The following is a 41210-nucleotide window of genomic DNA, read 5'->3' as shown; positions in this document are numbered from 1 at the left end:
ACATACTCCCGACCCCGACTGCTGGCAGTACGGAGCGGGCTTCTCGCTTCATCGGGGAGCCTACGCAAGAACCCTCCACGAGCAGACACGGAATGTCCTACCGCGTAGTTGCACCAGATTCCGGCAAAAGCCGTTTTGTGCAACTACTCCTATCATACACCATGTGGGGGTATCTGTATCTCGGCACTGACCCTACGGGTACAGTGCGGGGCTTAGCTACCCCCACACCCCCATAAGCTAACAAGTAGACCTGAACAGAAATCCGGCACGGTTAGGAGCCAAACTGCAAACGGTAAACCTCCTCCTCTTGATCGGTCTCCACCTCCAAATCAGAGGTAGCATAGGCTACACACAGCAGCACAAACCCTTGGGCCTGCAGTTCTGGGCCAATCCCCATTGCCTCTGTCTGAGTCACAGATCCCGACTTCAGCCGCCCCGCACAGGTGGTGCAAACCCCCGCCTGACAAGAGGAAGGTAGCTCTATCCCGTGTTCAAGAGCAGCTTGTAAAACCGTCTGATCCGCAGAGGCAGGGAAGCGGCAGGTTTGGCCGCGGTGATGAAGGGTTACTTGATAAGCCGTAGCAGACATCAGGAACGGGCTCCCGACGGAGTACGGGTCACCGTCAGAGACTGTGGCTGGCGCATTTTCTTCACCAGAGCCTGGATCTTTTTGGCTCCTTCCTTTTGCAGGTCGGCGATGTAGTGGTCTTTGAGCCGCTCCGCCTCAGCTTCATCGGAGAAGGGGCCGTAGTAGTAGGTACAGTCCTCGGTGGTGATCTCGATCCAGACCGATAGGCCGCGCAGCTTATCCAACAGATTGGCCAAAAGGTTGCTCACGGGATCCATCCCCCATTATCAAGTCTAGCAATCATTGGATGTCCTTTTGCAATCCCCTAGATTCTACTACTTTTATTGACGATTTGTTGAGGAATGTATCAACCTCAGGGCGTTTGAGGTGGTGGGGAGAGCGCTGCCGGTGGATTTCGTAGAGGGCAATGCCGGCGGCCACAGAAGCATTCAAGCTTTCAGTACGGCCTGCCAAGGGAATGGACAGCAGTTGGTCACAATGGCGCTGTGTGAGCAGGCTAATCCCCTCCCCCTCGGATCCCACCACCAAGGCAATGGGCCGTTGAAAATCGGCTCTATAGATGAGGTCAGTCCCTCGGCTGGTGGTGCCATAAACCCAAAACCCCTGCTCTTTGAGGTATTCCAAAGCCCGATTCAAATTCACCACCCGCGCCACCGGCAAGGTGGAGAGGGCTCCCGCCGCTACCTTCATCACCGTCGAGGTTACCCCTGCTGCCCGCCGTTGTGGGATCACCATCCCCTGCATGCCAAAAGCCTCCACACTACGGGCAATGGCTCCCAAGTTATGGGGATCCTGGATCCCGTCTAGGACTACCAGCACTGGATTGGGGCTGGCCTGCCGGCTTCTTTCCACCAAATCCTCCAGGGCCACGTACTGATAAGGCGTGGCTTGGGCAGCGATACCCTGGTGGTTGGCGCCAGCCGTGAGGGCGTTCAGCCGCTTTGGAGACACTTCGTCGATAACGGTGCCCCGCGCTTTGGCTTCTTCCAACAGAGACAAAAATTGGGGGCTGTAGCGCAACTTCGGCAAGATCCAAACCCGATTGAGGGTGGCTTGACTTTTCAAAGCAGCCAGTACTGTCTGGCGACCGTAGATAATCTCTTGCTCCAGGTCGGTCTCCGGATTCCCGTCGGCCTGAGGCTGAACTTCCCCTGGCAAGATCCCTGTCTCGCCAGTGGAGAGGCCGGGATCCAGCTCGCCTACTGGTTGAGGAGCCATCTTGCCTTGGGGCCACTGCCGCTGTGCGTTGCGGCGGATGGGCTTCACCGGAGCCTCTCGGAGGGCAAGCTTGGGATCCCCGTCTCGGCGTTTGGGCCGCTGTACCCGCTTGCTAACGGATTGCCCTGCCCTTCGCGGCTGCAGTTTGCCCGAGCGAGACAGCCGTGAAGCAGGTTTGCGCTGAGAAGTCTTGGGCATGGGCGTGGAAGATGGAAAGACGGAAAGACTATCCTAACCTTCCCACTCGCCTAGGGTCTCAGCCAAAACATCAGTGAGGGCGAGGATATGGCGCAGGCGTTCGGGATTGGCCAGGTAGAGATAGCCCAGAACTGTTTCCAGGCCGCTGGCGTTTTGGTAATCGGCCAGAGGCAGATGCCGGGGTGGGCGACCGCAGCCATTGCGACCCCAGCGGACAATTTCCTGCTCTTCGGGGTTGAGATGGGGCAACAGGGCCAACAGCAGCTTAGCCTGAGCCGAGCCGCGCACCCGCCTCACCACCTGCTGATGATAGCGCTCCAGTCGATCCGGAGGAAATAGCCGTTGCCGCCGCACATGCAGTTCGTAAATGGCGTCTCCCAAGTAGGCCAAGGCTGCGGGCGATAGGCGGCGAATCTCGGCCAAGGAGGGCCTTTCGGAAGTGGGCTCGAACAGCAGATCGTTCACAGCAGCTCACGAAAGATAGGCAGAAAAAATGTCTAGAACCGCTGTCATCGGCTCATTGCAGGATTCAGTCCATGCTAAGACAAGCTTCCTCTGGTCTGCTAGCCTGACTCGCGCTCTTTCCCCCCTTGCAGGTGATTTGGATCACGAGGCCCAGAGAGAAAAGGTGCTATCGAGTAGACAGGGCAAAGCCGGTTAAGGGGCTGATGTTATGAGCCTTGAAAAGCCAGTTGGAGTTACTGCCAAGAATCTGGAGAGCAAAATCCAAGAAATTGTGGGTGAGCTGGCCAGCGATCAGCGTGAAAGGCTGGAAGGTAAGGCCGAGCAAACAAAGGCAGCCACCCACCCTGGAGTCGAGGATGCTCGAGAAGCGATTAAAGACGTTGTGGATGATCCAACGGATGGCCAATAGCTCCAGTTAAGATGCGGGGACAAGGAGATCTGCATTCAGCAAAAGCAGGTAGGCGACGACCGCCCCCCCCATACCCCCTACCAAAAAGCCAGCGGCCAATTCGCTCCAAGATTGGGATCCCCCTACCGGCCCTATGTTGCGCTGCGAGGTGACAGAGCCGTAGAGAGAAAGGGCCGCCGTCAGGATCAGGATCAGGCCACAGGCTCCCAAAAAGCCGCTCAGCAGACCGATGGGCTCGTTGCGCAGCGGCCCCAGCTTGGCAAAGGGGCCTACCAGCCAATAGCCGTGGGCCATACCGATTTCCAAGCCCCGCCAAATGGAACTCAATCCCGGTCGGTTGATGGGCAGCCAGTCGATCAACAGCCGGACAACAGGCGCGTGGTTGATCGGTGTCCAGAGATCCCCAATTTGCGGATCTCCCTCAGGGACGGTGACGTATCCCTTATTCATGTTCAACCTATTCAACGGAGCAGGATCGGCATTGGGTTCGACCATTTCAGCAACTCTGTGTCCAGTTCAAAGGAGGATGGAAAAAAGCCTAAAAAAGCAGGGATCCCACCGGGCGTAGGTCGCGCTGGGGATCCCTGGCCTACACTCAGAACGTCAAAATGTCGGGGAAGAAGCGATTGATCTCGATGAACAGGGCAAAAACAAAGCTGGAAAACAGGATAAATGCCACCGGAGCAGTGGTGAGAAACTTGGTGAAATCAGCCATAGATGCCTCTCAAAAGTTGAACAGATCGAGTTGGAAAGCCAGGCTCAGCGGGGCGAGATGGGCACAGCCGCTTCCGGCTCTTGAATTTCGCCGCTGGCAATCTCCTTGAAAGCAGCAGCAGGCCAAGCCAAAGCCGTGAGGAAACAGCGCAGCGCCAAGGGAACGTCGATGATGCTTTCTTTCATCTCCGGTTCGTCGCTATTCCGCACGGCAATCAGATAAGAACGCCCCGCCCAGCCCAGCCAACCGGCAATATACAGGAAGAGCAGGCCGGGGATGAGAAACTCGCCCGCATGGTTCAACCGACCATCTGTAACCAGGTGGGGCAGGCCCTCTTCGCCGCAGAGCAGCTTGCTGTAGCGCTCAAAGCGCTTGCTGGTTTGGGCCAGCTTTTGCTGGTAGACGGGAGCCATAGCAGGGCTGGCGTTGAGGATCTTCTCCTCTAGGCCGCTCAGGCGTTCGTTCATCAGAGCCTGAAAGGCGGGAACTTCGCTGCAAGGTTTCAGACCAATCAAGGGCTCTGCCTGCACAGATTGGGCGAGGCCAAGCGCAATGCAAAGGGCCAAAAGAAGGCTTAAAAAGGTTCGCATAGCAGGATGTGTCCTTGAGGTAGGGGTCTAAGATCTGTCCAAATGCTAAGGGATGCTAAGTGCAGAAACAGGCACCAAACGGTTAGTATCATACTCCTGAGCGCCTCGCCCCGACGGATCCTGAGTTTTAGCTCACACAATTCTTAATTTAAGGATCCCAAGGCTTTCCTATTCCTTTCCCCAGCTTGCTCTCCCATGCCCCGCGTCCTTGCCATCGAAACCAGTTGTGACGAAACGGCTGTGGCTGTGGTGGCGGCGGATGCAGCCTGGCCGGGGTTTGCCCCGCGGCAGCTCAGCTCGGTGGTGGCCAGCCAAATCGACCTCCATGCGGCCTACGGGGGCGTGGTGCCGGAGGTGGCCTCACGGCAGCATGTGGAAACTCTGCCCTTTGTGCTGGAGGCTGCTCTGCAGCAGGCCGGATTGGAGGTGGCCGAGGTAGATGCCATTGCCGTAACTTGTGCGCCGGGCCTGGTGGGATCCCTGCTGGTGGGGCTGATGGGGGCCAAGACCTTGGCTTTGCTCCACGACAAGCCCCTGATCGGGGTGCACCATCTGGAGGGCCATCTCTTTAGCGGCTTTTTGGCCGAGCCCGATCTGCGCCCCCCCTGCCTCTGCCTTTTGGTGTCGGGGGGCCACACCAGCTTGATCTGGATGAAGGACTACGGGCAGTACCAGACGGTGGGTCGCACCCGCGACGATGCTGCCGGCGAAGCGTTTGACAAAGTGGCGCGGCTGCTGGGGCTGGGCTATCCGGGGGGACCGCAGATTGACCGCTGGGCTCAGCAGGGGGATCCGCAGCGCTTTCCCCTGCCCGAGGGCAAAGTGGAGCATCCCTACGACACAAGCTTCAGCGGCCTAAAAACGGCGGTGTTGCGCCTAGTCCAGCAGTTGCAGCAGCAAGGCCAGGAGTTGCCCATTGCCGACATTGCCGCCAGCTTCCAGGCCTGTCTGACCCATGTGCTCACCGAAAAGGCAGTGGCCTGCGCCGAGGCGCTGGGCCTCTCGACGCTGCTGCTGACGGGAGGGGTAGCTGCCAATCGGGAGCTGAGGGCCCGCCTCACAGAAGCAGCCCGGCAAAGGGGGTTGCGGGTGGTGATCCCGCCTCTAGCCCTCTGCACCGACAATGCCGCCATGATTGGGGCAGCTGGGCTCTGCCACTGGCTGCGGGGGGAGGTCTCGCCGCTGGAGCTGGGGGTAGCCTCGCGCATGCCCCTAGAAGGGATCCCTTCCCTCTACCTGGGTGGGGGCGGAGCTCACAGAGAAGAACAGACGGGATCCGCCGCCCTCTGACGTTGCCTCACCTCAAGGTAGATGAGCAGCGCGTTGATGTCGGCGGGGTTGACACCGCCGATGCGGGCCGCCTGGCCCACGGTTAGCGGGCGCACCGCCGAGAGCTTATCCCGCGACTCTTTGGAGAGGGTGGGGATGGAGTGGTAGTCCAGATCGGGGGGCAGAGGGCGGTGGTACTGCTTGCTCACCTGCTCAATTTGGCTCTGCTGCCGCTGGATGTAGCCGCTGTATTTGACGGCAATTTCCGCTGCTTCCTGCTCAAAGGGATCCAGCTCCGCATCCCCCAGCCCCAGTTCCAGGAGATGGGAGTAGTGAATCTGGTTGCGGCGCAAGATCTCGGCCAGGGTGGCGGATCCCTTGATCCCCTGCCCCGTCAGTTGGCTTAGTTGGATGCCGGCCAGGTCGTGGGCCTTCACCCGCTGCGTTTCCAGGCGCTCGATTTCTGCGGCAATGCGCGCTTGCTTGGCTTGGAACAGGGCCCAGCGCCGGTCATCGATCAAGCCCCATTCTCGCCCCAGGGGGGTGAGCCGTTGGTCGGCATTGTCGGAGCGCAGGATGAGGCGGTATTCGGAGCGGCTGGTGAGCATGCGGTAGGGCTCCCGCAGTTCTTTGGTGCAGAGATCGTCGATGAGGGTGCCGATGTAGCTGGACTCCCGCGGCAGGGTGACCAGGGGCTTGCCTTGAACCAGGCGGGCGGCGTTGATCCCGGCTATGAGCCCCTGAGCTGCCGCCTCTTCGTAGCCGGTGGTGCCGTTGATCTGGCCGGCGCAAAACAACCCCTGCACCTTTTTGGTCATCAGAGTGGGGTAGAGCTGGGTGGCCGGCAGATAGTCGTATTCCACCGCATAGGCAGGCCGCAGCATGACGCACCGCTCCAGGCCAGGCAAGGAGCGCAACATCTGGATCTGGATTTTCTCAGGCATCCCCGTGGAGAACCCCTGGATGTAGAGCTCCGGCAGATCCCGCCCTTCCGGCTCAATAAAAATCTGATGGCTTTCCTTGTCGGCAAAGCGGACAATCTTGTCTTCGATGCTGGGGCAGTAGCGGGGCCCTTTGGCCTCCACCCAGCCGCCATAGACAGGGGTTTCGTGGAGATTTTCCCGGATGATGCGGTGGGTCTCTGGGGTGGTGCGGGTCAAGTAGCAATCCATCTGCTCCCTTGGCACCCACACCTCGGGGTCGAAGCTAAACCAGCGCACATCGGGATCCCCCGGTTGCCGCTCCATGACCGAAAAATCCACGCTGCGCCGATCCACGCGGGCAGGGGTGCCGGTTTTCAGCCGGCCCGTTTCAAAGCCCAGTTGGCGCAGGGTGTCGGTCAGCCCTTCCACGGCAAATTCCCCTGCCCGTCCGGCAGCTTGCCAGTGGCGACCAATCCAGATGCGCCCCCCCAAAAACGTGCCGGTGGTCAGGATCACCGCCCGACAGCCGAAGATGGTGCCGAAATGGGTGACCACGCCCACCACCTCGTCGTTGCGCCCCAACACCAAATCGGTGACAGTGCCCTCGCGAATCGTCAGGTTAGGCTGGTTTTCCACCACCGAGCGCATCACCCGCGCATATTCCCGTTTGTCGGTTTGCGCCCGCAGCGCCCACACTGCCGGCCCCCGCGAACGGTTGAGCACCCGCTTTTGCAAATAGGTGCGGTCGGTAACTTTGCCCATCTCGCCGCCGAGAGCATCGATTTCGTGCACCAGCTGCGATTTGGCCGGGCCGCCGACGGCAGGGTTACAGGGTTGCCAGGCGATCTTGTCCAGATTCAACGTCAGCATGAGGGTGTTACAGCCCAGCCGCGCTGCCGCCAATGCTGCCTCACAGCCGGAGTGCCCCCCGCCAACCACCACCACATCGTAGTGATCGAGAAAATCAATGCTGTCCCGTCCAACTCTGAGCATAGGGTGGCAATTCCAAAATGAATAGCCGGGATCCCCGGTCTTTTAATTTTCAGGTTATTTCAGCTCGCTTATCCAGCTTAGCGATGGCGGCAACGGATAGGGTTATTTGCGACCGGCCTGAGGCAGGCAGAGCAGTAGGGAAAGTTTTCTGTTGCCCTGGGAAATAAAGTTGGGTAGAGGCTCAGTTCCCAGCCTAAGTCACCTGATTGAAGAGTTGAAGAGACCTCAGGGCGCTGGGATCAGCTCCCCCAAGGCTGCCGATAGCAGGGGATCCCAGAGGAAAGGGCAGAGTCGCCCAAGGGATATTGCGGCTCATACAAACACCAGACAGCCCGCCTGAGAGAGCCAAGCACCGATTCCATTATCCTCAACCGGATCTAATCCAGACTATTTTAGTCGGGTTTAGTTGACGCGGCAGATTGCGGGTGATAAGATTTCCCCCAACGATAGGTAAGTTCAATCCAGCGCCCACCCTTTCCTTCACCTTGAGGCTGCCCATGTCCCAAACTCTTTCCGAACGCCCGCTCAGCCCTGCCGATTCCCCGTTGGCCTCTGCCTTGCACAGCTCCAAGGTGGGCTTCAGCCGTTTGCGCTGTCGGGAGTGTGGCGCCGAGTATGAGCCGGTCGCCAAGCATGTTTGTGAGCTGTGTTTCGGCCCCCTGGAAGTGGCTTATGACTACGACTGGCTGAAGCGCACGGTTAGCCGTCAGAGCATCCAGGCCGGGCCGCATTCCATCTGGCGCTATCGGCCTTTTCTGCCGGTGACTTCTGAGAAGCCCATTGATGTGGGCACGGGCCTGACCCCTCTGATCAAAGCGGAGCGGCTGGGTCGGCGGCTGGGATTGAAAAATCTTTACATCAAGAACGATGCCGTCAACATGCCCACCCTCAGCTTCAAGGATCGGGTGGTGTCGGTGGCGCTGACCCGTGCCAAGGAGCTGGGCTTTACCACCGTCTCTTGCGCCAGCACGGGCAACTTGGCCAACTCCACGGCTGCCATTGCCGCCCACGCCGGCTTGGACTGCACCATCTTCATCCCGGCGGACTTAGAAGCGGGCAAGGTGCTGGGATCCCTGATTTACAACCCCACCGTCATGGCGGTGGAGGGCAACTACGACCAGGTGAACCGCCTCTGCGCCGAGGTGGCGGATCGCTACGGCTGGGGCTTCGTCAATATCAACCTGCGCCCCTACTACTCGGAAGGCTCCAAAACCCTGGCCTATGAGGTGGTGGAGCAACTGGGCTGGCAACTGCCGGATCAGGTAGTGATCCCGCTGGCCTCGGGATCCCTGTACACCAAGGTTTATAAAGGCTTCCAGGAGTTTGTGAAGGTGGGGCTGGTGGCGGATAAGCCGGTCACCTTCCACGGCGCCCAGGCGCAGGGATGTTCGCCCATTGCCCAAGCCTTCCGCGAGGGACGGGATTTTGTCAGCCCTGTTAAGCCCAATACCATCGCCAAATCCATCGCCATCGGCAACCCTGCCGACGGGATCTACGCCCTGGACATTGCCCGCAGAACCGGTGGGCAGATCGCAACGGCCACGGATCCCGAGATCATCGCCGGCATTAAGCTCCTGGCCGAGACCGAAGGCATCTTCACCGAAACCGCCGGCGGCACCACCATTGCCGTGCTCAAACGCCTAGCAGAGTCCGGCCAACTTGATCCCGAGGCGGTTACAGTAGCCTACATTACTGGCAACGGTCTGAAGACCCAGGAGGCGGTTCAAGCCCACGTAGGCCATCCGCTGGTGATCTCGCCCAGGCTGGAGAGCTTTGAACAGGCTTTGGAGCGGGCCCGCACCCTGGAGCGGCTGGACTGGCAGGAGGCATCAGTATGAACTCGGTTTGCAGGGAAGACCCTCTCCATTGCCTCTTAACAGAATCTTAATGAAGAACTGTTAAGATCCCTGGCGTAGACCTATTGGCTCAGGAGCTTTGCACAATGCCTATCTTTCCTTCTGTTCAACGCCTTGTTCGCCGTTGGATCCCGTTGGCGGCTGTAGTGGCCCCGCTTGTCTTTGCTCCTGCGGCCCAGCCTCAAGGGCTAAACACCATTGCCGTTGAGCTGGAAACTTTGCCCAGCAGCTACTCGACGCTGGCGGCAGCTTTGCGGGCGACGGGCCTGAATACGGCGTTGGCAGGGCCGGGGCCGTTCACGGTCTTTGCCCCTTCCGATGTGGCCTTTGGGCAACTGCCGCCGGGTACGGTGGAGACGCTGTTGCAGCCGGCCAGCCGGGCTCAGCTCACCCGCATTCTCACGTATCATGTGGTGCCAGGGCGGATTACCTCGTTTGACCTGCGGCCCGGCCAATCGACCACTCTGACCACCTTGGCAGGGCTGCCGCTGCAGGTGCAGGTGGGATCCGATGGCAGCATCCAGGTCAACGGGGCTAACGTGAACCTGGCGGATATTCCAGTTTCCAACGGCGTGATTCACGGCATCGATGGGGTGCTGCTACCCTAGTTTTTTGATGTTGGTTAATGGACGAGGCATTGGGCTATGGCAGTCAAGGTGCTGATTCCCAACACGCTGCGGGCGCTCACCCAGGATCAGGGGGTGGTGAATTGCGAGGGATCCACCATCCGCGAATTGTTGGATGCTTTGGAACAACGCTGTCCGGGGATTAAGGCGCGGCTGTGCGATGAGAAGGGGGAATTGCGCCGCTTCGTCAACTTTTATGTGAACAGCGAAGACATTCGCTTCCTCAAGGGATGTGACACCCCTCTGCAAGATGGGGATGAGGTGAGCATCGTCCCTGCCGTTGCTGGGGGCTGAGGGCTGCCAAGCCTGCCGTGGACGCTGTGGAGTGGTTGAGCCAGCCGGCCCCGCTGGTGGCACCTGCCTTGCTGGGCATGGTTCTGGTGCGGCAATTTGCCGATGGGCTGCAGGTGCGGGCCCAGATCGTGGAGACGGAAGCCTATACAGCCGGGGATCCGGCCTGCCATGCCTACCGCCGCAAGACCCAACGCAACCAGGTCATGTTTGGCCCGCCAGGGCATCTCTACATCTATCGCATCTACGGCCTCTACCACTGTCTAAATATCGTTACCGAGCCAGAAGGGATCCCGGCGGCGGTTCTGATCCGGGCAGCTCAGTTGGATCGCCTGCCAGACTGGATCCCGGCCAACAAACAGAATCAGCCAGCACGGGCGGCGGCGGGGCCGGGCCTGCTCTGTCAAGCACTGCGCATCGACGGATCCCACAACGGCTGGCGGCTAGAGCGGGCGGAAGCCGGCCAGGAAGGCATTTGGCTGGAGGGATCCCCCTCTTGGCAAACGCAGTTGTCCATCGTCCAAACCACCCGCATCGGCATCACCCAAGGAGCCGAGATCCCCTGGCGCTGGTACATTGGTGGACATCCGGCGGTGTCGCGCTATTAGTGGGGGCAGGCGGACAATGCTCGCAGAAGGCAGTGGCTAAAGGACTCCGTCCCGCTTGCGCGAACGGCAGGGGCTGCCTGGGCTGGTCAGCGGGGTTGTGCTGCTCTTGCTGGGGTTGCCCACGTTGGCCCAGCCTGTTCCAACTTTTCCAGGACTGATACATTTACGCTGAACACTGCTGAACATCACTGTTCAACTATGCAGCGATAGCATTCTGTTTGTTTCCATTCGCGTTAGCGGGACGGAGTCCAAACAGAATGGCGGTATCCCGCAAAGCTTTGAGTAGAATACCCAAAGCGCAGTTTCCGTGTCGTCTTACTACCAATTTTCTGCTTTGCTTTGGCTACCATGTTGGCAGACTCGAAAGTAAACAGAAAGATCAACTGGTAGTAATCCGTACTGAACATATTATACATTATTTTCAGTATAGTTGAGCTTATTATTGACTAGAGTCATGCTCTTGACGATGCAAGCCCAGACCCACTTCACCTATCGCACCGGGTTTCAGCGCTGGCGGGCGGGAGAAGCTCAGGGGTTTCAGGACTGGTCAACCCAAGGGATCTGCCTGAACGCCCGAGGGCAATTGGTCTTGGATCCAGAGGGTTTGCGGCAAGAAGTCAGCCTTGAAGAGCCTGAGGTGGCGCTAAGGACTCCGTCCCGCTTACGCGATAATGCTCCGCACCGCTTACGCGAACGGGGACGCCCTTTCTATCCCCTTGGCCCCTACTGGGTGGGAGAAGCCACCAGCCCAGCAGTCCCCACCAGCTTCCCTATGGTCGGGGCAATCGCTTCCTGGAATGCCACCACGCCCCCCGGCACCTGGTTGGAACTGTGGATTCGGGCCAAGCTTTCAGACCGCTGGACAAAGTGGTATCACGGCGGGGTATGGGCTGCGGATCCCTTGACTCTGGCCAGCCACTCAGTGCAAGGACAAGGGGATGAGGATGGCAACCTGTACACGGACTTGCTGGTGCTCAAGGATACCCTCAACGGAGCAGAAGCCTTCCAGGTCAGGGTGCGCCTGTTCACGCAAGAGCCAGGCCGTTCTGCCGTTGTGGATCAGGTGGCAGTTGCCATTTCCAACGAGCCGGTCAGGCCCAGCCGCCTATCCCCTGGGGATCCCAGCCGCTGGGGCAAAATCTTGGATCTGCCTTGGTGCTCCCAGATGGTGTACCCCGATGGGGGAGAGGTTTGGTGTAGCCCCACCTCTTTGGCGATGGTGATGGCCTACTGGAAGCGGGATCCCCGTCCCTGTGAGGTGTTGGTGCGCGCAGCAGTGGCCGGTGTGTATGACCGGGTTTACCAGGGCCATGGCAACTGGGCTTTCAACGTCGCCCATGCTGCCGAGCAGGGTTTGTCCGGCGTGGTGGCGCGGCTGGAGAGCTTGGCCCAAGCAGAAGCCTGGATCGCGGCAGGGGTTCCGGTGGTCCTCAGCTATGCCTGGGGCGAGGGAGAACTGGAAGGGGCGCCAATTCCCAGAAGCAACGGCCATCTGGCGGTGCTGGTGGGGTTTGCTCGCGGCAGCGGTGCGGAGCAGTTTAGCCACGGGGATCCCATCCTCCACGATCCGGCGGCCAAAACCAACGAAGAGGTTCGCCGTACCTACCGCCGCGAACAGCTGGAGTCCTTGTGGCTGGAGCACTCCGGGGGTACCGTCTACTTGATTCATCCGCGAGAGTGGCCTGTCCCCACTCTATAGCCGAACCGGGCGAACGCGGGCAGCATCGACTTACAGCGCTACCGCTATGGCCTGGATGATTTCCTGGCCGCTGAAACTGCTATCTGGTCTTTCGGTGGGGATTTGAGTAAGGATAGATGGAGTGAGGAGTGCGACTCACCTGCGGGTGAGGATGGTTGGTCATGAATAGGAATGCGGTTCAGGGGCCAAGGCATTGGTCGAGGTGGCTCCTGCGGCAGAGAGGGTGCTGGGCAATTCTCGCCGGTTTGTACGCTGATGAAGGTAAGCGTGGGGGTTTGGGTTTCCGCCATTTCCCAGTTTGTGGGAGGGGATGAGCTGCATCATGCCACGACGGGCTTCCCTGACACCGCCACCTTGGCCTGCGCTGAGTGCCTTGGTGCTGGCTCTCTCGGGCTGTGGCGAGCTTTCTTCTTCTAGTCTGTCTCCCAGCGTTCTTCCCCCTGCGGCCCTACAGCCGGTTTTAACTCCAACTCCTCTCCCTCTCTCCCCGCTTTCTCTCACTTTTGAGCAAGCGCGTCAGGCCGGCTTGTCGGTGCCCAGCAACCGCATCGTTCTGCTGCTCCAGGAACAGGGATCCGATCTGGTGGCCCAGCTACCGGCCTCAGAGGTGGATCGCTGGCTGGCTCGCACTCCCACCTGGCCGGGGGTGGAAGGGATCGACCTGAGCATTACCCTGGGCACTTATCGCCAAACCGCCACTGCCCCTCTGCGCCCAGGGCAACCGGCCACCTTCACCTTTACCAACCCCCCCGCCGGAGAAGCGGAGCTCAGCGCCATCGCCTATCGGGGATCCACCACTCTGGCGCAGGGGAAGGGATCCCTGACCCTTTCTGCCCGCTCTGGGAGTTCTGGCAGTGTCAATCGTCCTCCCCAAGACACAGAGCGCCAGCGCCGCCTTTCGATGTTGGTGCTCTCTGAGGTGGGGGTACCGCTGCTGCACACCAGCTCGGCAGCGCCCACCCTGGGCCAGCCGTTGCTGCTCTCAGGGGAAAATTTGGAGCGGGTGGAAACGGTTCTCTTTGCTGCAGCAGCCAATCCCGAGCGCATCCTGAGGGGGGAAATTCGCTCCCGCAGCGGTGACCGTTTGGTGGTGATGCCGCCTTCTTCTCTTTCCGGCTCAGTTTGGGTTGCTGTTGCGGATGCTTCCGGGCAAGGGTTGGGCACTCTGGTCTACGATTGGCCTGCCGCTACTCCTTCCCCCAGCCCCTCTCCCACCCCCACTGCTCCGGCAGCATCGGCCTGGGTGGTGGAAACTTTGCTGGATGGCCGCACCTCGCCCGCGGCAGATCCTGTCGGCAACGCCCCTGATAACACCGGCACCGAGTCCAGGATCTACCTGCAGCAAATCAGCGGCATTGCTGTGGATCCTGAAGGAGCCTTCTATTTAGCCGATAGAGCCCAGCACCGCATCTTCCGGCTGTCTCCAGAGGGGGAATTGGAAGTTTGGGCCGGCACAGGCCAAGCAGGCCGCCGCGACGGAGCAGCCAATCAAGCTCAGTTTGACTCCCCACAGGGGCTGCTCTGGGATCCCAAGGGGGGATTGTGGGTGGCCGACAGCGGCAACCATTGCCTGCGCTATATCAACCTGCAACGACAGGTGAGCACCTTTGCCGGCACTTGTATAGCCGGATACCGAGATGGGGGGCTTGACCGAGCTCAGTTCCGGGAGCCATCTGGGCTGGCTTTGGGTTCAGATGGCAGCCTCTACGTTGCCGACCGCGCCAATCGCCGCATCCGCCGCATCACCCCTGCAGGTGAAGTGACCACGGTTGCCGGCACCGGCCAGCCGGGATCCGTCGATGGCCCAGCAGAACAGGCCCAGCTCCTGCAGCCCACGGCTCTGGCGGTGGATAAGGAGGGGAACCTCTGGATTGCCGATGGACATCGCCTGCGCCGGCTCTCTGCTGGCGGACGAGTGACCACCCTCTCCGGGGCAGAGCCAGGCTATCGGGATGGCCCCCTGGCAGAGGCCCGTTTTCAAACCCTGGGGGGGCTGGCCTTCGATGCGGCAGGCAACCTCTGGGTGGCCGACCGAGATAACCATCGCATTCGTCGTCTTCAGCCTGGGGGACAAGTTTCCACCTTGGCCGGACAGAATCAGCGCGGTTGGCAGGATGGCCCCACCTCGGCAGCCCGGTTTGAGCAGCCTGCCGGCTTGGTAGTCTTAGCGGATGGCAGTGTGGTGGTGGTGGATGCCGGCTTGCCGGGCTTGCGTCGCATAAGCCGCGTTGCTTCTGGGCCTGTCACCCCAACCCCTGGGGGATCTCTGTAGGCTCTTGACAGGCCGCCGTCTCTCAGGTTTCACAGGGATCCCCATCTACTCAATCACCACACTCTTCGGGCCGGCGTTCACCTCTGGGCGACCCTGATTGAAGTTGGCCAGGAAGGTGTCTGGATCTTTGAGGCTGAAGACCAGCTTTTTGCAGGGCACTTGCAGCCCCACCGGCCCCAGCAACGGAATAAAAAGAGGCTTTTCCTGCACCAGTGGAATGGCAATTACCCCTTGGGTGCTGGTGACCGGGCCAACGATCCCCTGAAAATCGGTGCGCACGCCCACCCCGTAGTACCAGGGCCAGGGAAAGCGCTCCCCTCGCCCCAACTCGCTCAAGGAGAACGTCTCGTTGAACAGGCTGCCCGCCCGCACAATGAGCTTGTCTTGCAGCAGATCGACATAGGCCGCCTCGCTGCTCACCCCAAACAGAGCCAGCGGCAAACTGGCTAGGGGATTGGAGTCGATGGCCATGTAATAACGCATGAGAAGTCTCCGAGTTCACAGATGGGTGACCAGGTGAGCCGCGGCCCCCAGCCTTGCCAATTATAGAAAATCTTCCCCGTTGCCAGACTGACCAAAAGGGATCCCATCTGCCCACAAGCTAACCGAGTATGATGGGTTGCTTGGAGTGCCCTTTGAGGACTCCGTCCGAATAGCGCGAACAGCAAGCCACTGGCCAGCGAGGAAAACAGGATGGATCTGCGAGCCCTCATTCGCTTGGTGCCCGATTTTCCCAGACCCGGCATCCTCTTTCGGGATATGACCCCCCTGCTGCAGGATCCGGCAGGCTTCCGGGCGGCTATTGAACAGTTGGCCGCCGGCACCACCGGCATGGGATCCCTAGATTATGTGGTCGGCATCGAGTCGCGGGGGTTCATTTTAGGGGCTGCTTTGGCACAACACCTGGGCTTGGGCTTTGTCCCGGTTCGCAAGCCAGGCAAACTGCCGCCGCCGGTGCTCAGCCAGACTTACAGCCTGGAATACGGCCAAGACCAGCTCCAACTCCACGCCCACGCCCTGCGGCCTGGAGAGCGGGTGTTGATCGTGGATGATGTCATTGCCACCGGGGGTACAGCCGCTGCCACCGCCCAATTGGTGGCCCAGAGCGGCGCTGAGGTGGGGGGATTTGCCTTCTTAATCGAGCTGGCCTTTTTGTCCGGCTGCAAGGCTCTTCCCCCTGGGATCCCTGCCCATGTGGTGATGGTAGAGGAAGGCAACTGAGTTCCTCAAGTAAGGTGCACCGACTGTTGGACGAGGATCCCTGGTGTTTTGGGCAAAGGTTGGCTCAAGCGGCTGATCTGAGCCTGCGCCTGCAGTTGTTCGTCAATCCAGTCCGCCAGTTCCCGCATGTAAAGCGCCACATGGATCGCCTGGTCGCGCTGTGCTGGCTCCACACCTTTTTCCGCCAGGCGGGCCAGAATTACGGGATCGCTCAGCTCCTCCAGGGCGGCAAAGTCTTCCGGTTGGTCGAACCCCAGCTCTGCCATTTTCTCGAACACATACCCCAGCCGCAGGCCGGTGGCCTCGCACTGCCCCTCCAGTTGCCAGGGATCCCTCAAGGCCAGGGCAACAGTTCGGTAGGCGGTTTGGGCAATGGAGCGCCAGGTGCCGCGGTGGATGCGCAGGCTGAGTTGCTGCCGATCCCAGCCCAGGGCTTCTCGCACCAACAGGCCGCAATTGCAGCGGGTGCTGTCCCGCCAGCAGTACTCCCAGTCCCAGAAGCCCCAGTGTTGGGATTGGATACGATCCGCGGTGCGGCGCAGGAGAGCTGCCAACTCAGGTGTGGGGCGCATGAGGCAACACAGAGCTAAACAAAAAACAACAAAACAAAAAACAACAAATATAGAGCGCCTCCAGTCTAGGCAGGCGAGCGATGGAGAACAAGCCCAGCTCAATCTTCTTTACATTCCTGGTCGCAACAGCATTGCGGAGCAACATATTCCTGTTCGGGCCTGTCCTCCGAGGGCAAAGCTCGTTGCCGTTGCCAAGCCCCCCAAGCCACCCCTGCCAACACCAGCGAGGCCCCGCCCAGGTAGGTGCCCCCTGCTGGCAAGCCCGCCAAGGCCAAGGCCAGGGATCCCCCCCAGAGGGTCATGGCGTAGATGAGCAGCACTGAATGCCGATGGGATAGGCCGGCTTTGAGCAAGCGGTGGTGCAAGTGGCCTTTGTCGGGATGGAAAGGCGACTTCCCCCTGGCCAGCCGCTTGAGGATTACGGTGGACATATCCAGGATCGGCACCGCCAAGATAAAGAAAGGCAGAGCCACTGCCAGCGTGGTCACCCCCTTGGCCACCCCGATCACCCCGATCCCAGCCAGGGTAAAGCCCAAAAAATAGGCCCCCCCATCCCCCATGAAGATCTGCGCTGGGTTGAAGTTGTAGCGCAAAAAGCCTAGGCAAGCTCCCGCCAAAGCCGCCGCCAGCATGGCCGCCGCCGGTCGATCCAGCAGCAGGGTTACGATCAGCATCACCACTGCCGCAATTCCCGACACCCCTGCCGCCAGCCCATCCAGCCCGTCCATGAAGTTGATGGCGTTGGCCATCCCCACCAGCCAGAACAGGGTAATCAGCAGGCTCAACCACACCGGAAAGGGCCAGATCCCTCTCCCGGGCAGACTGATGAACTCAATGCGCACCCCTACTCCCCAAGCGGCAGCAGCCACGCCGAATTGCATCAACAAGCGGGAAAAAGGCGACAGGTGAAACAGGTCGTCCGCCAGGCCAATCAAAAAAAACAAAACCCCACCGATCGTCACCCCCCAAATCTCGTACTCCTGCTCGGTGCGCAAGCCCCCAAAAGCTCCGGCTCCCCAGAGCAACAGCAGGGCCACCAAGTTGCCAAAAAAGATGGAAACCCCCCCCAGGCGCACCATCGGTTGCTGGTGGATCTTGCGCTCGTCGGGAAAGTCCAACTGGCCACTGCGGATCCCGACCGCCTTCACCACCGGGGTTGCCCACAGAACCACACAGGCAGCAGCCAGAAAGGCAACCAAGTAGGGCATAGCAAGCCGTGGCGAGGATTGCGGTTATCCCAAGTGGGGGTAGAGGGGGAAACGACGACAGAGCTGAGCCACCCGCTGGCGACACTCTTCCAATACAGCAGGCTCCTCAGGCTGAAACAGACAATCGGCGATGATCTCCCCAATTTCCTCAAATTCTACTGGCCCCAAGCCGCGGGTGGTCAAGGCTGGGGATCCCAGACGCAGGCCGCTAGCTACAAAGGGCGGCTGTGGGTCGAAGGGAATGGTGTTCTTATTGGCGGTGATGTGGATCTCCCCCATCAGCCGATCCGCCCGCTTGCCCGTCATTACCGGATCCGCCGCCCCAGTCTTTTCCAGCACCGCCGAAACCGAGCGCAGATCCAGCAGCATCAGGTGATTGTCGGTGCCCCCGGAAACCAGTCGAATGCCTCGCCGTTGCAGGGATCCCGCCAGGGCTTGGGCATTGGCGATAACTTGGGCCGAGTACTGGGCGAAGCCGGGCTGCAGGGCTTCCCCAAAGGCCACCGCCTTGCCGGCAATGACATGCTCCAGCGGCCCCCCTTGACTGCCGGGGAACACCGCCTTATCCAGCTTTTTGCCCAGCTCTGGGTCGCGGGTGAGAATGAGTCCCCCGCGCGGCCCTCGCAGCGTCTTGTGGGTAGTGGTGGTCACCACATCGCAGAGGGGCACGGGGTTGGGGTGATGTCCAGTGGCCACCAAGCCGGCAATGTGGGCAATGTCGGCCAGAAGATAGGCCCCCACCTCGTCGGCAATGGCGCGGAAAGCGGCAAAGTCAATTGTCCGCGGATAGGCAGAGTAGCCGCAGATGATCAGCTTGGGCCGGTGCTGCAGGGCCAGATCCCGCACTTGGTCAAAATCAATCCGCTCCGTCTGCGGATGCACCCCGTAGTGCACCACGCGGAACCACTTGCCGGAGACGTTTACGGGGGAGCCGTGGGTAAGGTGGCCGCCGTGGGCCAGATCCATGCCCATAATTGTGTCTCCTGGCTGCAGCAGGGCCAGGAAAACAGCGAAATTGGCCTGCGCCCCCGAGTGGGGCTGCACATTGGCGTGGGCTGCCCCGAACAATTGCTTAGCCCGGTCAATGGCCAGTTGTTCAATCTCGTCAATAAACTCGCAGCCGCCGTAGTAGCGCTTGCCCGGCAGCCCTTCTGCATACTTGTTGGTGAGCACCGAGCCCTGGGCTGCCAAGACGGCAGGAGAGGTGAAGTTCTCACTGGCGATCATCTCCAGGTGATCCCGCTGCCGGTTGAGCTCTTCCTGGATCAGGCGGTAAACAACGGGATCCGTTTCCGCCAGGATGGCCAAGCTATCCCGTGAGGTGGTCAGACTTTGTGGAGCAGCTACCATGATGACGCCAAGACCGAACTTCGCAGGAGGAATGGGCAAGAACTGCTTCGCCGTCGCGACGGCGTTGCGGAGCAACATCGTAGCATGACCCGCAAACCAGCAGCGCAGGCCCCGGCCTTTCTGCCTGGGGTAAAACCCCAAAACTGAGAAAGAATCCCTTGCTTTAGGGGTGGGGAGAATGTCAGTCGCGACAGCGTTGCGGAGCAACATCGATCCAAGCAGAGGATCTGGGAGCCACGGTCAAGCGGGATGGGCAAGGGCTGCTTTGTAAAGAATGTTGAGCTTTTCTTCTCGGTGTCAAGGCTACCCCTCAAGCTACGGTAGAGTGAGGGGGCTGACTTTTGTGCAATTCCACTGTTAGGGAGTTGGTTATGACGGACGCACAAGTTTTCACCATCCTGGCGATTGCCTTGGTGCCGGCAGTGATGGCTCTGCTTTTGGGATCCGCCCTGGCCCGCAGCTAAAGCTCCTGCATCTCCCAAAAAGTGCCTCTGGATCCCTTCGGCCTGCCCCGTCACGACAGTGTTGCGGAGTAATAAGGCAGGCTTTTTTCTTTATCAAGGAATGGAAAGTGTGGCTTGCGCTGCTGCACTCCTTCGGTTGTCCTGCCGTTGTTGGCTAAAGTTGGATTGATAAGGAGCACTCCCGGCAGCCAAGCAACTTGAGCCAGGTGGATCTACAGCGGCTTCAGCGCGCCCTTTCCCTAGAAGCAGAGGTGGGGTTTACCGACCTGCGGGGGCGAGAGCAGACCTTCTCCCAATTTTTGGGGAGCGTGTTCGGACAGGATCCCCCCTCTGACTGGGTGCTGAATGGAGATGACCGGCGGCGATGGAAAGAACTGGGATCCCGCTATACCCTGTATTCCGAGCTGGAGCTGCCCGAACGCCAGCACCTGGTGGCCGAAACCCGCCGCTGGCTGGAGCGAGTCCGACGTCAGCAAGAGTTGTCCCGACCGAGTTCCCACCAACCTGGCTCGTTTGCAGCCTCGTTGCCACAGCGCTCTGGTTTCCCTGCCGTAGGCGTAGCAACAACCCCCCCAGAGGCAGGGCGGAGCACGATTTCCCCATCTCTCCCCGCCGGCCTCAGCCTGGAGCAGCCGCTGCAGTTTCTCAAAGGCATTGGTCCCAAGTCAGCGGAGAAACTGGCACAACTGGGCCTACACAGCGTGCGGGATGCCCTCTACTACTTCCCCCGCGACTACCTGGACTATTCCCGGCGGGTGCTCATCCGCCAAGCCAAGGTGGGGGAGACCGTTACCCTTGTAGGGACGGTGAAAAGTTGCAGTTGCTTTACCAGCCCTAAGAATCCCTCGCTGACCATCTTCAACCTAAAGATTGCCGACAAAAGTGGTGTAATTACCCTCAGCCGCTTCTACAGCGGGCGGCAGTTTGCCCAGCGCAGTTGGCAAGCTTCCCTGGAGCGGCAATACCCCAAGGGGGCCCTGGTGGCTGCCAGCGGCCTGGTCAAAAAGGGCCGGTTGGGCCTAACGCTGGATAACCCGCAACTGGAGGTGCTGGGGGGAGAGGGCGAGGAGCTGGACAGGCTGGGCAAGATCTTGCCAGTTTACCCTCTCTCAGAAGGGATCCCCGCCGATCTGGTGCGCAAGGCGGTGCAACTGGCTTTGCCGGCGGCGGCCTTGGTGGAGGATCCCTTGCCGGCGGATCTCAAGCGGCAGTTGCAGCTTTTGGACTTGCCTGTTGCCCTGCAGCAGATCCACTTTCCTAAGACCCGAGAGCTGCTGGCCCAGGCCCGGCGGCGGCTGGTGTTCGATGAGTTTTTCTACCTACAACTAAGCCTATTGCAGCGGCGACACCGCTATCGTGCCCAAGCTCAGGCCATACCTCGTTACCAGCCGGCTAGAGGGGAGCTGTTGGATCGCTTCTACCAAATCCTGCCCTTTCAGCTTACCGCTGCCCAGCAGCGGGCCATCGACGAGATCCTAGCGGATCTGCGGGATCCCTTGCCCATGAACCGCCTCTTGCAGGGAGATGTGGGATCCGGCAAAACCGTGGTGGCGGTGGCAGCTGTGCTGGCAGCCATTCAATCCGGTTGGCAGGCGGCCCTCATGGCTCCCACCGAGGTTTTGGCCGAGCAACACTACCGCAAGTTGGTGGAATGGCTCAGCCAGCTGCAGGTGCCCGTTGAACTGTTGACTGGATCCACCCCTCCCGCCAAACGCCGGGAGATCCTGCGGCAGTTGCAGACTGGGGAATTGCCCTTGGTGGTGGGCACCCATGCTCTCATCCAGCCGGCAGTGCAGTTTCGCAACCTGGGCTTGGTGGTCATCGACGAGCAGCACCGCTTTGGCGTGGAGCAGCGGGCCGCCCTGCAACAGAAAGGGGATCACCCCGATGTGCTCACCATGACCGCCACCCCCATCCCCCGCACCCTCACCCTGGCCCTGCATGGGGATCTGGATGTTACCCAAATTGACGAGCTGCCGCCGGGGCGCAAGCCCGTGCACACCCTGGTAGCCCGGCCAGGGGATCGCCTGCAGGTGATGCGGCTTATCGAGCGGGAAATTGCCCAAGGGCGGCAGGCCTACGTGGTGCTGCCGTTGATTGAAGAGTCGGAGAAGCTGGATCTGAAATCTGCCATCGAGGAACACCAGCGTCTGCAGGAAAAGGTTTTCCCCCAATTTCGGGTGGGCCTGCTGCACGGGCGCTTGACCAGTAGCGAGAAGGAAGCTGTCATTGCGGCCTTTCGCCGGCGGGAGCTGGATATTCTGGTCTCTACCACGGTGGTGGAGGTGGGGGTAGATGTGCCCAATGCCTCGGTGATGCTGGTGGAGCATGCGGAGCGCTTTGGGCTCTCCCAACTGCACCAACTGCGGGGGCGGGTAGGACGGGGATCCGACCAAGCCTATTGCATCTTGATGACGGGATCCAAAGGAGAAGATGCTCTGCGGCGGCTCAAGGTGCTGGAGCAGTCCCACGACGGGTTTTTCATTGCCGAGATGGATCTGCGCTTCCGCGGCCCAGGGGAGGTGATGGGCACCCGCCAGTCGGGGCTACCCGATTTTGCCCTGGCCAGCCTCATGGAGGATCAAGAGGTGCTGCAGCTGGCCCGCCAAGCGGCAGAGCAGCTTATTGTCCAAGACCCCGACCTGAAGCGCTGGCCCCCCTTAAGCCGCATACTGGAAGAGCGTCAGGCCCGTCTCTTGGGCCCTGGGTTGTTGACCTAAGCTAGGGGCAATTGGAGCACTATGCCCTATACTCTCGAAGACTTAAAAGCCCACGGCCTTTCCCCGGCGGAATATCAACAGATCCAGCAGCAGCTGGGCCGGGATCCCAACCCCAACGAGCTGGCCATGTTTGGGGTGATGTGGTCAGAGCACTGCTGCTACAAAAACTCCCGCCCTCTGCTGAAAAACTTTCCCACCACGGGCGAGCGGGTAGTGGTGGGGCCGGGGGAAAATGCTGGCGTAGTGGATCTGGGGGAGGGGGATTGGCTGGCGTTTAAGATCGAGTCCCACAACCATCCTTCGGCAGTGGAGCCCTTCCAGGGGGCAGCTACCGGCGTGGGAGGGATCCTGCGGGATATCTTTACCCTGGGCGCCCGTCCCATTGCCCTGCTTAACTCGCTGCGCTTTGGGCCGCTGACCGATCCCCGCAACCGCCGCCTCATGGCCAGGGTGGTGGAAGGGATCGCCCACTACGGCAACTGTGTCGGGGTACCCACAGTGGGGGGAGAAGTGGCGGTGGATCCCTGCTACAGCGGCAATCCCTTGGTCAACGTCATGGCTCTGGGGCTGCTGGAGACGCCGGCAGTGGTGAAATCGGCAGCGCGGGGGGTGGGGAACCCGGTCTTGTACGTGGGCGCCACCACCGGGCGGGATGGCATCCGCGGCGCCAGCTTTGCCAGCGCCGAGCTCAAGGAGGATGCGCAGCAGGATCGGCCGGCAGTGCAGGTGGGGGATCCCTTCCTGGGCAAGTGCCTCATCGAGGCCTGTCTGGAGGCCTTTGCCACAGGAGCTGTGGTGGCTGCCCAGGATATGGGGGCAGCCGGGATCACCTGCTCCACCGCGGAGATGGCCGCCAAGGGAGGGGTGGGGATCCGCTTTGACCTCGATCGAGTGCCGGCGCGGGAAAGCGGCATGGCTGCCTGGGAATACCTGCTCTCGGAATCCCAGGAGCGGATGCTGCTGGTGGTGCAAAAAGGCCGCGAGGCGGAGGTGATGGAGATCTTCCACCGCTGGGGTTTGCAAGCTAGTGTGGCCGGGGAAGTCATTGCCGAGCCGCTGGTGGAGATCTGGCACCAGGGATCCTGCGTGGTGCAGGTGCCGGTGCGGGCTTTGGCCGAAGACACCCCCGTCTATGTCCGTCCGGTGTTGCCAGAGCCGCCAGCCTACGTGCAGGCAGCGTGGCAATGGGATCCCGCCACTCTACCCCCTTGTGATTGCCAGGGGATCCACCTCGCTCAGGCAACGCTGGCATGGAAAGAGGTGCTGCTGCAGCTTTTGGCCAGCCCCACCCTGGCCAGCAAAGCCTGGATCTATCGCCAATACGACCACCAGGTGCAAAACAACACCGTCCTTTGGCCGGGCCAGGGAGATGCGGCGGTTATCCGCATCCGTTCCCAAAAGTTTGGCGTGGGCGAGGTGCCGCCCCTGCGAGCTTCCCGCAAGGCCATCGCTGCCACCCTGGATGGCAATGGCCGCTGGGTGTATTTGGATCCCTACGAGGGGGCCAAGGCAGCCGTGGCGGAAGCTGCCCGCAACCTCACCTGTGTGGGGGCCGATCCCCTAGCTGTTACCGATAACCTTAACTTTGGCAATCCCGAAAACCCGGTGGTGTACTGGCAGCTGGCCCTGGCCTGTCGGGGGATTGGAGATGCCTGCCGTGCCCTCGGTACGCCGGTAACGGGGGGAAACGTTTCTCTCTACAACGAGACCCTCACCCCCCAGGGATCGCAGGCTATCTACCCTACCCCTGTCATTGGCATGGTGGGTCTCATTCCCGACTTGAAATGCATCTGTGGCCAGGGGTGGCAGCAAGAAGGGGATCTCATTTACCTCCTGGGATCCCAGGCCCTCACCAGCTTGGGGGGCAGCGAGTATTTGGCGGTCATCCACCAGCAAGTTACGGGCCGGCCCGCGCCAGTGGATCTGGAATTGGAAAAGCGGGTGCAAGCTGCCTGTCGCCATGGAATCCGCCAGGGCTGGGTGCGCTCTGCCCACGACTGCAGCGAGGGGGGATTAGCTGTGGCTTTGGCAGAAGCCTGCTTGAGCGGAGGCCGCGGCGCAACCCTCTCCCTGGCTCCTGGATCCTTGCGCTGGGATCAGGCCCTGTTTGGCGAGGGATCCAGCCGCATCCTGGTTTCTGTGGATCCGGCCCAGCGCTCTGCTTGGGAAGCCTACTTAGAAGCGCAGCTTGCCGGCCAGTGGCAGCTTTTGGGAGAGGTGGGATCCCCTGCGGATCCCCTGCTCTTAAGGACGGCAGAAGAGGATCCCTTACTGGTGGTGTCTTTGGCAGCCATGCAGGCCGCCTACCACGGTGCCTTTTCGGACTAGCTGAGCCTCGGTTGGGAAACCGTTTTCTGCGCCCAGCTCCCTTCTCCCTTGGGGAGAGGGGCCAGAGGTTGGAGAGGAAAACATCCTTAGGGGGATTTTTCCTCACACAAATTGGCCTGGATCACCTCTCGATATTGGGACTTGGGCTTAACGCCCACCAACTGGGCCACCAGCGTCTTGTTTTTGAAAAATTGCACCGTCGGGGTGCCCGCCACCCCCCCTGCCTCTGCAATCTCCGGATCTTTCTCAATATCGATCTCCACCACGTGCAGCTTGTCCGAGAACTCATCGATGATCTTGTTCAAGATCGGCTTGAGGGCATGACAAGGGGCACAGGTGGGGGCGGTGTACTTGACCATGAGCAGGCGATCGCTTTCGTGGTAGAGTCGCCGCAGGGCATAGCTCCCCTCATGGCAAGTCTTGCTGAAGTCTAAGTCATCCTGTCCATTCTCCTCAAAGCTGGCCTCCTCAACAGCAGGATCCCCAGCAGACTCTGCCGCAGAAGTCGCAGCAGGGCTGGGTTCAGGATGGCTTTGGGGAAGGACGTGATACTCCTGGGCCAAGCCGTGTTCCGAGAGCCAGCGCTCTGCCAACATGGCCGCCATACAGCCGGTGCCGGCAGCGGTAATCGCCTGACGAAACTCGTGATCCTGCACGTCGCCGGCGGCAAACACCCCCTCCACACTGGTGGCCACGGATCCCGGGCGGGTGACGATGTAGCCGACTTCATCCAGTTCCAGTTGCCCTTTAAATAGGTCTGTGTTGGGCTTGTGGCCAATGGCATAAAATAGGCCACCCACTGACATCTCGCGTATTTCGCCGGTTTGGTTGTTCCGCACTTTCACCCCGGTCAGGCGCAGGCCGTCGCCCATCACTTCCACCGCCTCGGTGTTCCAGTGCACAGTGATCTTGGGGTTGTTGAGAACACGATCCTGCATAGCCTTGCTGGCCCGCATTTTGTCGCTGCGCACCAGCATGTGCACGTGGGATCCAAACTTGGTCAGGTAGGTGGCCTCCTCACAGGCAGTATCGCCGCCGCCGATCACCACCAATTCCACCCCTCTGAACATGGGCATAGCCCCATCGCAGACAGCACAAGCTGACATGCCCCGGTTCCAGTAGGTCTCCTCCCCCGGCAGGTGTAGGCGCTTGGCTGTGGCCCCGGTGGCGATGATCAGGCTGTGGGTGCGCAATTCCCGCTCGTCAGAACGGACGACAAAGGGCCGCTGGCTTAAATCCACAAAGGTGACATCTTCGGTGTAAAGTTCTGCCCCCCACCGCTGCGCTTGAGCCCGCATGTTCTTCATCAGTTGGGGGCCGGTGACGCCCTCGGGAAAGCCCGGAAAGTTCTCCACCTCGGTGGTGGTCATCAGTTGCCCGCCCGGGATCCCGCCCGCCTGGAACCCCTCAAACACAACCGGCTTCAGGTTGGCACGCCCAGCGTAAATGGCTGCTGTAAACCCAGCAGGGCCGGAGCCGATAATCACCACATTCTCAACCCGACTTTGCTCTGTCATCCGATGTCTCTCCTTCTGCAATGGGAATAAAAGCCAAACTCATAACGACTACGCTTTAGCTTAACACCCCTTGGCGAACCGGTCGAGGCCGAGGCCTATTAGCCTCATTTTCGCTCGCCTCAGGCCATTGGGGCCTTTTTTGCCCATCCCATAGGGTTATCTCTGCCCAGAGGTTGGCCAAGTGGCGGCCATTGCCCAAGTTTTGGATCCCCAACACCCAATCCCGGTTGACCCAAGCCACAAGGAAAAGAGGTGTCTGAGATGGCCAGCAATTTGGTCTTGGTCAGAAAGCGGAGCTCAAATGAATTTTGTATCAGAAACTACAAAATACCCGTGTTGGCCTTTCTAGGATGAGTGAGCGTTTTTGGCCTGTCTGGGTCGAAGCGTGGGGATCACCTGCTGGGATCCCATTTGTTTCAGCCACAGTTCCCCCAGTCTTAACCGCAACCCAATCAGGAGAGAGTAATGGCATCCACGCCCCAAGAAGTGCTTCAGATGATCCAGGACAACAACGTCCAGATAGTGGATCTCAAGTTTGTGGATATCTTTGGCACCTGGCAGCATGTTTCCTTCCACACCTCGATGATCAAGGAAGAAACCTTCACCGAGGGGCTTCCCTTTGACGGATCCAGTATCCGGGGCTGGAAAGCGATCAACGAGTCGGACATGTACATGGTGCCGGATCCCAAGACGGCTTGGATCGATCCCTTTCTGGAGGTGCCCACCCTCAGCATAACTTGCAGCATTGTTGAGCCGCGCACCGGCCAGCCTTATAGCCGTTGTCCCCGCAGCCTTGCCGCCCGTGCCGTTGCCTATCTGCAATCGACGGGCATTGCCGATACTGCCTACTTCGGGCCGGAGGCGGAGTTTTTCATTTTTGAGGATGTTCGCTTCGACCAAACCCAAAACTCGGCCTACTACTTCGTGGATTCCATCGAAGGTCGCTGGAACTCGGGCCGCGAGGAGAAAGGTGGCAACCTGGGCTACAAGCCTCGCTACAAAGAGGGCTATTTCCCGGCCCCGCCCACCGATGCCCATCAAAACATCCGTACCGAGATGCTGCTGACCATGGGCAAGCTGGGGGTGCCTATCGAGAAGCATCACCACGAGGTGGCTACCGGCGGGCAAGGGGAGCTGGGCTATCGCTTCGCCGATCTGATCACGGCTGCCGACTACATGATGGTTTACAAATACGTGCTCCGGAACGTGGCCCGCAAGCACGGCAAAACCGTCACCTTCATGCCCAAGCCCCTATTTAACGACAACGGCACTGGCATGCACACCCACCAGTCCCTCTGGAAGGATGGTCAGCCTTTGTTCTATAGCGAAGGCACCTATGCCAACCTGAGCGAGACGGCTCTCTACTACATCGGTGGCCTGCTCAAGCATGCCCCGGCGATCCTGGCCTTCACCAACCCCACCACCAACTCCTACAAGCGCTTGGTGCCCGGTTTTGAGGCGCCGGTGAACCTGGCTTACTCCCAGGGCAACCGTTCCGCCGCCATTCGCATTCCGGTGACCGGCAACAATCCCAAGGCCAAGCGTCTGGAGTTCCGCTGCCCGGATGCCACCTGCAACCCCTACATCGCCTTTTCGGCCATGCTGATGGCTGGCCTGGACGGGATCAAGAATAAGATCCATCCCGGCGAGCCCTTGGACAAAGATATCTACGATCTGGAGCCGGAAGAGCTGGCCAAGATCCCTTCCACGCCTGGATCCCTGCTGGATGCCCTGGAAAACCTGCAGAAGGATCATGCCTTCTTGCTGGAGGGAGGCGTCTTCACCGAAGATCTGATCCAGACCTACATCGAGTACAAGATCGACAACGAGATCAACCCCATGAATCTGCGGCCTCACCCCTACGAGTTCGCCCTTTACTTCGACGCCTAAGCGGTGTGGCCGATTCTGCAGCGGGATCCCTGATGGGATCCCGTTTTTTTCCGAGGAAATAGCACCCCTCAATTGTGGATCCCTTGGGCAACTTAGCTACTTTTGGTCAACAGCACCTCGTGCCAGCGTTGAAGCGTCCTGTGCCGTCCATCGACCTGAGGAAGCTCAACCCAGAAACCAAAAGGGGATCCCCAGCCGGGATCCCTTCTCGCTGAGCTCATGCCAGAGCATCAACAGTTACGGGCAGATCAGCTCATGCTGACACGGCTACGGTCGTAGTTGAGCCGAAAGGTGGGATGCACTTTTCCTTGGATGCGGTTCCAGAAGTTGCGCACGTTGACATGCAGGCCAATCTGCTCTGTACCGCGGAGCAGCATGGATTGCTGGCGAATCCGAATCAAGCGTTGATGGCTCATCATCAAGCGGCGAGACAGCTCATCCAAGACATGAGAACGGCCATTGGCAGCCACCGGGGCAGATGCCTCTGCCGTCTGAACGGGTTGAGCCGGCCCTTCGGCCGCCTTGAGATGATGAGCAACACCCCGATAGAGCAGGTCAAGGTTGGTGGGCAAAACCACCGGCTTGCTCAGGTGGCGGAACCGCCAGTCCAGCCCCCGGTAACGACCCCCCACTTTGCCGGGAGAAACCGCTGCAGTTGCAGAAGAGGGGGTGTAATCGACGCCACGGTAAAAGAGTGCCATGATCTTCGCCTCCAATGAGTTGAGTTTTCATCCGTTCGCCTTCTCCTGAGAGACAAGAGAAGCCACACGGTTACCAGAAGAGTTGAGGCGCGTTCCTTCGGGATCTCTCCCTACTTCCGTCCTCTGGCCGTGATGTCGCTCTACCTACATTAACGAGCCGCCCAGCACGCGAGAGGATGAACGATTTCTATCTACGTTCTGTATTATAAGCTACGGTTTTTGGGTGTTGCCAGCAACTTTTAACAAAAATTTCCACTGAGTTTCTGGCCAGCTTCCTCTAATCGGGACTAGTCAGCCGGGATCCCTGGGGGAAGTAAGGTGCAGGGCTTGGGGCCAGGTTCTCCACTCTGTCCGAGATGCCAGAGGAAGCATTATCGTGGAAGAATCCTCAGGATTGGCTACAAAAGTTCACATTCCTTGGTGGGTGCCCTGTGCAGGAAGACTTTCGTCTGATTTTGGACATCGTGACGGTATTGGCGGCAGCGGCAGCGGGTGGATTTTTGGCCTCACTGCTGAGGCAGCCGGTGTTGCTCGGCTACTTACTGGCCGGGATCTTAGTGGGGCCCACCGGGTTGGGGTGGATCAAAGAGTTGGTTCAGGTGGAAACCTTGGCCCAGTTTGGGGTGACCTTTTTGCTGTTCACCTTGGGGGTGGAGTTTTCCCTGAAAGAATTGCGCAAAGTGCGGGGGATCGCCATTGGCGGCGGCATTTTGCAAATCAGCCTGACGATTTTGATCACGGCGGTGCTGGCGGTGGTCAGCGGCTGGTTGACGCCGGTGCAAGGGATCTTTTTGGGGGCCGTGCTCTCCTTGTCCTCGACTGCCGTGGTGCTGAAAAGTCTCACTGAGACCAACCAAATGGGCACTCCCCAAGCCCAGGCCATGCTGGGGATCCTGATTGTGCAGGACTTGGCGGTGGGGCTGATGCTGGCGGTGTTGCCGGCTTTGGACTCTCCCCTGCCGGAGCTGGCGGGATCCCTGGTCAAGTCGGTAGCGGAAATTGGCCTGGTGGGGCTGGGGGCAGTGGTGAGTGGCATTTGGCTCGTTCCGGCCTTCTTGCGGCTTTTGGCTCAGCAGGAGAGCAAAGAGGTGTTTTTGCTGGGGGTGATCAGCCTCTGCGTGGGGATTGCCCTGTTGACGGAGCGGCTGGGCATTTCCAGCGAGATTGGGGCTTTCATTGCCGGTCTGATGATCTCGGAGGTGGAGTACGCCGACCAAACCCTGGACTATGTAGAGCCTTTGCGAGATGTGTTTGCTGCTCTCTTTTTTGCGGCCATCGGCATGCTCATCGATCCCAGCTTTATCCTCGGCCATCTGTTGCTGATCCTGGGGCTGGTGGGTCTGGTGATGGTGGGCAAGTTTTGCATCGTGGCTCCCTTGGCGCGGCTGTTTGGTTACACTCTGCCGGCAGCGGTGGTGGTGGGGCTGGGCCTATCGCAAATCGGCGAATTCTCCTTTGTGCTGGCCAGCGAGGGGCAGGCTTTGGGATTGGTGTCGCGGCAGATCTATTTGTTGATTGTCAGCACCACAGCCGTTACCCTTCTGCTCACCCCCTTTCTGCTGAGGGGCGCTCCTCGACTGTTTTCCGGGCTACACGGGATCCCCTTCTTGGCCCGCTGGTTGGAATCGGGCGAGCGGCCCCGCGCTTTGGCCCCCGATGCTCCTCAACAGGGGCACGTGGTGGTGTGCGGCTATGGGCAGGTGGGGCAAGATATTGTGCGCATTCTCGAAGCCCGTCGTCACCCCCTCTTGGTTATCGATCAGTCAGAACGGGTGATCCAACACCTGCGTTCCCGTGGGATCCCTTACCTCTACGGAAATGCGGCCAGCCCGTTGGTGCTGGAGAAAGCTTGCCTGCCCCAGGCCCGCGCTCTGGTCATTGCCCTGCCGGATCGCATGAGCATCCGCCTCTGCCTGAAACGAGCTCTGGAGTTGGCGCCGCAATTGGATGTGGTGGTGCGAGCTACCGACAAGGAAGACATCGAACAGCTCTATCAGTTGGGGGCCAGAGAAGTCGTCCACCCCGAATTTGAGGCCAGCCTGGGGCTGTGCAGCCATGTGTTGCTGGAGTTGGGAGAACCCCCAGACATCATTCAGCAGGAGATCCTGGCCATTCGCAGCAGCCACTACCGCGATCTGCGCCCTCTCCACCCCAGTTGTCTGATCCCCGCGCCTGTCAGTTGGCTGACACCGCCGGCCCCACCTCCCTCTCCCCCCCTCCCCGCCAATGCCAACGGCCGCCACGACAGCCACCCACCTGAGTCTGTGCTGGCCTGGTGGGAACGCTGGCAGCGGCCTGTTCAACCCGAATGGGCAGGGATCCCTGGCTCTGCCGAGTAGAGATTTGCACCTCAATCTTCGTAGTATCCTGCAAACTGGAGGTGTGGCCACTGCAAGTTGCAAGCCTCGGGACAGTTCCCCCGCTGCCTTTGCGGATGGAGCATGACTCTAGTCAATAATAAGCTCAACTATACTGAAAATAATGTATAATATGTTCAGTACGGATTACTACCAGTTGATCTTTACTGTTTACTTTCGAGTCTGCCAACATGGTAGCCAAAGCAAAGCAGAAAATTGGTAGTAAGACGACACGGAAACTGCGCTTTGGGTATTCTACTCAAAGCTTTGCGGGATACCGCCATTCTGTTTGGAAACAAACAGAATGCTATCGCTGCATAGTTGAACAGTGATGTTCAGCAGTGTTCAGCGTAAATGTATCAGACGCTGGGAGGTTTTCCAGAGGCAACGGAAAGGGTCCTCGGCGTTGCTCGGCACTCTGGGGGGAAGGGTGCCCCATCTGTTTCTGGCCTAGGTTGCCATGCCGACCGTTAACTATCTGCGCATCAGCTTGATCGATCGCTGCAATTTCCGCTGCCAGTACTGCATGCCTGACGAGGCGGAGTTGACGTGGCTGCAAGCCCCAGAGCGTTTAACGGATGAGGAAATCCTCACGTTGGTTCGAGAGGTGTTTTTGCCGTTGGGGATCGATTGCTTTCGCCTCACCGGCGGCGAACCCCTGCTCAGGCCGGGGCTGGAGCACCTCATCCGGGCTCTATGCAGCCTGCCTGGGGTGAGAGATGTGGCCCTTACCACCAACGGCTTCAACCTCAGCCAAAAAGCTCAACTCCTCTATGAAGCGGGGTTGCGCCGCATCAACATCAGCTTTGATTCCCTCAACCCCGAGACCTTTCGACTGATCACGGGGCGGGATCGCTGGCGGCAGGTCTGGGCCGGGATCCAAGTTGCTCACCAAGTGGGGTTCGATCCCCTCAAGTTGAATGTGGTGGTGATCCCTGGGCTCAACGAATCGGAAGTGGAAGAGCTGGCTGCCCTTACCCTGGAGCGGCAATGGCATGTGCGCTTCATCGAGTTTATGCCCATCGGCAATGCCGCCCTCTTCCAGCAGACGGGCTGGGTAGAGTCTGAGGTGCTGCGACAGCGAATTCGCGCTCGCTTTGGCCTGGAACCCGGGTTTGTGGCCGGCAATGGGCCGGCAGATGTGTTTCGCATCCCGGGGGCAAAAGGCACCTTGGGCTTTATCAGCCAGATGTCGGAGTGCTTTTGCGATCGATGCAACCGCATGCGGCTGTCCAGCGACGGTTGGCTGCGCCCTTGCCTGCTCAACGAATCCGGCCAAATCAACCTGCGGGATCCGCTGCGAGCTGGGATCCCTGCCGAAAGGCTAAGACAGCAGGTGCGAGAACTGCTGGACATCAAGCCGGACATCAACTTCAAAGGACGGGACACCGGCAGCCAGGGATCCTACCGGCGCACCATGTCTCAGATTGGCGGCTAGCGGGGATAAGGGATCCGCAAAAGCTGGTTGACCGGTGGGTGGGCCACCTGCAACTGTTTCCCATCCGGCCACTGGATCTGGATTTCCTTGACCCCTGTTTCGGATCCCAGGCCAAAGTGGGCCACCGGCTCCATCTGACAGAGGTAGCCGCTGCCGGCGTCGATGGCCTGGATCTGGGTACGGGTGGAGGTGAGCAGCCTTACCAACGCGCCGCGGGCCGGGGCTCCCTGGCGGGTGAGGGGCAGAACTCTCAGCCAGTTGTTGGCATTGGCCTGAGGGCGATAGAAGCTGAGAGGCTGGGCGCCAGACTCCCCATGGGCGATCAACAATTCCAGACGACCATCCCCATCCACATCGGCCACCGCTGCTCCTGTCCCCAATCCCTGCGGCTCGGCAGCATCTCCAATGTCGATGGCTTGCCAACGGCCTGAGCGCCAAGCAAACAGACGGTTGGGCTCGCCGATGTTGTTGAAAAACAGCTCTGGGTAGCCGTCGTTGTCGAAGTCGGCAGCGATGACTGTGCGAATGCGGGAGGGCCTAGCCAACTCCGGGGGGGCTACATCCTTAAAAAAACCGCCGGGGGTCTGGATCCAGAGGCGATGGGGGCCTTCCCAGTTGCCGTAGAGCAAATCCAGCCGTCCATCCCCATCCAGATCCACCGCCGCCACGCCACGTCCGTGCTCGTCCGGATCCGCCAGGCCCACCTCAGCGGCAATCTCTTCAAAGGTGCCATCTCCCCGGTTGCGAAACAGAAAGTTGGGCCCCTGCTCATTGACGGCAAAAATGTCCATCCGCTGCGAGACCAAGGGCACGGCCACCAACCCCCGCCCGCCCGTCACCCGATTGAGTCTCGCTTCCGGCGCCACATCGGCGATCATTTGGTTAGGGCCCAACTCGTAGAGGCGCATAGGGCCGCCGTAGTTGGCTACGAAAAATCCATAGCTCCCCTGGCCGAGACGATCCACACAGGCTACAGAGCGACCTGCGGTCAAGTTGAGGGCATCTTGGTTTTGCGGCAGGGAGAACAGGTCCACCCAGCGAGATCCCTGCCAGTCGAAGAGGCGATCCCCAAAGCGCTTGCGCCCCCCGAAGGTATCGGTATTCAAAACGTAGAGTTCCTCTTGCCCGTCCCCGTCAAAGTCGGCGGCAGCCACCCCAATTGCCATGCGCCCTGCATCGGCCAGGGTGTCGTCTGCTTGATCCACCAGGGTTTGCCCATCCCACTTCAAGACTCGATTGGAGCCGCGGAACCCGCACACAAACAGCTCAAAGGCCCCATCCCGATCCAAATCGCAAGCGGCAACCCCGTAGAAAAGGGCAGGTGGGTTGAAGCGGATCTGCGAGCTGCAATCTTGAAACATGGGGATCCCATCGGAGAACAATAGGAACTGGTGGAGCTTCCAGCTCTGATGGTATGCTGGATCTTCGCCGAAACTTCCCTTTCAACCATGCCACGCATCAAATCTGCCATCAAGCGCGTTCAGATCGCAGAGCGGAATCGGCTGCGCAACAAAGCCACCAAAGCCATGGTGCGCGCTCTGATGAAGAAAGTGATCTCCCTCTCGGCTGCCTACGCTGCCAACCCACAGCAAGAAACTCTGCAGGAAATCCAGGCGGCTATGAGTGCTGCTTTCAGCCGCATTGATAAAGCTGCCAAAACCGGCGTTCTGCACAAAAACACAGCCGCTCGTCGTAAGGCTCGGCTGGCCCGGATTGTGAAGCTGTCTGTGGCTTCCTCGGAAAAATCCCAGGCTGAGGCTTTGGGTGGGCGTGATTGACTTCTCCTGCTGCTTCGGAAGTGGTGCTTGTGCGGGATTTCAGCCGCACGCAAACGAGATTTTGCCTCGGTGCCGGCAGGGATCCCAAGTAGCAGCCAAAACCTAATCTTGAGTATCCAACCTGCGCATCAACCAGCGCCGCAGCGGATGCCACACCGGCAAGGATAGGATCCAGCGGGATTGCTGCTCCAGCATGAGACGCTCCACCGGATACAGGCCGAACAGCTCATAGCGGCTTTGGGCAATCAGGATCCCCATCGTGAAGCTGACACAGAGCAACAACCCCAAAGTCGGCCATCCTGGGCGGTGAAACAAGGCATATCGCAGGCCCGTCCAAGTAAAGTAATCCCACAGGCGGGCTATATCCGCTCGCAGAGCCCAGAGACTGGGGATCCCGACTACCAGCCACAGCAGGCCCAGAAAGATGAAGCTACCACCGTGATAGAGGCGCAGCAGACGCTTGGCTGCCGGAGACAGGGATTGAGTGCCAGAGGCAGCTTTCTTTTCCGCAGCTGAGCCAGGATCAGGGAGCAAGGGCATGGGGATCCCGATGTTCAACACCTCAAAACCCATTTTGGACTTATCTCCGACGCGATAGCTCGGTTGCATGGGATCCTCGAACTCAAACGAGTACTTTTCTGCTTTCGGCTCGCCCATTTTAAGGGATCGATGCACAGGGAGCCCAGTTGTGGCTCTCCCGCTGCACAGCGCCATCCAAAAAGGCACTGATCAAAGCATCTGCTCAAAGCATCTGCCGTCTGCAAGTCTTCCTTATCCGTACAGTCAAGTCTCCTGAGAGACGCCCAGACGTCCCGTTCCAAGAGCTTGGCAGACGATCTCTTTGACGTTCATATCCTGAGCGAAAACCAACATTCCCATGGTGAAGGGATCCCGACCCGGCTCCCTAAGTCAAACCGCGCAATTTGCCCAAGCAACAATGCAGAACTCAAGGTCAGAGGCAGGTTGGTCGGGGTCAGAGAATGGGAACTGGGTCGGGGATATAATGGCTCTGCACCCTTTTCTTCGGCCTTGCTAGCTCAAAGGATAGAGCACCGACCTTCTAAGTCGATGGTTGCAGGTTCGAGTCCTGCGCAAGGCGCTGGCCTTGCCCCCTAAGCCTTGCTTGGGGTTTCCGACAAGCTGCCCTGATGGGGGCACCACATCTGAACCATCACCTGCCGAGAGTGGCTTTCTACCCGCAGGGATCCGCCCATCAGCTCCACTGCCTTTTGAACCAGCGATAGACCCAAGCCCGTTCCCCCGGCGTTGCGGCAATCCAACTGGGGGAGGCGATAGAACTTTTCAAAAAGGCGGGGCAACGCTTCTGCAGGAATTTCCACCCCTGTATTGCGCACCGTGATCAGCCAGCCGGGACGGCCATTGGAGTTAGCCTGGCTCACACTCAAATAGATGCTTTCCCCAGTGGGGGTGTACTTACACGCATTGTTTAAAAGCTCGCTGACCACCCGCGACAAGAGGCTCTCATCCGTGCAGAGGGGCGAAAGGTCGGGATCCCATTCCACCTGAAACTGTTGGCCCTGTTGGGCAGCCCGCAGCCGGAAGGGCTCGCAAAGATTGGGGATCCACTCCTGGGGAGATAAACAGGTAAGTCTGAGGGCTTTGTTTCCGGACTCGATGGCTTGCAATTCCAATAAGTCGTTGATCAACTCCAGCTCGCGGTTGGTCTCCATCTCCAAAATCTGCAAGTAGCGCCTTTCCCGCTCGGTTAGGTTGGCTTTGGATAAAAACCCAATGGCCAGCTTCATGTTGGTGAGAGGCGTGCGCATTTCATGGGAGACCATGTGCAGAAACTCATCCTTGAGTTGGTTGAGCTCCTGCAACTGTTGCACCTGACGCTGGATCGTTTGATAAAGACGTGCTTGGCGAATGGCGATGGCACATTGGCCGGCTACCCGTTGGATAAGCCGTTGTTCCCGCTCGGTAAATATCTGCCCCGGTGGACGGGATCCACAAATATCTCCCAAAACAAGCAGTTCCTCGTGTTGAGCTGTCAGATCCCTTTTGTCGCAAATGGGAGCGATGATCAGGGTGTAGCGGTCGTGGTTGGGCCAGCAGGGGTGATGGAAGTTGCTCAATTGGCAAAGCTGTCCGCGCCGGAGCTGACGAAGCACATGGGCGAAATCCGCAAACGAAACCTCCAGGGGGAAGCGCCGGATCCCTTCTCCGGCCAAATAGTCCACCGCCAAAACGCTGACCTGCCGCTCTGGGTCATGAAGGGCAATGGTGCAATTGGATAGGTTCAAGCTCAGGGCCAGTTCTCGGGCTACCGTTTCCAAGATTTTTTGTTCGTCCAAAGTGGAGCGAATTTCTTCGGTGATGAGCTGGAGTAGCGCTTCGTCGTTGTAAGCTTGTTCGAGCTCTGCATTGCACACCCGCACTTGGTAATCCAATTCAGCATTGGTCTGTTGCAGCTTTTGATAAAGCTCTGCCTGCTGAATGGCCACCGCCAGGTGATCCCCAATGGCCTTGGCCAACTCGATCTCATCGGTTTGCCAATCCGGATCTGAGGTCAGGCGCCGCAGGGACAGGGCACCCCACACTTTTCCCTGGCAAGCCACTGGGATCACCAACCAAGGGCCCAGGTGGTATTCTCGCTTCTCATAAATGGCAAAGGGATCGGCAATCTGCTCCGGATCCTGGACATGAAAAATTTGCAGCCGTTTCAAATGATCGAAAACCATAAAATCCCTGCTATCCGGCAGTCGCAGGTTCAGATTGTTGGGCAAATTAGGAAATCGGCTATGGCTGGCAATGCCCAACCACACGGCCTCAGCGGGCAGGTACTGATAAAGGGTAACTCGTGCTGCCTGCAACACTGCTCCCACTTCCCGCACCGCCACATCAAATAGGGTGGGTAAGTCCAGAGAGGTGTTGATGGCCTGAATGAGCTGGCTGAACAGCCTTTCTCGCTGCAATTGCCGCTGCAGCTTCAGCTCGGCTTGCTTACGAGGGGTGATGTTTCTAATGATCATCAGCACTTGATCTTCCCCATAGGGGACGATGCGAGCCTGCCGATATTGGGGCTGAGGGGATCCCTCTGGGCAGGGGTATTCGATCTCTTGAGCTTGCCGGGTTGCCAAGGCCAGCTCCAGATGCTCGCGAATGGCTTGGGCTATGGGTTCCGCCCCACCGGTGCAACCGGTATCAGGAAACAGCTCTTCAGGAGTTTTGCCCAGATAGTAGGCAGGGGGATGGGGGACAGAAAAATAGCTGGGCGGCTTGAACTCCAGACATCGGCCCTGGCGATCCAGACGAAGCAGCATGTCGGGCAGGGCTTCCAGGAGCTGGCGATAGTGGCGCTCTCGCTCGGCCAAGGTGATCTCTAATTGCTTGCGCTCGCTGATATCCAGGGTCACGCCGACAATCTCGCCGGGATCCCCTTTCGGCCCCAGCAGGACAACCCCCTGGGAAAGCTGCCAGCGCATCTGGCCGTCGGCCTGGTAAACCCGATATTCCACCGAAAAGTTGGGATCCCCCTCTACCGCCCTGGGCCCAGCCGTCTGCAAAGCTTCTTTCACCCTTTGGCGATCTTCCGGGTGAACGTGCTGCAAAAACACTTCCAGGGTGAAATCTTGGCCGGGATCCAGCCCGTATTTGGCCTTGCATTGGGGAGAGGCAATCAACTCCCAGGTGCGCAAATCCAGTTGCCAATAGCCCAGTTGGGTGGCTTCTAAGGCCAAATAGAGATGCTCTGGATAAAAGCTGCCGTCTCCTGGCCGCACCGGCACCAGGCGGTATCGAGTTGAAGCCATCTCCCTCACCAGACGGTTAATTTGCCGCAAGCCCTGCCTCATTGTGGACGATTTTCAGGAGACGTGAGGGATCCTACTATTCGAATTGCTAGAAATTCCTAACCTTAAGCATGGCTTCAGAATGACTTTGGAAATGTATTCTTTGACACCAACCCTTCAGCCTGAGCTAGGCTTCAAACCCACGGGGAGAAGGCTACCCTGCTGATGCGACCGGGAGGCTTTGGGCCGGGCTTGTGGGAAAGGGGGGTGCCTCTGCTATAGTATCGTCAGTTGCATTTCGGATCCCAAGTGGTGGGATCCCCCTGGCAGGTAGGGTCGGGGCAGGTTTCGAGACATTTTTGCGTTTTCGGGAGAGGTCGACGTTGGGTTGTGCCTTCTCGGTGTGAGCTTGCCCTTAGCCTGCGTGAAGCGTTTTCTCTTTTTTATGCTTTCCTGTGCAACGTTAAGCCTGACGTTTAATCACAGAAAACTTCTCCTGCTCTCGAGTTTGGGTTTATCTGTAGTAAGACCTGTATTCAGATTTTCCCGATGGGTTGACGGTTTCCTGTTCGCCCTGGCGCGGCTTCTCAAGGTGCCGTTGCCCTCTTCATTTGGTTAGCGGACGGGGAAACAGAAGATTGCTAGATCTGGACAATTAGCAGGGCCGAGGTTGTCTTCACTTCCTTGGGCTTTGGCTTAAGTTTTCCTTTCCCCGGGTATCTCTTGCAAAGTTGCCCGATGTTGGCGATGGCAACAGGATAGTCTGTTTAGCCTGCTGTTAGGTTTTCTGGATTCTCTGAGTTGGGTTGATGGGCTGGCCCGCGGCATGGCGAGCGAAGGGATCCCCTTGACCTTTCTCAGCAGACTTCTCCCTATTTTTTCCTAGCTCAACTCAATCATTTTCCAACTGAAGAATTCAAGGTTATTGCTGTGGTTTGTAAAGTTTCTCCCAGTTTGGATCGACATAGCCAGTCGAGTGAATCTGCTTTGCTTGGCCAGGCTTCATTGCCCCAAGGCCACCCCTTGGATCCCCTTAGCGCCGAGGAAATGCGGCAAGTGGTGCAGATCCTGCGCCGGCAACGGCCCCTCAGTTCTCAGGGGCGCTTTGTAACCATCCAGCTACAAGAGCCGGAGCGGCCTTGGATGGAAGCGTGGCAGCCGGGGCAGCCGTGGGATCGGCAGGCTTTCGTGGTGCTGTTGGATCCGGCCAGTGGCAACACCTACGAAGCCGTGGTCTCTCTGTCAACACAGCAGGTGCGCTCTTGGCAGCTCATTGCGGGCGTGCAGCCCCCTCTGCTCGACGATGAGGTGTACGCCTGCGACCGCCTGCTCAAGGAGGATCCCCAATTTTTGGCGGCTCTGCAGCGGCGGGGGATTGCCGATGTGGATTTGGTGATGGTGGACTACTGGACGGTGGGCTACTTTGGGATCCCGGAAGAAGAAGGGCGGCGGCTGGTGCGAGGCTTTTGTTTCCTACGTACTTCCCCTTGCGACAACGGCTATGCCCGCCCCATCGAGGGGCTCTACCCCTGGATTGACCTCAACCGCATGCAAGTTGTCAAGGTGGAGGATCGGGGTCTGTGGCCCTTGCCGCCGGAGTCCGGTAACTTCGACGAGCTGTTTTTCAAAGATTTTCGCCAAGACTTGAAGCCGCTAGAAATCACTCAGCCCCAAGGGGTGAGCTTCCAGGTGGACGGCCACCACATCCGCTGGCAGAAGTGGGATCTGCGCATCAGCTTTAACCCGCGAGAGGGGCTCGTCCTCCACCAGGTGAGCTACGAGGATCAAGGCCGCCTTCGCCCCATTCTCTACCGCGCCTCGGTAGCCGAGATGGTGGTGCCCTACGGGGATCCGCGGGATCCCCACTGTCGCAAAAATGCCTTTGATGTGGGGGAATACGGCATTGGCATGCAGGCCAATTCCCTGCAGCTGGGCTGCGACTGCTTGGGAGAGATCTACTACTTCGATGCCTGGTTGCCCACCAACAGCGGCGAGCCCATGCTTTTGAAAAATGCCGTCTGTATGCACGAGGAGGACTTTGGGGTGCTCTGGAAGCACACCGACTGGCGCACGGAACGGGCGCAGGTGCGGCGCTCGCGGCGGTTGGTGCTTTCCTTTTTCACCACCATTGGCAACTACGACTACGGCTTTTTCTGGTACTTCTACCAGGATGGCACGCTGGAGTTTGAAGCCAAGCTCACCGGCATCATCAACACTTGCGCCACGTTGCCGGGGGAAGAGCCGGAGTTTGGCGTCTTGGTGGCACCCCAATTGTCTGGCCTCAACCACCAGCACTTTTTCACTGTCCGCCTCGATATGGCGGTGGATGGGCCGTGCAACTCCCTCTATGAAGTGCATGCAGAACCTCTGCCTCTGGGGCCGGATAACCCTCACGGCAACGCCTTTCGCGCCCGCTCCACCCTGCTCAAAACCGAGCAGGAGGCTAAGCAAACGGTGGATCCCTTGCGGGGCCGCTATTGGAAGATTGTCAACCCCAATCGCCACAACCGCCTGGGACAGCCGGTGGCCTACAAACTGATGCCGGGGGAAAACGTCCAGCTTTTGGCCCACCCCGACTCTTGGCTGTACCGACGGGCAGGATACCTGGCCCACCACCTCTGGGCCACGCCCTACCATCCCGGCGAGAAGTTCCCAGCAGGGGACTACCCCAACCAACACCCCGGTGGCGAAGGGCTGGTGAAATGGACGCAAGCGAACCGATCCCTGGAAAACACCCGCCTGGTGCTCTGGTATAGCTTTGGCTGCAATCACTTCCCCCGCACCGAGGACTGGCCAGTGATGCCGGCTAGCTACATCGGCTTTATGCTCAAGCCCCTGGGCTTCTTTGAGTGCAACCCAGCTCTGGATGTGCCTCCTCCCCCGCCGAAGACCAAAGGCTGCTGCAGCTTTATTGACTACCCCCCTGCCTAGAGGGCGAGGATTCTTTCAAGTGCGAACAGCTTGGGCGCGACAGGAGTGAGAGGGGAGGCACTCTTCGCCCACGGGGCTTGAGACCTGGTTTCTGGGTCACCGTAGCAGATGCCTTCCATTGCTCAGCCCCGGTCTTTGGTGCTGGGCAAAAGCTCTGCTCAGATATGCTCAGCTAGAAATCGCAGGAGCCCCGCACTGTACCCGTAGGGTCAGTGTCGGGAGGAATGCGGAAGTTATGATAGAACCATGACCCAAGTCCTGA

At 59.4% G+C, this 41210-nt stretch carries 34 protein-coding genes, 1 tRNA gene and 1 riboswitch; of the genes, 18 read left to right on the top strand and 17 right to left on the bottom strand.

Translation table 11 applies throughout. The features are described 5' to 3' along the window. Positions 1-271: 271 nt before the first annotated feature. Genes ACVWXF_RS08905 through ACVWXF_RS08890 form a run of 4 tightly spaced genes read right to left on the bottom strand, consistent with a single transcriptional unit; the run spans position 272 to position 2470 of the window. Entirely contained in the window at positions 272-589 is a 318-nt protein-coding gene (locus ACVWXF_RS08905) for a 2Fe-2S iron-sulfur cluster-binding protein (RefSeq protein ID WP_457474206.1), read from the bottom strand. Next, entirely contained in the window at positions 589-846 is a 258-nt protein-coding gene (locus ACVWXF_RS08900; protein WP_457474205.1) for a DUF1816 domain-containing protein, read from the bottom strand. The genes ACVWXF_RS08905 and ACVWXF_RS08900 overlap by 1 nt, the downstream gene beginning before the upstream one ends. 22 nt (positions 847-868) lie before the next feature. Beyond that, on the bottom strand, positions 869-2005 hold the full coding sequence (gene rlmB, locus ACVWXF_RS08895; RefSeq protein ID WP_457474204.1) for a 23S rRNA (guanosine(2251)-2'-O)-methyltransferase RlmB: 1137 nt from the start codon (positions 2003-2005) through the stop codon (positions 869-871). A gap of 33 nt (positions 2006-2038) precedes the next feature. After that, positions 2039-2470, bottom strand: coding sequence for a ribonuclease III domain-containing protein (locus ACVWXF_RS08890; RefSeq protein WP_011434368.1), 432 nt, complete (start codon positions 2468-2470; stop codon positions 2039-2041). A gap of 208 nt (positions 2471-2678) precedes the next feature. On the opposite strand from ACVWXF_RS08890, the gene ACVWXF_RS08885 reads away from it, so the two are divergent. Next, the gene (locus tag ACVWXF_RS08885; protein WP_041436874.1) at positions 2679-2879 is read left to right on the top strand and encodes a CsbD family protein; all 201 of its coding nucleotides are present in this window, start codon (positions 2679-2681) and stop codon (positions 2877-2879) included. A 6-nt stretch (positions 2880-2885) separates the two neighbouring features. Here the strand turns inward: ACVWXF_RS08885 and ACVWXF_RS08880 are convergent, their stop codons facing one another. From ACVWXF_RS08880 to ACVWXF_RS08870, 3 genes are all read right to left on the bottom strand, one after another. Continuing rightward, positions 2886-3374 (bottom strand): photosystem I reaction center protein subunit XI, encoded by a 489-nt coding sequence (locus ACVWXF_RS08880; RefSeq protein WP_457403668.1) that lies wholly within the window; start codon positions 3372-3374, stop codon positions 2886-2888. Positions 3375-3474: 100 nt separating this feature from the next. Continuing rightward, positions 3475-3594, bottom strand: coding sequence for a photosystem I reaction center subunit IX (locus ACVWXF_RS08875; RefSeq protein WP_011434365.1), 120 nt, complete (start codon positions 3592-3594; stop codon positions 3475-3477). A 44-nt stretch (positions 3595-3638) separates the two neighbouring features. Then, positions 3639-4184, bottom strand: a complete 546-nt coding sequence (locus tag ACVWXF_RS08870) for a Photosystem I reaction center subunit III (protein ID WP_457474203.1) — start codon at positions 4182-4184, stop codon at positions 3639-3641. A 195-nt stretch (positions 4185-4379) separates the two neighbouring features. On the opposite strand from ACVWXF_RS08870, the gene tsaD reads away from it, so the two are divergent. After that, the gene (gene tsaD / locus ACVWXF_RS08865; RefSeq protein ID WP_457474202.1) at positions 4380-5474 is read left to right on the top strand and encodes a tRNA (adenosine(37)-N6)-threonylcarbamoyltransferase complex transferase subunit TsaD; all 1095 of its coding nucleotides are present in this window, start codon (positions 4380-4382) and stop codon (positions 5472-5474) included. Here tsaD and mnmG read toward each other — a convergent pair. Beyond that, positions 5438-7369, bottom strand: coding sequence for a tRNA uridine-5-carboxymethylaminomethyl(34) synthesis enzyme MnmG (gene mnmG / locus ACVWXF_RS08860; RefSeq protein WP_457474201.1), 1932 nt, complete (start codon positions 7367-7369; stop codon positions 5438-5440). The genes tsaD and mnmG overlap by 37 nt on opposite strands. Before the next feature lie 497 nt (positions 7370-7866). Here mnmG and thrC point away from each other — a divergent pair, with 497 nt between their 5' ends. From thrC to ACVWXF_RS08830, 6 genes are all read left to right on the top strand, one after another. Further along, positions 7867-9207 (top strand): threonine synthase, encoded by a 1341-nt coding sequence (gene thrC / locus ACVWXF_RS08855; RefSeq protein ID WP_457474200.1) that lies wholly within the window; start codon positions 7867-7869, stop codon positions 9205-9207. Positions 9208-9311: 104 nt separating this feature from the next. Continuing rightward, on the top strand, positions 9312-9833 hold the full coding sequence (locus ACVWXF_RS08850; RefSeq protein ID WP_457474199.1) for a fasciclin domain-containing protein: 522 nt from the start codon (positions 9312-9314) through the stop codon (positions 9831-9833). A 36-nt stretch (positions 9834-9869) separates the two neighbouring features. Beyond that, the gene (locus tag ACVWXF_RS08845; RefSeq protein ID WP_011434358.1) at positions 9870-10145 is read left to right on the top strand and encodes a ubiquitin-like small modifier protein 1; all 276 of its coding nucleotides are present in this window, start codon (positions 9870-9872) and stop codon (positions 10143-10145) included. A 26-nt stretch (positions 10146-10171) separates the two neighbouring features. Continuing rightward, positions 10172-10750, top strand: a complete 579-nt coding sequence (locus ACVWXF_RS08840; protein ID WP_011434357.1) for a DNA-3-methyladenine glycosylase — start codon at positions 10172-10174, stop codon at positions 10748-10750. Positions 10751-11204: 454 nt separating this feature from the next. After that, entirely contained in the window at positions 11205-12449 is a 1245-nt protein-coding gene (locus ACVWXF_RS08835; RefSeq protein ID WP_457474198.1) for a C39 family peptidase, read from the top strand. 322 nt (positions 12450-12771) lie between these two features. Continuing rightward, complete coding sequence (locus ACVWXF_RS08830; protein WP_457474197.1) at positions 12772-14721, top strand: NHL repeat-containing protein; 1950 nt, start codon at positions 12772-12774, stop codon at positions 14719-14721. 45 nt (positions 14722-14766) lie between these two features. On the opposite strand, the gene ACVWXF_RS08825 is transcribed toward ACVWXF_RS08830, so the two are convergent. Then, positions 14767-15204: a hypothetical protein gene (locus tag ACVWXF_RS08825; protein WP_011434354.1), complete on the bottom strand. Its 438-nt coding sequence runs from the start codon at positions 15202-15204 to the stop codon at positions 14767-14769. Positions 15205-15414: 210 nt separating this feature from the next. Between ACVWXF_RS08825 and ACVWXF_RS08820 the strand changes: the two genes are divergently transcribed. Continuing rightward, a complete protein-coding gene (locus ACVWXF_RS08820; protein WP_011434353.1) occupies positions 15415-15942 on the top strand; it encodes an adenine phosphoribosyltransferase in 528 nt (175 codons plus the stop codon). Between the two features lie 5 nt (positions 15943-15947). Here the strand turns inward: ACVWXF_RS08820 and ACVWXF_RS08815 are convergent, their stop codons facing one another. From ACVWXF_RS08815 to glyA, 3 genes are all read right to left on the bottom strand, one after another. After that, positions 15948-16514 (bottom strand): hypothetical protein, encoded by a 567-nt coding sequence (locus tag ACVWXF_RS08815; protein ID WP_148202776.1) that lies wholly within the window; start codon positions 16512-16514, stop codon positions 15948-15950. Between the two features lie 98 nt (positions 16515-16612). Next, the gene (locus tag ACVWXF_RS08810) at positions 16613-17722 is read right to left on the bottom strand and encodes a glycosyltransferase family 4 protein (RefSeq protein ID WP_414349946.1); all 1110 of its coding nucleotides are present in this window, start codon (positions 17720-17722) and stop codon (positions 16613-16615) included. 24 nt (positions 17723-17746) lie between these two features. Continuing rightward, positions 17747-19072 carry a serine hydroxymethyltransferase gene (gene glyA, locus ACVWXF_RS08805; protein WP_457474196.1) on the bottom strand — a complete coding sequence of 442 codons (1326 nt, stop codon included), beginning with the start codon at positions 19070-19072 and terminating at the stop codon, positions 17747-17749. A gap of 371 nt (positions 19073-19443) precedes the next feature. Between glyA and psaM the strand changes: the two genes are divergently transcribed. The 3 genes from psaM (at position 19444) to purL (ending at position 24584) form a co-directional block, all read left to right on the top strand. Further along, entirely contained in the window at positions 19444-19536 is a 93-nt protein-coding gene (psaM, locus tag ACVWXF_RS08800) for a photosystem I reaction center subunit XII (protein WP_011434349.1), read from the top strand. A gap of 206 nt (positions 19537-19742) precedes the next feature. Beyond that, the gene (gene recG / locus ACVWXF_RS08795; protein ID WP_457474207.1) at positions 19743-22256 is read left to right on the top strand and encodes an ATP-dependent DNA helicase RecG; all 2514 of its coding nucleotides are present in this window, start codon (positions 19743-19745) and stop codon (positions 22254-22256) included. Between the two features lie 21 nt (positions 22257-22277). Further along, on the top strand, positions 22278-24584 hold the full coding sequence (purL, locus tag ACVWXF_RS08790) for a phosphoribosylformylglycinamidine synthase subunit PurL (RefSeq protein ID WP_457474195.1): 2307 nt from the start codon (positions 22278-22280) through the stop codon (positions 24582-24584). A gap of 86 nt (positions 24585-24670) precedes the next feature. Here the strand turns inward: purL and trxB are convergent, their stop codons facing one another. Beyond that, positions 24671-26101 (bottom strand): thioredoxin-disulfide reductase, encoded by a 1431-nt coding sequence (gene trxB, locus ACVWXF_RS08785; protein WP_457474194.1) that lies wholly within the window; start codon positions 26099-26101, stop codon positions 24671-24673. Positions 26102-26566: 465 nt separating this feature from the next. On the opposite strand from trxB, the gene glnA reads away from it, so the two are divergent. Beyond that, positions 26567-27991 (top strand): type I glutamate--ammonia ligase, encoded by a 1425-nt coding sequence (glnA, locus tag ACVWXF_RS08780; RefSeq protein WP_457383959.1) that lies wholly within the window; start codon positions 26567-26569, stop codon positions 27989-27991. A gap of 248 nt (positions 27992-28239) precedes the next feature. Here the strand turns inward: glnA and ACVWXF_RS08775 are convergent, their stop codons facing one another. Further along, a complete protein-coding gene (locus tag ACVWXF_RS08775; protein WP_011434342.1) occupies positions 28240-28692 on the bottom strand; it encodes a DUF4278 domain-containing protein in 453 nt (150 codons plus the stop codon). Positions 28693-28778: 86 nt separating this feature from the next. Continuing rightward, positions 28779-28877: riboswitch (Glutamine riboswitch) on the bottom strand. Between the two features lie 246 nt (positions 28878-29123). On the opposite strand from ACVWXF_RS08775, the gene ACVWXF_RS08770 reads away from it, so the two are divergent. Then, entirely contained in the window at positions 29124-31031 is a 1908-nt protein-coding gene (locus ACVWXF_RS08770) for a cation:proton antiporter (RefSeq protein WP_457474193.1), read from the top strand. A 478-nt stretch (positions 31032-31509) separates the two neighbouring features. Next, positions 31510-32487 (top strand): GTP 3',8-cyclase MoaA, encoded by a 978-nt coding sequence (moaA, locus tag ACVWXF_RS08765; protein WP_457474192.1) that lies wholly within the window; start codon positions 31510-31512, stop codon positions 32485-32487. Here moaA and ACVWXF_RS08760 read toward each other — a convergent pair. Beyond that, positions 32484-33848, bottom strand: coding sequence for a CRTAC1 family protein (locus ACVWXF_RS08760; RefSeq protein WP_457474191.1), 1365 nt, complete (start codon positions 33846-33848; stop codon positions 32484-32486). The genes moaA and ACVWXF_RS08760 overlap by 4 nt on opposite strands. Before the next feature lie 87 nt (positions 33849-33935). On the opposite strand from ACVWXF_RS08760, the gene rpsT reads away from it, so the two are divergent. Beyond that, entirely contained in the window at positions 33936-34265 is a 330-nt protein-coding gene (gene rpsT / locus ACVWXF_RS08755) for a 30S ribosomal protein S20 (protein ID WP_414355736.1), read from the top strand. A 102-nt stretch (positions 34266-34367) separates the two neighbouring features. Here the strand turns inward: rpsT and ACVWXF_RS08750 are convergent, their stop codons facing one another. After that, positions 34368-34874, bottom strand: a complete 507-nt coding sequence (locus ACVWXF_RS08750; RefSeq protein ID WP_457474190.1) for a hypothetical protein — start codon at positions 34872-34874, stop codon at positions 34368-34370. Between the two features lie 417 nt (positions 34875-35291). On the opposite strand from ACVWXF_RS08750, the gene ACVWXF_RS08745 reads away from it, so the two are divergent. Next, positions 35292-35364: transfer RNA gene (locus ACVWXF_RS08745), tRNA-Arg, on the top strand. A 13-nt stretch (positions 35365-35377) separates the two neighbouring features. On the opposite strand, the gene ACVWXF_RS08740 is transcribed toward ACVWXF_RS08745, so the two are convergent. After that, entirely contained in the window at positions 35378-38038 is a 2661-nt protein-coding gene (locus tag ACVWXF_RS08740) for a sensor histidine kinase (RefSeq protein WP_457474189.1), read from the bottom strand. Positions 38039-38947: 909 nt separating this feature from the next. Between ACVWXF_RS08740 and ACVWXF_RS08735 the strand changes: the two genes are divergently transcribed. Next, positions 38948-40948 (top strand): primary-amine oxidase, encoded by a 2001-nt coding sequence (locus tag ACVWXF_RS08735; RefSeq protein ID WP_457383955.1) that lies wholly within the window; start codon positions 38948-38950, stop codon positions 40946-40948. Positions 40949-41210 lie beyond the last annotated feature (262 nt).

It is taken from the genome of Thermostichus sp. MS-CIW-40 (assembly GCF_054058315.1).
Note: the sequence above shows the minus strand (reverse complement) of the source record. Positions and strands in the feature narration are given on the sequence as shown.

Excerpts from the sequence above, each read along its gene's own strand:
- ACVWXF_RS08905 (WP_457474206.1), bottom strand. The coding sequence starts at position 589 with ATGTCTGCTACGGCTTATCAAGTAACCCTTCATCACCGCGGCCAAACC.
- ACVWXF_RS08900 (WP_457474205.1), bottom strand. The coding sequence starts at position 846 with ATGGATCCCGTGAGCAACCTTTTGGCCAATCTGTTGGATAAGCTGCGC.
- rlmB (WP_457474204.1), bottom strand. The coding sequence starts at position 2,005 with ATGCCCAAGACTTCTCAGCGCAAACCTGCTTCACGGCTGTCTCGCTCG.
- ACVWXF_RS08885 (WP_041436874.1), top strand. The coding sequence starts at position 2,679 with ATGAGCCTTGAAAAGCCAGTTGGAGTTACTGCCAAGAATCTGGAGAGC.
- ACVWXF_RS08880 (WP_457403668.1), bottom strand. The coding sequence starts at position 3,374 with ATGGTCGAACCCAATGCCGATCCTGCTCCGTTGAATAGGTTGAACATG.
- ACVWXF_RS08875 (WP_011434365.1), bottom strand. The coding sequence starts at position 3,594 with ATGGCTGATTTCACCAAGTTTCTCACCACTGCTCCGGTGGCATTTATC.
- ACVWXF_RS08870 (WP_457474203.1), bottom strand. The coding sequence starts at position 4,184 with ATGCGAACCTTTTTAAGCCTTCTTTTGGCCCTTTGCATTGCGCTTGGC.
- tsaD (WP_457474202.1), top strand. The coding sequence starts at position 4,380 with ATGCCCCGCGTCCTTGCCATCGAAACCAGTTGTGACGAAACGGCTGTG.
- mnmG (WP_457474201.1), bottom strand. The coding sequence starts at position 7,369 with ATGCTCAGAGTTGGACGGGACAGCATTGATTTTCTCGATCACTACGAT.
- thrC (WP_457474200.1), top strand. The coding sequence starts at position 7,867 with ATGTCCCAAACTCTTTCCGAACGCCCGCTCAGCCCTGCCGATTCCCCG.
- ACVWXF_RS08850 (WP_457474199.1), top strand. The coding sequence starts at position 9,312 with ATGCCTATCTTTCCTTCTGTTCAACGCCTTGTTCGCCGTTGGATCCCG.
- ACVWXF_RS08845 (WP_011434358.1), top strand. The coding sequence starts at position 9,870 with ATGGCAGTCAAGGTGCTGATTCCCAACACGCTGCGGGCGCTCACCCAG.
- ACVWXF_RS08835 (WP_457474198.1), top strand. The coding sequence starts at position 11,205 with ATGCTCTTGACGATGCAAGCCCAGACCCACTTCACCTATCGCACCGGG.
- ACVWXF_RS08830 (WP_457474197.1), top strand. The coding sequence starts at position 12,772 with ATGCCACGACGGGCTTCCCTGACACCGCCACCTTGGCCTGCGCTGAGT.
- ACVWXF_RS08825 (WP_011434354.1), bottom strand. The coding sequence starts at position 15,204 with ATGCGTTATTACATGGCCATCGACTCCAATCCCCTAGCCAGTTTGCCG.
- ACVWXF_RS08820 (WP_011434353.1), top strand. The coding sequence starts at position 15,415 with ATGGATCTGCGAGCCCTCATTCGCTTGGTGCCCGATTTTCCCAGACCC.
- ACVWXF_RS08815 (WP_148202776.1), bottom strand. The coding sequence starts at position 16,514 with ATGCGCCCCACACCTGAGTTGGCAGCTCTCCTGCGCCGCACCGCGGAT.
- ACVWXF_RS08810 (WP_414349946.1), bottom strand. The coding sequence starts at position 17,722 with ATGCCCTACTTGGTTGCCTTTCTGGCTGCTGCCTGTGTGGTTCTGTGG.
- glyA (WP_457474196.1), bottom strand. The coding sequence starts at position 19,072 with ATGGTAGCTGCTCCACAAAGTCTGACCACCTCACGGGATAGCTTGGCC.
- psaM (WP_011434349.1), top strand. The coding sequence starts at position 19,444 with ATGACGGACGCACAAGTTTTCACCATCCTGGCGATTGCCTTGGTGCCG.
- purL (WP_457474195.1), top strand. The coding sequence starts at position 22,278 with ATGCCCTATACTCTCGAAGACTTAAAAGCCCACGGCCTTTCCCCGGCG.
- trxB (WP_457474194.1), bottom strand. The coding sequence starts at position 26,101 with ATGACAGAGCAAAGTCGGGTTGAGAATGTGGTGATTATCGGCTCCGGC.
- glnA (WP_457383959.1), top strand. The coding sequence starts at position 26,567 with ATGGCATCCACGCCCCAAGAAGTGCTTCAGATGATCCAGGACAACAAC.
- ACVWXF_RS08775 (WP_011434342.1), bottom strand. The coding sequence starts at position 28,692 with ATGGCACTCTTTTACCGTGGCGTCGATTACACCCCCTCTTCTGCAACT.
- moaA (WP_457474192.1), top strand. The coding sequence starts at position 31,510 with ATGCCGACCGTTAACTATCTGCGCATCAGCTTGATCGATCGCTGCAAT.
- ACVWXF_RS08760 (WP_457474191.1), bottom strand. The coding sequence starts at position 33,848 with ATGTTTCAAGATTGCAGCTCGCAGATCCGCTTCAACCCACCTGCCCTT.
- rpsT (WP_414355736.1), top strand. The coding sequence starts at position 33,936 with ATGCCACGCATCAAATCTGCCATCAAGCGCGTTCAGATCGCAGAGCGG.
- ACVWXF_RS08750 (WP_457474190.1), bottom strand. The coding sequence starts at position 34,874 with ATGCAACCGAGCTATCGCGTCGGAGATAAGTCCAAAATGGGTTTTGAG.
- ACVWXF_RS08740 (WP_457474189.1), bottom strand. The coding sequence starts at position 38,038 with ATGGCTTCAACTCGATACCGCCTGGTGCCGGTGCGGCCAGGAGACGGC.